Below are 56077 nucleotides of genomic sequence, written 5' to 3'. Positions count from 1 at the left end.
TAGCCGCCGGCCTGGCCGTCCACCTTGGCTCCCGGCGGGTCGATCCAGCCCACATTGCCGTCCGCCCTGCGGTAAATGATGTTCACCCGGCCGGACGAGCCATGCTGGAATACCAGGCAGGGTGCCCCGCTGAGGTCGAGTTCCATGACGGCTTCGCTGACCGAGAGCCGCTTTAGCGACGTGGTTTGCTCGGCGATGATGACGGGGCTGTAGCCGGCGACTTCGTCCTCGCCCTCTCCGGGCGCTTCCAGCACATAACTGGTGGCGTCGAGCGCAGCCATCGCCTCGGAGGCGGCATGGGCCTTGCGCGCGGAACGGTCCTTGAGCCGGTTCTTGTAGCGTCGCAGCCGCCTCTCGATCATCAGCAGCGCCTGGTCGGCACTGGCATAGGCATCCGGTGCGTTCGAATCGGCCTCCAGCGTGATTCCCGAATCGAGATGCAGGGCGCAATCGGTGCGAAAGCCGAAGCCGTCCTTGCTCAGCGTGATGTGGCCGGAATAATTGCCGTCGAAATATTTGCGCAGCACCTCGTCGGTGCGGTCGGCAACGCGGCCGCGCAGGGCCTCGCCGACGCTGATGCTCTTGCCCGAGATTCTGAGAGTCATGTGATGCCTCGCTTGGTTGGTGCCCAGCTTGGATCGGTCTCGATGGGGCATCGAGAGTAGCGCGATTTGGCGCCAGCGCAATCAGGCCGGTTCGGGATTGCGGGAGCGATCGGACAAGGCGGTAGAGAGGACGTTACCAAGAGCACTCTGCTTGTCGCGGCGGCGTTGCACCGAGGAGGGTATGCGCATGGCTTCGCGGTACTTCGCGACCGTGCGGCGGGCAATATCAATGCCCGAGGCGCGCAAGCGTTCCACGATGGTGTCGTCCGACAGGATCGCGGAGGGCTCCTCCGAATCGATCAGCTGCTTGATGTGGTGACGCACCGCTTCCGCCGAATGCGCCTCGCCGCCGTCGGCCGAGGCGATCGAGGCCGTGAAGAAATATTTCAGCTCGAACGTGCCGCGGTTGGTCGCCATGTATTTGTTGGCGGTGACGCGCGACACCGTGGATTCATGCATCTGGATGGCGTCGGCGACGGCCTTCAGATTGAGGGGGCGCAAATGCGCGACGCCATGGGTGAAGAACCCGTCCTGCTGGCGCACGATCTCGGTCGCCACTTTCAGGATAGTGCGGGCGCGCTGGTCGAGCGCGCGCACCAGCCAGGTCGCGTTCTGCAGCGCGTCGGTGAAATAGGACTTGTCGCCGTCCTTGCCGATCTTCTTCGACAGCTCGGAATAATAGGTCTGGTTCACCAGCACGCGCGGCAGGGTGTCGCTGTTGAGCTCGACATGCCAGCCGCCGTCGGGACCCGGACGGACATAGACATCGGGCACCATGGTCTGCAGGCGCGCCGAGCCGAACTTCATCCCAGGCTTGGGATTGAGGCGGCGGATCTCGCCGATCATGTCGGCGATGTCCTCGTCGTCGACGCCGCAGATCTTGCGCAGAGCCGCGATGTCGCGCTTGGCGAGCAGATCGAGATGCTCGACCAGCGCCTGCATCGCGGGGTCGTAGCGGTCGAGCTCGCGGAGCTGGATCGCCAGGCATTCGCTGAGAGAGCGCGCGCAGACGCCGGGCGGATCGAACTTTTGCAGCACGGCGAGGACGTTTTCGACCTCGGCCTGCGACGCGCCAAGACGCTCGGCGGCCTGGCCGAGATCAGGCGGTAGATAGCCGGCTTCGTCGACGAGGTCGATCAGGTACTGGCCGATCATGCGCTGCGCGGGCGCGGTGAAGGCCACCGAGAGCTGCTCGGCGAGATGGTCCGACAACGTTGTCTCGGCCGCGACAAAAGCCTCGAGATTGTAGTCTTCGTCACCGGAGGCGCCGCCGCCCCATTCGGTATAGGTGGTCGGCGCCGCATCCTGGGCATTGCGCGCCGCAGCCTCGGCCGGCTCCTCGGAGAAGACGTTGTCGAGGCCGGTGTCCAGGGTCTGCTCGATCTCGGCGCGGGTGCCGAGATCCTTGCTCATCCATTCTTCCTGGCCCGGCTCGAAACCCTCGGCACTGCCGCTGAAGCCATCCTCGCCCTGGCCATCGCCTTGGCCACCCTCGGAATCGCCGTAACTGCCGGCCTCGGCCGGGGCTTCTGCGGGGGCCTCGTCACTGGCCCGCTCCAGCAGAGGGTTTCGCTCGAGCTCCTCTTCGACGAAGGTCGTGAGATCGAGATTGGACAATTGCAGCAGCTTGATCGCCTGCATCAGCTGCGGCGTCATGACCAGCGACTGCGATTGCCGGAACTCTAATCTCTGCGTAAGCGCCATGAAGCAAGAACCGTTCCCAAAAATGGTCCGATTTTTGCTTATCCTAGTCCGAGCCCGATGTACACGTCTTGACGAAACGCAAAAACGGGCTAGAGGCGGAATTCCTCGCCAAGGTAAAGGCGGCGCACGTCCGGATCAGCCACGATCTCATCCGGAGTTCCCTCGGTCAAGATTTCCCCGGCATAGACGATATAGGCACGGTCGGTGAGGCCGAGCGTCTCGCGGACATTGTGGTCGGTGATGAGCACGCCGATGCCGCGATTGGTGAGATGGCGGACGAGATCCTGGATGTCGCCGACTGCGATCGGGTCGATGCCGGCGAAGGGCTCGTCGAGCAGCATGTAGTTCGGCCGTGTCGCCAGCGCGCGCGCGATCTCGACGCGGCGGCGCTCACCGCCCGACAGCGCGATCGACGGTGATTTCCTGAGGCGCGTGATGTTGAACTCGTCGAGCAGCGAGTCGAGCTGCTGCTCGCGCTTCTTGCGCGAGGGCTCGACCACTTCGAGCACGGCGCGGATGTTCTGCTCGACGGTGAGGCCGCGGAAGATCGAGGCCTCCTGCGGCAGATAGCCGATGCCGAGCCGCGCGCGCTGATACATCGGGAGTTTCGTGACGTCGTGGCCGTCGAGCTCGATCGCGCCGCGATCGGCCTTGATCAGGCCGGTGATCATGTAGAAGACGGTGGTCTTGCCGGCGCCGTTCGGGCCGAGCAGGCCGACGGCTTCGCCGCGGCGCACATAGATGCTGACGCCGCGCACCACCTGGCGGCTGCCGAAGGCTTTTTCCACGCTATGCACAGCCAGGAAGCCGGGCCGCTTCAGCAGCTGCGGCCCTCCGGCACCGTTGGGCCTGGCGGCAGTCCGGACCGGATGAACCGCCTGTGGGCGCGGCTCGGCCGGATAGTCGGCCTCGTAGTCACCCTGGAACTGGTCGGCCGCGCGCGGCTGGTCGCGGCCAATCGGTGGGGCGTCCCTAACAGGACTAGGCACGAGTCCGCTGACGCTGTCACCGAGCGCGGTGATGTCCTGACGCGCAAATCCTGGCCGGCCGCGCTTGGCGGGGCGCCGACGGAACATGCTGAAGAGATCGACCATCCCCGCCTTCTAGCCTTTCGCGATCATCACGCGATCTGCCGTGCCGGCCTCGATTCGCCGGCGCACCATGAATGAAGGGATGTCTCATGCCCAGTGAAACACGCCCGAAAAGCGGCAGACCCCGCTTCAAAAGCCCTGCGCGCTAGATACAGGCTCGCCCGCCAAGCTTCAACCTCGGATCGGGAGCACCCGATCCAAGTTGTTGAATTCACTTTTGTTTAGTTGCGCCCGGCAATTGCAGAGGCGGCGGCGCGCCGGGTTTGGCGCCCTGGCCGCAATCATTACTGCCGCCCTGCGGCAGCAATGCCTGCACCCGTCCGTTGTCGGCTTCCACGCGGGACACGCCGGTGGTCATGTCGACCATCAGACGATCACCGCGCAGCACGTTCTTGCACTGAGTCAGGACCACCTGGCCGCCCGCGCCGCCGAGCATGGTGATGAGATTGGTCTTGGTGTCGAACACCGCGGTCTCGCCCGTCACGACCTGGTCTTTCTGGGTGACCACGACATTGCCGCGCGCCTCGAGCCGCTTGATCGAGGAGCTGCCGCCCGGACCCGGCTGCGCCGACTGCATCGGCGCCGATTTCGCGCCTTTCGCTGCGGGCTGCGGCGCGGCCGGCTTGTCGCCGCCGCCCGATTCGTAAAACACCACAAGCGTCTTCGAGGTCATGGTGGTGTCGCCCTGCACGACCTTCACATTGCCGGCGAAGGTGGCCTCCTTCTTCTTGTCGCGCATCTCGAGCGAGGCGGCTTCGATCTGGATCGGCTGATCGCGGTTCTGCGAAAAGCCCTGCATCGCATTGGGCACGCCCTGCATCGTGCTCTGCGCAAGCGCCGCACCCGTGACCAGCAGGGCGAGGCCGATTGCGAGCGCGGCCTTGCTGACAACAGCGTCACGCGGAAAACAGGTCATCATGAAAATCACTTCGAATTGGCAGATTTGTTCTGAGGCGTGCGTGTCTTCGTCGGCGCAGGCTCGGGCGGTGCAGGCTGAACAGCGGCGGGCTCATCCAGCTTGTCCAGATGCATCACCACATTGCCCTCGAAGCGGATGACGTCGCCGCCTTCGGTAATGCGCAGGCGATCCGCGCTCAGCGTGCCGTTGGTCAGCTTGACGTCGACGCGCTCGTCCGAGGAGACCGTGCCCTTGCCCATGTCGACGAAGGCCGAGTTCAGGCGCGCCTCGTAGCCGGTCGAGGTGCGCAGCAAGATGTCCTTGCGCAGATCGAGCTGCTGCTGCTTGTTGTCGAAGCGGCCGGTGCGGGCGTCGAGGAACAGGGTCGATTGATCCTCCATCAACACTTTCGCGCGCAAGTCCTTGAGATCGACATGGTCGGGATCGGTGATGTCCTGCGTCGCGGTCTTGGCCCAGAGCTCGTAGGGCCGCTGATCGGGCGTGTAACCGGCGAGGTGCGGCGATTCCATCGTGATCTTGGTGCCCGACACCACCAGATTTCCGCTATCGACCGGCAGCTTCGGTATCAGCATGCGGAACGGGTTGAAGATCGAGACGCCGACGATGGCGGCCATGGACAGCAGCACCGCACCCGGCACCGCGATGCGCAGAATCCGCACCAGGCGGCTGTGGCGCGCCGCGCTGGCGAACTTCGCCGCGAGCGCGGCGTCGTAGGTGGGATTCTGGGCCGAATTCACCTGGGTTCCTGCTTGCCTGGCTCCTGACGAGGAGCTCGCCGTGTCCGGTCGAGGGGGCACCCCATTCTATCCGGCGCCGCCCAAATATGCAGCCGGCGACAGGCCGTTACGAAAGTGTCCGAAACGGGGCGGCAAGGCCCGGCCAATCGCCGCGCCGGGCGTTCAGGAATGCGCGAAAATGTCCTCTTCCGCCCAGCCCTGGAGGTCGAGCAGGGCGCGGGTCGGCAGGAAGTCGAAACAGGCCTGCGCCAGCTGGCTGCGGCCTTCCCGCACCAGCATGGCATCCAGCCGCTCGCGCAAGGCATGCAGATGCAGCACGTCGGAGGCGGCATAGGCGAGCTGCGGCTCGGTCAGGCTGTCGGAACCCCAGTCGCTGGACTGCTGCTGCTTGGAGAGGTCGATGTTGAGCACCTCGCGGACGAGGTCCTTGAGGCCGTGGCGGTCGGTGTAGGTGCGGGTCAGGCGGGAGGCAATCTTGGTGCAATAAATCGGCCCGGTCATGACGCCGAAGGTCTGGTACAGCACCGCGACGTCGAACCGCGCGAAGTGGAAGATCTTCGTGACCGCCGGATTGGTAAGCAGCGCCTTCAGGTTCGGCGCGTCGGTGTGGCCCTTGGGGATCTGCACCACGTCGGCGCTGCCATCGCCGGGCGAGAGCTGCACCACGCAGAGCCGGTCGCGGTGCGGGTTCAGCCCCATGGTCTCGGTGTCGATCGCCACCGCTCCGGTGTAGCGGGACAGGTCGGGCAGGTCGCCGCGGTGCAGGCGTACGGTCATGAAAACCTCGGGTCGAATCGGTGCGTCGATATCATAGGCTAGTCGAATGGATCGCGATGTAGCCAGTCGCAGCAGGTCACGCAAGCGGCGGCCGCGACCTTGCGGGCCGGTCAGATCGCGGCGAGCATGATGCAGACCATCGCCGCGACGGCGATGCGGCTGGGACCGTCCCGGAAAGCGTACAGGATCGGATCGTCCGGCATCTCGCGGCGATGCGCCATCATCAGGGCACGGCCGAACCAGTACAGCAGCAGCGGCGTGAGCAGCCACAGCATCCAGGGCCGGCTGTAGAGCGGCGTCACCGCCGAGGACGAGACGTAGAGCGAGAACACGGTCACCGCGTTCATGGCGCTCGCCGCCGCCATCGCGGCGATGACGTTAAGGTCGGTAACGCGATAGTCGCGGTTGGCGGGATCGGCGAGGCCCGCGCTCTCGCGCATGCTGAGCTCGCTGAAGCGCTTGATCAGGGCGAGCGAGGTGAACACGAACAGCGAGAAGATCAACAGCCATTCCGACAGCACCACGCCGACACCGACGGCGCCGGCGACGATGCGAAGCGTGTAGAGGCCGGCGAGCGTGACGATGTCGACCAGCATCTTGCGCTTGAGCGCGAGCGAATAGGCGATCGTGGTGACGAGATAGAGGCCGAGCACGCCGAGGAACAGCGGCGAGATGCAGAGGCTGGCGGCGAGCGCGAACAACCACAATGCGGGAACGGCCGACAGCGCCGACGAGATCGGCAAGTCGCCGGCCGCGAGCGCGCGGTGGCGCTTGGTCGGATGCTGCCGATCGGCAGCGAGATCGAGCAGATCGTTCATCAGATAGGCGCCCGAGGCGCAGGCCGAGAACGCCAGGAACGCGAGCAGCGCGTAGCCCAGCGCCGAAAGGCTCAGCTGATGCGCCGTGAGCGCGGGCACGAACACCAGCGTGTTCTTGGCGTATTGATGGACCCGCAGCGCCTTCACCCAGGTGGCGAGGTCAGCTCTGCGGACCTCGCGATTTTCGATGCGCGCAATGGAGGCACGATCGAACGGCACGCTGCCCGCGGCGAGATCGGCCGACGTGACGACGCCATCGAAGCCGAGATGCGCTGCGATCGCCGCGGCGTGAGCGGCGAGCCGATCCGCGACGAGATAGATCTTCGCCCCGCGCGCCCGTGCCGCCAGCGCCCGGTTCATCACATCGGAATCATAGGGCAGATGGGCGTAATCGATCTCCGCCCGCGCCAGGATCTTCGTGAGCGCCGCCATCCCGGCCCGTCCGCCCGCGCCGAAGCGCGCCAGCAGGCGGCCGGGGCTGGAGAACAGCGCCTCCAACAGCAGCTCGGACCGCAACAGGGCGCCTTCGAGGTCGATGACGAGGGTCCGGGCCGCCGACGGCTCGGACACGCCAGGATCATACTGGGAGGCACGCTGCTCCATCGGAAAACGCTCTGACTTGCCGCGACATGACCGGCAATTCGGCCGGGGAGCAGGAAATGGACGGCCAACCCTATGGGAACATTCGCTAAAGGCGGCTTAATTCGGTTGGAGAGGTGGGGACGGCTTCCGCCCCAGGCGCTGTTGCCCGGATCCCACAATCCGCCGCGAGCTTCCTGTCCCGGCAGAACTTTTGCTTTCCGCGCCGTGGACATCGTCCCCGCCCACCCTATCTGCCAATTTCCCTCCCCGGGGCTCCCCACCGTGAATCAGATGCCATGACCGAACAAACGCTCGCTGCGCCGATCGACGACCAGCGCCCGCGCGGATTCTCGCGCTACCAGGCGCTCCTCATCGCGCTGCTGGCGCTGACGCAGTTCACGATCATCCTCGATTTCATCATCATGTCGCCGCTCGGCGCCATCCTGATGCCGTCGCTCAACATCACGGCGGGGCAGTTCGGCGTCGCGGTGTCGGCCTACGCGTTCAGCGCGGGAGTGTCGGGCATCCTCGCCGCCGGCTTTGCCGATCGCTTCGATCGCAAGCGCCTCTTGCTGTTCTTCTATGTCGGCTTCGCGCTGGGCACGCTGCTGTGCGCGGTGGCGCCGAACTACCATGTGCTGCTGATCGGCCGGATCGTGACCGGATTGTTCGGCGGCGTGATCGGCGCGGTCGTGCTCGCCATCATCACCGACCTGTTTCCGCTGCAGATGCGCGGCCGCGTGATGGGAATCATCCAGACCGCGTTCGCCGCCAGCCAGGTGCTCGGCATTCCCGCCGGCCTGTTTCTCGCCAATCACTGGAGCTGGCATGTCTGCTTCGTCGCGATCGTCGTGCTGTCGATCGTGACGATCGCGATCATCGCCTTCGCCATGGAGCCGGTCGACGCGCATCTGAAGCTGAAGCAGGACAGAAACCCGTTCCATCATCTGGTCGCGACGATCAGTGAACCGCACTACACCCTGGCCTTCGCCGTCACGACGCTGCTGGCGACGGGCGGGTACATGCTGATGCCGTTCTCCAGCGCCTACACGGTGCATAATCTCGGCATCGACATCACGCATCTGCCGACGATCTATCTCGTCTCCGGCCTGTTCAGCATCGTCACCGGGCCGCTGGTCGGCCGCGCCAGCGACGCCTTCGGCAAATATCCGACCTTCGTGTTCGGCTGCGCCATGACCGTCCTCATGGTGCTGATCTACACCCATCTCGGCCACGTCTCGCTCGTCACGGCGATCATCGTCAACGTGCTGATGTTCGTCGGCATCTTCTCGCGCATGATCCCGTCGCAGGCGCTGATGTCGGCGATTCCCGATGCGAGCCAGCGCGGCTCGTTCAGCGCGGTCAGCGCTTCGCTGCAGCAGCTCTCCGGCGGACTCGGCTCGGTGCTCGCGGCTGCGATCATCGCGCAAGGCGCGGACGGCGCCCTGCTCCATTTTGACCGGATCGGCTACGTCGTCGTGACCACGACGATCGTCACGCTGGTGATGATGTATTTCGTGCAGAAGGCGGTGGCGGAGCGGACGGGGAAAAGGATGGTGTGAAGGGGGAGAGGACCGATCTGGGCTTCCATCGGGACCTCTACCGCGTTCGCTGTGCTCACCGGCTGGAAGACGCGAGGAGCAAGTGAACGTCGGATCGATGCAGTGTTTCAGGCCGCTCTGCCATCTCCGGAGCTTGCAAGCCTAGCCAGCAGGTCGCTTGCGACGCGTAGATCCCTCGTCTGGAAACCTTCGGTAAATTCGTCGTAGATCGGCAGCAATAGCTTGCGAGCATCATCCCTTCGCGACCGGGCGCACCAGAGCTTCGCGAGATCATTCGCTGCGCGCAAACGCCATGACAACGCACCGATATCCCGGGCAAGCTCGATCGATTCCATGAGGCTTGCCTCAGCTTCACTTGTCCGACCCTTGGCCTCGAGAATGGACGCATGGACGCGAATGACTTCCGGAAGGCACCAGCCTTCGTTCCGCGCTCGGGCAGTATTTATTGCGGTCAGGATTATTGATTCGGCTTCGCCGAGCCGTCCACCACGGGCAAGCGCATCTGCCAGAACACTGAGGTAGTACGGAATCCGCACGAGGTAATTGACATTGCGGAACTCCTCGATCGCTTCCTTAAGGGAATCAATCGTGTCCGACGAAGCGCCGCCTTTCTCGTACGCTAAAGCAGCGCGATAGAAACTGGCAATCGGCCGTCTCGTGGTTAGTCCCTGCCTCTCGACATGTTCGGCGAGCAATTCGACGTATTGATCACATTCCTCGTAACGCCCGCACCAATAGAAAACCGGACATGAGTATGTGAGCGCGTTATTCAGCGAGAGGTGATGGTGGCCCGGACGGGCACGCTCAAAGGCGGCGGCCGCCGTACGGCTGGCAGAGTCTGGCAAGCCCCTCAACCACAAGACCTGAGATAGCGCGCATTCCAACAGAATGACGATGTCGGCCAAGTACCGAACGCTATACGAACGGTTAAAATACCGTATATCGCGCTGCTGGAGGGCTTCGAGCCGCTGCTGGGCGTCTTGAAGACGACCGAGAAAAAGGTCTGCTATGCCTAAGTGAACTTCGCCCTCGGGAAGGATCGAAGGATCATCCGCTGCGGCTACCGAGGCGAATGTCTTGATTGTGCGTATTCCAGCGTCGTACTCACCCGTAAAGAGTTCAAATGCCGCAATCAACATCAGGCAACGATGCCGATAGTCGGTGTCACCAATCCGATTGGCGATCTCTGATGCTCGTCGCAAGGCAGCCATGGCCGCGGGCTTCAGGCCACGCGTGATCATCGTCGAGGCGCCGAGCCACAGCTTGAACTTCATCTCGAAGGTCGTCCCGGCGAGTCCCGCGGCATCGAGTTCCTCGACCGCCCGTGAAACATGGACGTGGCATTCCTGGATCAGCGAAAAATGATTCCAGAGCAGAAGGCCTGCGACGGTCAGTCGAATTCGCAGCGACCGATTTGCCTCGTCCCGACCGACCCAGGCCAGCGCAACACGCAGATCGTCGACAACGTGGCGGTAGGCGGCGCCCCATTCGTGGGCTGGACGCTGCGACCACTCGCTTGCCGCCTGCTCCAGCACCGCACATACATATTCCGCATGACGGCTGCGGACCGCCTGATCCTCACCGCTGACCCGCAGGCGCTCCGCGCAATAGGCGCGTGTTGTTTCCAAGAGGCGGTAGGTGACCAGGTCGGCATTCGTATCCATCGCCAGCAGCGACTTCGCGGCAAGCTTGGCGAGTGTATCCATTCCCTCAGCGCGCCTTCCGTTCGACACGGCGGCTGCCCCATCGACACTAAAGACCCCCGCGAACACGGAGATTTCACACAGCAATGCGGCCTCACGCTCGGAAAGGAGGCTGTAGCTCCAGTCGAGTGTCGCCAGGAGCGACTGCTGTCTCTGAGGCGCGCCAGGTGGGCCGAGATTGAGGAGGCGGAAACTCTCGTCCAGCATGTGCAGGATGCGTGCCGGCGAGAAGGCGGCCGTTTGTGTTGCGGCGAGCTCGATGGCAAGCGCGTTGCCATCAAGCCGACGGCAGATTTCCGCCACCGCCGGGGCGTCGGCATCAGTTAGCCGATATCCCGACCGCTCGGTTGCGCGCGTGGCAAACAACTCGACCGCGGGAAACTTGCAAGCCTCGTCCGCCGCGGGACTTTCACTGGGATCGCATTCTAGTCCGCGGATCCGATGTATCCGCTCCGCGCCGCTCAGCCCGAGCGGCTCGCGACTCGTTGTGAGAATGCGCACACCATCGAGGTGGCGCGCAAGCCGATCAACTGCAATAGCTACGGAAGGAAGTAGGTGCTCGCAATTGTCGAACAGGAGGACCTTTTGCTGCAGCTTCAAAGCATGCAGGACGCTCGACAGCGGGTCCCCGCCCGTTACGCCAAGCCCGAGCGCGTAGGCGATCGCCGCAGGCACGAACTGCGGGTCGCTGATTTTCGCAAGGTCCACGAACGTGGCGCCGTGGGCGCGCCGACGAGCCGCCTCGTGAGCTGCCGCTACAGCGACCGTCGTTTTGCCGACACCGCCGGTCCCCACAACCGATACGATCTTCGATGCATTCATATCGTGCAGGATTGCATCAATGACAGCCGTCCTGCCGAAGATGCGCGCTGTTGCCGTCGGGAGACCTTGACCACCCGTTGCCGCTCCAGCCGAGATCCCTTCTTCGGCTGCATGGACCTGCGCGATGAATCGATAGCCACGCCCGGTTACAGTCGCGATGTACTTCGCCGACTCGGGCCCATCGCCGAGTGCCCGTCGCAGGGCATTCATGTTGACCTTGAGATTTGCTTCTTCGACAATTGTGTTCGGCCAGACCCGCGCGAACAGCTCCTGCTTGGTCACGATTTCGCCTGGCCGCTCGACCAGTGCCGTCAAGATGTCTAGCGCGCGGCCCCCGATCCGGACTGGTACTTCGCCGTTGAGCAGCAATTGGCGTTCGGGAAGAAGGAGAAACGGCCCAAAGCCGAAAGATCGTGCAGTTCGTTCTATGCGGCCCCCCGTCACGAACAGCTCCTTCTAAGGAGATCGGAACAAGTACAGCATGCCAGAAAAAAACGGCGGTCCTCAACGATTCTTGGATCGAGGTTTCTGGATCGATTTTCGCAATATTGTTGCGCAGAAGCCGCCGATGGGCCGATCGCCCGCGGACCTCGGCTCTCCGTCTTCGAGGGAGCATTCAAAGGGAAAAGATGGTGCCCAGGAAAGGATTGCCTTGGCCATGCCCAATCTTATTGAAACCATTGACGATTTTCAATAGCCCCTACCGAATGTTACACAGTGGTGTGCATTAAAGCGGGGCTGAGCCGTCTCCCGGGAATTGCCTGGGCGAAGTCACCGTCAGCCGTACCAATGTGCCGAGCGGTAGCAGCCCGTCGCGGGCGGTGAATTCAAGAAGGGCATTCGATGGGCCGCGCCCAGAAAGAACGAGTTCGTTTGGCGTATTTTGTCGAATTCGGCTTTGACCGGCGCACCCGCCCCGCCCAGAGCGAGATGGTGATCTGCGCAGATTTGGATGACGACCGAGAAAACATCCATCTGAGCCGAGGGGATTCGGATGTTCCCTAGCTTGGGCGAGAACTCGTTTACGATTTCGTCCTCTAAGCGGTAAAGCTCGCGTACCGACTCTCCCAGTCGGGATTGAGACGATACTTGGGCGTGAAAGACCGGGTGGCCCGGCTTGGCCTCGTCCAGATCGAAGTGCACACCATAGATGTGCTCAAGGCGGGAATTCCTCCGACGAAAGTACCCCATCTCTGTGCCGAACGACTTTGTCTTCATAGGCCCGGCTCCTAACTGAACGTCGCTAAATGAGAGCCACCCTTTGAGAGCGATAAAGAGAGTCGGCTGACCACCCGGCGCTTCCGGAAGATTGAAGACGATTGGCCGGATAGTGAACGTGGCATCGTTTGGTGATGCTGCATCGCCGGCATCCGGTTGGAAAATGTCGTTTGGATTCCCAGGACGAATGGCGCCAGATTGATACATCCTGCTTATAGACGCCGTGAGATTTGTCCATCCGGTCGTAACACGCCTTAACGCGTGCACTTCAGCTCTATTCATTTCCTCAAAGCCCTAAAAGCGGCGCCCACTCTTCATAAAAATCCTTCTCGACTCGGCACAACTGCGCCCCTTGCGGGACCCAACTCGTAGTTGGCACCGAGCAGTCTTCACGCATGCAAACTGGCCGTTGAGTAAAGGGGCACCAAAAGCCCCCATTTTTTCCACCGCATCGCGAACACGAGTGATCGGAAAGCGGGCGCTGAATGTGCTCTTCAATCACGCGCCGGTTAAATTCTGCGAACGACTGCGATTGCTGGACATTGACCCCGGCGCTTAGCTGCTCGATTATTTCGTCAACAGCATCACGCCAGAAGAATTTTGAGAACTGTCCAAATGGACCTTCATAGGCTGCCGCCTTAAAGAGTTCTGAAAGCTCCGCACTCTCATCATCCGCAGTAGCGCAATATGCCGTTAGTGCTTTTGTTGAGAGGATCGGCCCTGGATATTTCAAAATTGCATTACAAAGGACGTGGCCGAGTACATAGACAAGAAGACGACGCTTATCTTCCACAGACGGATCGGCCGGTCCCGAAAACTCCTTTATGCGCTCAAGTATCGAGGAGTTTGCCGCGCCCAGACGAGCCATATAGAGCGCGAATTGGTTTTCCAACTCCGGCCTGTGCAATAGGCTTGCGAGCACCGCCGCCAGACTCACTTTGTTCTTCTGTATTAGAGCGTCATCTGACTTCAGGGCCGCCCACATTCCCGCGAATCCGTGGAAGGTTGATGCAATGAAGCTCGCCCCCTCGTCATCCGTGTTCGGAACGCGCAATTCGAAGAGGCTCGGCTCCTTCGGCAGGGCGTCGATGTTGCCACGGGAGAAGTCTCCGACAGGAACCAACTTTTGCTGGCACCTCGCTACGACGGTCAGGCCAAAAAGACCACGCACCTTGCTGGTCAAATCGTAGTCCGTAGCAACGAGCACGGTGCTTGGGCTGATAAGCGAGTCAAGTTTCTGGATCGGATCGCCATCGTCAATTGACGGCAACCAGACATCCACCTCGACATCGGTGCCTTCTAATTGCTTTCTTACAGCCGCTTGGAGCGCGTCGAGAACCTCTTGCTTGTCATCGACCAGCAGGATTCTCGGCATTGCCGCCTGTTTGATAGCCATCTCTAACTCTCACTAAGAGGCAACCTGATTTGAATGCACGTCGAATAATCCGAGGGGGCGGCGATAACCTCTGCCTTTCCACCAAAAGCCTCCGCACCGCGCCGGACTAAAGCGAGGCCTAGACCCATGCCCGAGCCCAATGGATCACGATCGGAATTCGTCGTGGTGGTGAAGAGCGGATCAAACACGCGCTCATGCAGAGCGCTGGGGATACCAATACCTGTGTCTAGAACTTCTAGGATGTGCCATCGGTCAGTGTTCCGGGCCCGAAAGCAAATCTTACCTGCCTTGCGGCCTGCCTTAGCTGTGACTGCCTTTAGCGCATTGGTGTAGAGATTCAGAGCAAGACCGTTGTACAGGGCTGGCGGCACCATAGGCGCCTCCAAGTCTGCTTCGGCCTCAATTTCCACTTCGATGTTTCGATCTTCCGCATAGCGTCCGAAGATGCGTTTCACTTGTGCAAGTCTCGGCTTAGCGGGATAGGGCTTGGCAGGTCGCGCCTTGGCGCCCTGAATATACCCAGAGGAATAGGTAACAAATTCTCGGAGGTTTTTTATGTGAGTTGCGAAGCTAGCAGCAGCTCCCGCCAATTTTGGGTGCTGCTTAGAAATGATCAGAAGCTCTTTATGCGTCGCCTCTAGCTCGTGCAGCGCCGATCCGAATTCATGCGTCATAAAGCCCGCCACAACGCCGAGCAGGCTCATCACTTCGAGTTGCTGTTCCCGCTCATACGCTGCTTGCTGATGCTGCGCTGCTAGCGTTTGCGTTTCAGCTAGGGCATTAACGATGCGGGACTTCTGAGCGGCAGTTATGAGGGGGTTCGCTTCGATCTCAGCAATTGCGGATCGCGTTTCGCGACGGATGGTTGCCAGCATCTCGCGATGCTTTGCTTTCTCCTGCTCTTGTTGACTGCGCCTATCACAGAATGCCATCGCCTCGACTGCACCACGGACCATTCGGCGCAGCTCGTTGAAGGCCTCGTTCTCGACAAAACCCTCCCGGTCGGCTGAGGCCACCAACCCAGTCCGCCCCCGGCTCAATGTCTGGCTATGACGCGCATCCACTTGCACGAAACCCACGAGCTGAGCTGACTGAGGTAGACGCAACATCCAGTTCTCAGCGGTGGACGACTTAACTTGAGCCGCCATGGGGAAATATTTCAGGGCGAGAGGAGAGCGAGGCTCTCGTCGCCTTCGCGCCACGTCCGCCTGGAGCTGCAACCAATCATCTGACGGCGATCCGTATGGCTGAACGCGAAAGCTGCGATCGAAGACAGCGACCCCGCCGTTTTCAATCACCCAACGCTGGGCTACCCGGCCATCCACCGACAGGCCTCTAAACGTTCCCCCACGCCGTGGAAACCATCGTAGGTCCGAGTAAACGTCCCCAACGTGATTCTCGATTGTATCCTCAACCTGAAAATATGGCTCCTCACTCCCCCGCTTATAAACCCGGAGACGAAGCTTTCTTCCTCGAACGCTTAGTTGTGCTCTGAAAACAAAGTGGTTCAAAATTTCGAGGGCAACATCGCCTTCGTCCTCGTCGGCATCGTCCCGGCCGATCTTCAGGCTGAAGCCAGGATCGATCTGTCCACCGCGTGAGCCTTCCCGCTCACTGTGTTCGCGGAGCAATGAACGTAGCGGCGTGAGGATGCTTAGCGAGCCGGTACGGACGCGCTTCAAGTCTAGACGCTCGGCTTCTTCCCGAAGCTGGCTAATCGTGAGCGTCGTACCCGACTGAGCGTCGTCTCCCGCTTCTTCGAGTCGATAGGGCACACGAACTTTGCCCAAGTCTTCGTGCTGATCGAACTGCGGCCAGTCGAAGTCGGCAATGAGTTTGGTTCGCCGCCTGAACTGCGAGTCGAAAGAAACGCTTTCTAACTGCAACTTGCGGCCCAGGAAGCGGACGGCGAAACGGCCAATGCCTTTCTCTCCGGTGATTAGGCGCCCAAATTTGGCGCTCACGTTGACGCCTTCCTTCGAGCTCGTCCCTATTCTCATCCACGACGTGGCAAAACGCGTAAGGGTCATGCCGCCGCCGTTGTCGGCAATCGTGATCGAATGACCGGGCTCGTAGTCAATGCTGCAGACGGTGGCGTCCGCATCGTAGGCATTCTTGATTAGTTCGATTACTGCGACCTCGGGCTGCTTAACCAGCCGCTCGCCCAGTTCTCGTAAGATTCTGCTCTCGATTGTGAACGACAGCGTTCCCCGATCTAGTTCGGCCTGCTTAGCCATAACTAGCACCGCACTCTGCTGAAGCTCGATCGGATCGAATCTTGTGCTGCAACCAATGGCACCCCCGCGCCGCCACCTGCAATCTAGCGACGCCGACTTTACGGATCAAGGACTTACGCCATATTAGCCCGTCTTTGCCCTCGATGAGCTGGGAACAGTAAGCGGATTGAGGTGCTGGGTTAGCATTTCGGGCCTCACGGCCGACTTACCCCCGACGAAGCTTAGCGGCAATTCAGGAGCGTTCGGGTCAGGCCGCTTAGCCCCCCTGCTCTTTGTCTCAAAGACAGCGCTGTGAATCTGCTCCACCGGGGGAAGGCGCGGCTTCTTCCCTTCGAACCAATCCGCGATGCTGACGATCTGAAGTCGCGGCGTCCGACCATGGACCACATCAGCGAAACCCGCTGACGTGGCTTCGCGAAGCATTGATGGCGTAGGACGCTCCAAGCATACGAAGAGTCCCATTTCGGCCTTCTCGCGCTCAATGACGCCGCGAAGCTCTCTAACATGCGCAGGCCCGGTATGGCCCGCTTTAGCCGAGATAATCATTCTGCCATAGGCACGGCCTGGACCATTTGGAAAGAATAGCTCCCCATCGATCCCGCGATCTGCCCCCTTCTTAACTTCGTTGATTCGATGTGCTCCTAGCAGGTAATTGGCCCACCATTGGAATTGGAAGGGATTGGAATTCGCCAAACGAGCGGCGGAAGCGTAATCAGCGGGAATACCTTCGGCGCTAGGCACATTGGACTTTCCGAATGCATCCTTCAATCGCCCTTCGATCACATGGATGGCGTGAATAGACACGTCGATCCCGATCCAGTTGCGCTTAGCAGCCTGCGCCGCATGCACCGTAGTCCCGCACCCGCAGAAGGGATCAAGGACGATTTGGCCCGGCTTGGTTGAAGCACGGATTATTCGGTCGAGAAGCGCGACGGGCTTTTGCGTTGGATATCCAAGGCGCTCTTGACCGACGTTGTGAACCGGCTTGATGTCCAGCACCAAATCTTGAAGGGGCATTCCGGGCAGTTCGTCAACGTAGCGCTTACGCTGTGGCATGCCCCCCTGCTTCTGTGGCCAGTGAATCCTTCCTGCCGCATCGAGCCTATCAAGCTCACCATGAGGCACCGCCCAGTGACGGCCCTTTGCGCTTACGGATATGCCTCTCCAAGGCTTACCGCTCTCGCCATTTCGGGTCCCGGCGCCGGTTAGGTCTGCACGTCGCCACTTCCGCCCGTCAGGGTCTTCATGCACGAAGAACGAATTGATGTACTCCTGATCGTAGGACTGATGAACATCCTCCCACGTGAATTCGTCAGAAGCGCTATAGAATAGAATGACATCGTGGATCGGTCCCCAGCGCTTGGCCGAGTTATGTGCGCTCGTTCGCTTCCAAATGATCTCACTTCGGAATTTGTCCGGCCCAAAGATGCCATCGAGCAGGATCTTCAGATAATGGCTGGCGGTCGGGTCGCAATGCAAATAAAGAGAGCCAGTCGGCTTGAGAACACGACGAAGCTCCACGAGCCGCTGTGCCATCATCACCAAATAGGCCATCATATCGCTCTCACCGAGAGCTGATCTCAAAGCAGAGACAAACGTGGCGGTAGGCCCGCCGACGCTGGTCATGATTTCATGATATGCGGCCTCGGCTTCTCCGGTATGCCATGACCAGAAATCCAAGAATGCGCCAACCTGTGCAGAAGTAACGTCTTCAACCGGACTCTTGAATAGGACATTGTACCGCGCCTGACTATTGAACGGCGGGTCCAAATAGACGAGGTCCACGCTCTCGTCTTTGATTTGCTGACGTAGTATTTCGAGATTATCCCCGAAGAATAATTTGTTTGGCGAAGTAGCCGCAACGCGTACTGAACTCTTAGCCATAGGCCCCACTCCACAATGGGCCCATGAATGCGGTTAAGAAGCCAACAAGCGCTTTTACTTTCGCGTAACGACGATTAATTTTGTCAGGTAGGGTTAACCAAGTCTTTCATCCCGGCCAGTGGACTATGAAAGCCATTATGATCTTTCGCGTTTTCATCTTCAGCCTGATAGCCCTGTGCAGCTCAATCGGCGCCTTGGCCGATCCAATAATTCATACCGAGATTGTCATTCGGGACGGTGACACCATTCAGGTTCGGGGGACGACATACAGGTTGGTCGGCTATGACACGCCGGAAATCGCATCGCGCTGGAGGAGCGTAGGGCCCGACGAGAGGGCGGTAGCGCTGATCGCAAAGGAACGATTTGGGGAGCTGCTCCGTAGCGGTTCATTGGACCTCCGACCCGTGCCCTGTTCGTGCTCCCAAGCGAAGATCGCAAAGGGCTTATGTAATCACCGACGCAAGTGCGCCATTCTCTTGCTCGATGGAGCAAACATTGGTGAAAGACTTATCGCCGAAGAACTCGCAGTACCCTTTGTGTGTGGCACGGAGAGGTGTCCGAGGATGCCGGACTGGCCGAAAATAATCGAGGCTCAATCACGATGAGAGGAGAGGCGTATTCGCCCGGCGATTCTCATCATTCGGCCTGCTAGGTTGTTGCCCGGCCGGAATTGCGTTTTGGGTAGCTCATCTCAGAACTGACCTCGTGGCGGCAGCTTGCCGCTTTCCCCCCGCACCCCTTACCCAACTTCTGAAGCATCCTTCATCACACAATCCCGCGCTCCGGCACGCACTGCGCTCGCAGCGCTTCCGTGATGGGCGGGCGCGTTGAAGACGCTTCGCCCTGAGTCGATTTGACTCACTTCCTGCCCGTTGGCGAGCGAATCCCACGTCAATAACAATGGTGTCAACGGACGTTGGCTAAGTTGTTCATAGGCGAGAGTGAAGCATGAAGGTGAAGCAACGGTTTGTCGCTTACTACCGAGTGTCTACCCGCAAGCAGGGAGCTTCAGGCCTAGGCCTGGAGGCACAGAGGACCGCTGTAGGAAACTATCTCGGCGACCGCACAGCGAAGGTGGTGGCTGAGTTCACCGAGATCGAGAGTGGGAAGCGCAGTGACAGACCGGCCCTCGACCAAGCACTCACCGCGGCTCGGGTGCACCAAGCAGCCTTGGTGGTCGCCAAGGTGGATCGACTCACCCGTTCGGTGGGCTTCCTGTCGAGGCTCCTGGAGGCAGGTGTTGATGTGAGGTTCGCAGACCTCCCCACCATTGAGGGACCCACCGGGCGCTTCATGCTCCAACAGATGGCAGCCGTCGCGGAGCTAGAGGCGGGTCTGATCTCCTCTCGCACCAGAGCTGCACTCCAAGCGGCGAAGGCAAGGGGGCAGCAGCTCGGAGGCAACCGAGGAGCCACCTTGTCCAGCAAGGCGAGAGCTAAGGGCCGGGACACACAGGTCGGGCTCGCTCAGCGACGAGCCAATGACCTCGCACCTCTGTTGGATGAACTGCGCTGTGAAGGCAACAGCACACCCACCGATATAGCTAGGGCACTAACAGCACGGGGAGTACCTACAGCACGAGGGAGCACCACTTGGTCAGCCCTTCAGGTCATGCGCATACAGTCGCGACTCGGCAGAAAGCGTTCGGATCGCGCAGTTTCTGGAGCGCAGTCCTGATATTGTTTGTTTGCCGATGCGACCCCATATTCGTGTCGTCCATACTTGGTGCATTACAATGGAATTGAAAAAACTGACCATCGCCGAAGCACTCACAGTCGTTAGCGAATGGGCCGCGAGAGCAGCACAGTGCAGGGGGAGTTCAAACGCTCCCGACTTAGAGCCTCTGCGCTATCTTCTCGATACGCGGCGCCCCTCCATTCTAGGCGTTGATTTGGAGCTGTTGGCGCATAAAGGGCAGGCGTTGGTGGGCTTTCGACTCACCCAATCGGAAAGCATCGGCGATCAGAAGACTCGCTATGTGCTGCCCATCCACTTCGCGATTATGCGGGCGTTCGAGGTCATACCGGGCATTCGGTTGAGACTGGACGGAGATTCACATCAGGGAGATAGAGCAAAACGCAAGGTCCAGAGGCGGGAAGAAAAGCTGATCTATCCGATGAACATCTACCTGCCGGAGGCTCTGGCTCAAAAGATGGGAATCAAAGGCCAATCGCGCTTGGACCGCATCCTATTCAACGCGCCACCGGATGCGAGACTCCACCCTAAACGGACCGGACACCACCGAGTTTTTATTCCATCCGAATCGGTGTTGCTCGAGTTTCGTGGCGAACCGCTGCAAACCCAAGAGACTTGGCTTAGGCTCGCGAAGCTAGCTCTCGACAACGGGCAACATGATGGATTGCGCAGCCTCCCGGATGTTTTGCAATCGCTCTTTGTTACTGCGGAGAGGTGGCACCGCGACGAACTGGACGGTCGCCTCGATGGCGATCCGCGGTGGGATCATGCCAGCGCCGGCTGAAAGGTTGCGGCGGCGGTCGCTCGTCAAGCGCCGAATAGCTCTGGAGAGCGACAGAGCGGCAACACATTGCGTCGTTCCCGGCTGCGGTCGACTAACCATGAAGGCTGCCCAGGAGGGGCTGGCTCCCAATCACTGCCGCAAGCACGTTGAGCACCGGGCGCGGCACGGCAGCTATTGGCTCAACACCTACACGGCTGCTGAACTAAAGCCGTATCTGACCGCCGCCAACGCTTACGTCCGCCTTTTGGCAGCAAAGGATAAGTTCATCGCCGCAGCTATAGCCGGCCTCCGAACGACATTGGACGAAGCTGGGCCGGTCGAGATCGCAACTAGGCTGAAGGGCATGTCGGCTGCCAAACGGGCGAAGATAGCGCTGGCGAGGTTACGTGTCGCGCAGGTCGAGCCCGAACGCATTCTCTGTATCGTCTTGGCGGTCACCGCCCTTGCGGAATCCAATGGACACCGGCCACGGGAGTTTCGGACGGTTCAATTTGCAAAAGCCGTGCATCGACTAGCGAGCGGCACAGGATGGGTGAGTTCAAAAAAGCGGGCCTATCCTAGATCGACTGGACAGGTTTTACGCGTCATGGGTCGCTTGCTGGAGAAGCCTTGCGAGCTTGTCTTGGAACGGCACCTCCCGGGCGTCTTGGCCTATCGGCAGCGCTTTGGCCGCCAACCGAAGCTGTCTTAGGCCCTTCCTGAGAATTTCGCGCAACGACCTCGCTTGCGAGACATCAGGTGGCCATTCGACGGTACGTGCATGTTCGATGTTTTAGCGGATCACTTTAAGCACGGAACCCTATGCCCTCCCTATCGCAGCCCATGATGTTTGATCCCCAGCTTCGCGCGAAGAGCGCGGAGCTTCAGGGTTCGGTTCGAAGGCTGGCAGAGACGTTGTTAGCCCACGAGGCCGCGAGAGGCTCTCGTAAGCGAGCGCGAAAGGATGCGGACACCGCGAAATTCTACGTGGCCGTGGAGGCACTGGCCTGCAATCTCATTCTGCTAGAGTCTACAGGGAGTAAGTCTAAGCTTGCTGTGCCCAGGTCACATGCCGTTATCTGGCAAGGGGACGCGAAGTCAAACCCAGTGTTTGGTCAACACTTTCTCGATGCCATCGATCTCATGTCCGCAACGGGTCTCATCGCGGAGGGACGGCGCGGCTATAGGATCTCCGCTAGGTCGAAAATGCCGTCGCTTGTCGAACCGCGAGGGCGCCTTGCAGACCATCTTCCCCTGTGTCCACCTGCATGGCGCGAGATCCACCAGATTGACGAGCCTGTGGTGGTCATTCTGAAGGAAGGAAAAGACGAGGACGGGAACGCCGCGGTTATCAGTCATCGCGAGACTGCTCAGTCTAAAAAGTTCGGGAAGCAAGTCCGAGCCATAAATAAATTCTTGCGCGAGGCTGACATTGAAATCGCGGGCCAAGACAAGTCCGGTCCCTCTTTAGGAAAGGACGGTCATGTCATCGCACCCTATCGTCGCTCGCTGAGGCGCATCTTCAACAACGGTACATGGCAGCACGGAGGCCGTCTCGCAGGCGCCGCCTTTTGGCTCTGGATGGAGCGGACAGAACGCAAGCGCATCCGTATCGACGGCCAACGCGTGGCGGAGGTCGATTATGGACAACTTTTCCCGCGCCTCGCCTATGTGCGGGCCGGAGCGCCTCAGCCTGAGGGCGACCTCTATGATATTTTCGGTAACCGCACCGGCCGCGATGGCTGCAAGAAGCTAATGAACGCGCTACTGTTCTCGCGGGGGCCGCTGAAGAATTGGCCCGAAGACACGCACCGACACTTTCCGGACGGCACCAATCTCCGAACGGCAATCGAGATGCTCTCCGCGAAGCACGCTCCCATCGCTCATCTGTTTGGGAAGGGCCTTGGCTTCCAACTGATGCGCATCGAAAGCGACATGCTGATCGAGGTTCTCACGGAGTTATCGGCTGCGGGAGTCACCGCCCTGCCCCTTCACGACGCGGTGCTCGTCGCGAAATCCCACATGGGAGTGGCGCAGGAAGCGATGGGGGCCGTGTTTCGACGCTGGAGCCGCTCGCCCTGCGCGATTGTCTCAGTGAAAATTCATCAATAATCGCAATAACATAACTCTTATGCCTCCGCTAATGGAGGAGGAAGCTAGAGGGGGAAACTCGGAGTTTAGAGGTTAGAGGTCGATCTCGGGTCCTCTAAGGGATGCCCTCAAGTTGGGAGGGTGACACCACCCCTCCTTAGAGTGATCCCAACATGCGGGCTCTAAGGATCACCCCCAGCCCTGAAGGGTCACCTCTGCTCGGGTGAGCGACCGCCACGTCCCCATGGGGGCGCCTTCTAGTCCCCATCCTTTGAGGTACATCAAGCATGCCTTATTGCGCACCCCTTCTGAATAGAGGGAGGCGAGATCACCATGCGCAAGCACAACTGGCTTCTGTTGGCGTGGGACTTTTGGGCGCTCCTCCTTGCTGCCCTCTTCCTCTATGTTTTGCTCATTGCATGACTCCCGGCCTCCCGCGCTGCCGCGCGACGTGGGTCAGGTGTTCAAAGTGACCGCCCACGCTGACACCGGACGAGATAGAGGGACTAAGCCCGCCCCTTCCGCTGGGGGACAAGCAATCGGTCAGGGGTCGTCTTGAGGGCCTTCGCCAAGCGGGCCAGGACGATGATGGTGCAGTTGCGAGTGCCCCGCTCCACCTGACTGACGTAGGTCCGGTCTAGCCCCGCCTCTAGGGCCAAATCCTCTTGGGACAGGCCGAGCCCCTTACGGGCCTTCCGCACAGCCTCCGCCACCACATCAACGATCCCGGTCTCGTCATCCATCCCCGAGAGCAGGCCATCATGATGACTCTAGGTCTACGGACTATGAGTCCCATTTTCTCGTTGAGACATGATGACTATCGTCTACAATCGGCTCTCCACTGATAATGAGGAACGCAAGAATGACCAGCACGGAGGGCACCGCCCCGAAGCTGCGTGACGACGACCCCATCAAGGTTCTCTTCGATATGGCCAGCTACTGGGCCACCATCTGGAGCGTCGTTGCGCTCTGCCTTTGGCTCGAACATCAGGTTCTCAGGCGGCTGGATATCGAATCCGGCGGCTTCCAAGTTGCCATCCTTCTTGTGAGCACACCGGCCATTTTCTTAGCGACGGTCACTCGCATTCAGAAGAACCCCAAAGCGCGGCTGATTTTGGAGCGAGCCCGTTACGTCGTGGTCTTGGTCGCTGCGGCCTTGCTCGGGGCCTATCTTCACGCGAACCACAAAGACGATTCGTATGAGAATGCCTTGCGCGATGGCGCTGTGCTGGCTTGTTTGAAACTTGCGGCCTGCAAAGCGGCAGCAATCGAGTATGCCAACAATCGCTAGGAGGTTAAGTCGATATCGGCTTCGGGCACAAACCGGACTATCCCCGCTCACTGTAACAGGGCCACTCGTGACCCCAGCGGACATCCAGCCGACCCCGCAGAACTGTGAATGGGCATGACCGCCGATGGCGGATATTGCGTTGGGGAATGATCCGCAACCGACTTGCAGGTATTCTCACGACCGCTGGCCTAGTGACTGGGACCGCGCAGTGCTCTCGGCATCGTGCTGCCTTGCCGCTCGCCCTTGGCGGCCTTGGTGCGGGTGCCAGCGCTTTTGCCGTGCTTGAAGCAATTGTCGACTATCGAACACCATTGTTGATTGCGAGCGCGGTATTGGTCGGCATTGCTTGGTGTGTATACTTCGGACGGCGCGGTGCCATCGGTACAGCGGTCGTCCTATTCGTTGCGACCGTACTCGTCGGGACAGCGGCAGCATGGGGCCATCTGGAACGCCCACTTTTGAAGGTCATCAGGAAAGCCCGGTAATGGAATTACAATCGACTCTGACCTGTCCCATCTGCGGCCACAAAACCAAAGAGACCATGCCGACGGACGCCTGCCAGTTCTTCTACGACTGTAAGGGCTGCGGCATTAGGTTGAAGCCCAAAGCAGGTGACTGTTGCGTGTTTTGCTCCTACGGCACCGTGCCATGCCCCCCCATTCAAGAGAATGGCAAGGGCGCGTGCTGCGGCTAGGACATCCCCAGTAGAGCTGGGATAGCTTTCGTCGCCTTTTGGCCCCTTGGCCGAACAATGCTTGGACGACCGTATTGTCGGCTATTGGCGGCAGAACCGTTTAGCCTCCTCAATCGCTGCAGAAGGGCGAACAGTTCGGCATTCGTTGCGTGAACCATGCCCCTCTAATCAACATAGGTTAATCTCGGATTCACCTCCTCCACGATTTTTGGAACAGAATTTGCTGTTCGAAATTATCCCGCATCACCGGCCGGGGCTCTGACCGTAGGCGTCGGTGGCTGAGAGACACGGCGCGCTCCCGCCTGCGTTGGGAGTGCCGGATGGCCCTTTATTACTTCGACTTCCGCGATGGGGGAAACATCATCCTCGATGAGGAAGGGTTGGACTTGCGCGACATGGTGGCAGTGCAAAGAGAGGCGGCCCGCGCTCTGACGGGACTTGCATCGGACAGCATGGCAAGTTTCAAGGGGTCGCAAATCCATCAAATGGCAATCGCCGTGCGCGATGAAAGCGGCCCTGTGATGGAAGTCGAGTTCGCCTTTAAGATCATCCGCAAGCAGTAAGGCCGCCTAGTTGGCGGCGTCTTCGCCAATGTCGCCTGTGGCCCTTAGCGGACCTTTGCTTCCCCGAAGGGTTTGTCAGCTATCGGTTACTTATGCGACTTCGATCGCCGGAAACCGAGCGATGGCATTCGCCTTCGCCTTAATGGTCACGTCGCCGTAACCCTCCGAGACATTGCGTGGCGCATGCCCTTGAATGGCGTCCAGCACGCGCGTCTCAACGCCCTGCTCTATGCCGACGGTCTTGAACCGATGGCGCCAGCCGTGGCTCGGATCGACGTTCTTATCCTTCACCACCTCGCGCACAAACTCATTCACCTTGTTCCGGGCCGTCTTCACTGCATTACGCACTCCAAGCTCACCGACCTTGGGTTCAATGAACAGATAGCCGCCCTTCGACGTCTCGAAGAACGCCAAGAAGCCCTCCTCCATGATTTGGCGATGGAGTACGACGTCACGCGCTTCATCCGTCTTCACGGGCCCCGCTTCGGGCGTCACGTGCAGCACCCAGAGCTTGCCTTCGCGCCGCAAGTCCTCCTTGCGAATCTGGATCATCTCGCCCACGCGGGCGCCCGTGAAGGCACACAGCCACGGCACCCACCTCTTAGCCGCCGCGAGCTTCGGGGCTTCCCGGCCGGGCACGAACTCGCGAGCGTGCTTCAGGATGGCGATGGCCTCCGAATCATAGAACCCCTTAGACCGGAGCTTGCGCGACTTGCCGACCTTGATGGTGATCCCTTCGGCCGGATTGCTAAGCAGCCGACGATTGACCACCGCCCAGCCAAACACCGTCTTCAGGCCCGCGAGGTCACTATCCTTCACGGTCTTTGGGCTAACGCCGCTCTGCACGCGATAATCCTTGAAGCGGACTATGTCCTCCGGTGTCACCCGGCTCGCAGTGTCGTGCTTGAGGAACGTCACAAGGCGCGCCATTGAATTGCGATAGCTCTCATAGGTGCTCTGCTTGCGACCGGCCTGCTTGGCTTCCTTCCACCAGTCCTCGACCAGCCCGGTGAGAGAATTCTTTGAGGCGCCCCGCTTTGGGTTCTCCTTCAGTGGCCCTTCAGGCGCCTGCCAATCCGGGAAGCGGGCGGCCTTGAGGTCAGGCGCATAGTCCCCTCCCGCATTGCGCTGGCGGCTCATGAAAGCGTCCCGCAACGCCATCCAAAAAGCGACCAGCAACATGGCGCGCCTTTCGCTGTCCACGCGGCGAATGCCCTTGGTCAACAAGAGGCGATCCACGATAGGACCAAGCGGCTTTTCCAAGTGCTTGGGGTCGCCATCCTTGCCGACCTTCTCCCACATCGCCACGACGGCCGCCCATTGAGCTTCCTGCTCGTCCTGGCTGTCGGTGTCTGGCGCCCAGCCAACTCCGGGCGTGTGCACCATGGCGACACTCCGGGCGCGGCTCTCGCTGTCCGCCCAAACGCGATAGAGTTCGCCCGCCAAGGCCGTCGTCTGTCGGTGGCTCAAATGCACAGGGGCATCATTGCGGAGCGCCGCCCAGACGGATTCCAGATAGGCCGCCGCGAGCGCCTGACGGGTCTTGATCTCGCTGGGGTCCGTGGTGCGAAGGGAGAACCGCACTGCCTGAGCGCCCTCGCGAAGCGTCACGAAAACGAAACTGTCACCGAGCGGAATCGCCAGTTCGAAACCGACTGCTTTGCGTCGGACATCAGCCGGAATGCGCTGCACGAAAAGAGGAAAGCGAGACCCGTCCCGGCGCATCGGCCGAACAACCCTGAACAGCAATGTTACACCCCATTGTTACACAGTCGGGGCCAACGCAACACTCTGAAAGGGCTTATCTATCTGGATTTGTTTGCGATCCAGAATCGTATGGTGCCCAGGAAAGGACTCGAACCTTCACGGCCGTTAAGCCACTGGCACCTGAAGCCAGCGCGTCTACCAATTCCACCACCTGGGCATGCCGTTTGGGGCACGGAGGCGGTTACTACGGTTCGGTGACGCCGTTGTCAATTCATGCGTGAGGCCGGGCTCGGGATGCCGATTGCGCATCGCAAACCGGCCCGATACAAGCCTGACACGACACACTCTTTTCCGCAGGAACGGCTCCCATGGCATCGAATCTGGACACGCTCGTCACGGTTTTCGGCGGATCGGGGTTTTTGGGCCGCAGCGTCGTCCGCGCCCTGTGCAAGCGGGATTACCGGGTCCGGGTCGCGGTGCGGCGGCCGGAACTCGCTGGATACCTCCAGCCGCTCGGCCGGGTCGGGCAGGTCCACAATGTGCAGGCGAATCTGCGCTATCCGGCCTCGGTCGAGGCGGCGCTGCGTGATTCGCATGTCGTGATCAACCTCGTCGGCGTCCTCACCGAGGGCGGCGCGCAGACGTTTGACGCCGTCCAGGCCAAGGGCGCCGAGACCGTCGCCAAGGCGGCGGCCGCGGCCGGGGCCCAGCTGGTGCATGTCTCGGCGATCGGGGCCGATGCGCAATCGCCCTCGCGCTATGCCAGGGCCAAGGCGGCCGGCGAAGCCGCGGTCCTGGCCGCGGTTCCCGCCGCCACGATCTTCCGCCCCTCCGTGATGTTCGGCCCCGAGGACCAGTTCACCAACCGCTTTGCCGCACTGGCCCGGATGTCGCCGGTGCTGCCGCTGATCGGCGGCGAGACCAAGATGCAGCCGGTCTATGTCGGCGACGTCGCCAGCGCGATCGCGGATGCCGCCGACGGCAAGGCCAAGGCGGGCGCGACCTACGAGCTCGGCGGGCCGGAGGTGCTGAGCATGCGCGAGATCATCGAGGCGATCCTCGAAATCACCGACCGCAAGCGGATGCTGGTGCCGCTGTCGTTCGGCCTCGCCCGCTTCCAGGCCAACTTCCTGCAATTCGCACCGGGCGCGTTCAAGCTGACCCCGGACCAGGTCACGCTGCTCGAGCGCGACAATGTCGTGTCCGATGCGGCGAAGGCCGCCGGGCTGACGCTGGAAGGCCTCGGCATCACGCCCGATTCGCTGGAAGCGATCGCCCCGCAATATCTCTGGCGCTTCCGCGCGGCCGGTCAGTTCCAGCGCATGAGCGTGTGAGTTTCACCTCTCCCGCTTGCGGGAGAGGTCGCCGCGAAGCGGCGGGTGAGGGCAACGGCCTCAAAACTTCAGCTTCTTGAACACCGCTTCCGGCAACGTCTTGATGATCAACATCACGAGGCGCCATTTGGCGCTGACGTAGACGATATCGGTCTTGTTCTCGACGGCGCGAAGGATCGCATCGCCGACGACGGGAGCCTCGACGGTGAGCGGGCCGATCAGCTTCATGCCTTCGGTCATCCTGGTGCGGACGAAGCCGGGCTTGACCGTGACGACGTGGACGCCGCCCCGGCTGGCGCGGGCGCGCAGGCCGGACAGGAAGGCGGAGAAGCCGGCCTTCGCCGAGCCATAGACATAGTTCGAGGCGCGGCCGCGATCGCCGGCAACCGAGGACACGCCGACCAGCGTGCCGCTGCCGCGGCTCAAGAACTTTTCCGCGAACAGGCCAAGGATCAGCGCCGGGCCCTCGTAGTTGGAGCGCATGATCGCGGTGGCGTGGGCGAGATCGCTCTCGGCCTGTTGCTGCACCCCGAGCAGGCCGACGATCGAGATGACGACATCGGGCAGCGCGGGAAGGCCGGCGACGAAGCCTTCGAACGAGGCGGTGTCGAGCACGTCGAAGGTGTGGAGGCCGACCTCGACATTGTAGCGCGCGCGCAGATCGGCGGCGTCAGGCTCCAGCGCGGCGAGGTCGCGGCCGGCGAGCCCCACATCGTATCCCGCTTTGGCGAAGGCGCGCGCCGCGGCGCGGCCGATGTCGGATGAGCCACCCAGGACCAGTACAGACTTGCGCGACGTCACGGCCTAGACCTCATCAAACAGACGTTGTGAAAGCTTGGAGCGGATGTTGCCGGCAGGATCGAGCGATTTGCGGATCGCGTTGAAGCGCGACAGCGCGAGATAGCCGGCATTGAGCGTCTCGCGCGACTGGCGCGCATCCTTGGCGAGATAAAGCCGCCCGCCTGCCGCGACGACGAGACCATCGATCTCGTCGAGAAAATTCAGGATGTCGCCCCGCACCGGGAAATCCAGCGCCAGCGTGTAGCCGGGCAGCGGAAACGACAGGATGCCGTCGCCCTGGCCGAGCTTCTTCAGCACCGCGAGGAAGGAGGCATCGCCGCGCCGCGCGACGCGATCGAGGATCTCGCCGAGCACGTCGCGCGCGCCGTTTTCCGGGATCACACATTGATGCTGCAGGAAGCCGCGCTTGCCGTAGATGCGATTCCAGTCGGCAATGCTGTCGAGCGGGAAGAAATAAGGATAGAGCGAGACCACATGGCTGCGGCCGGCGCGGCGCGCGCCCATGCGGTAATACAGCTCGTTGAAGGCACGGATGCTGAAGCGGTTCAGCGTCATCGAGGGCAAATCGATGGGGACGCCGAGACCGGGATCCTTGCCGGCGGGAAACGCGGCGGCACCGGCGGGAAGCTCGTCCTTGCCGGCGTGCTCGCCGAGATAGACCAGCGAGCGGCCAAGATCCTTGCCGCGCGCGGCACAATCGATCCAGGCCACCGAATAGGTCGCGGCATCGCCTGCATCGAGCGCGCGCATCGCCGCATCGAGATCGGATGCCGAGATCACGCGCTCGCGGATCCATCCCGTTTCGGCCTTGCGCAACCGCATCGTCGCCTCGAGGATGATTCCGGTCAGACCCATGCCGCCGATTGTGGCAAAGAACGCATCGGAGTTCTGCTCGCGCGAGGCCTCGATGGTCTCGCCCTCGCCCGTGCGCAGCAGAATGCTCTCGACGTAACGGCCGAAGCCGCCTTCACAATGATGGTTCTTGCCGTGCACGTCGGCGGCGATGGCGCCGCCGATCGACACGAAGCGCGTGCCGGGCAGCACGAAGGGCAGAAAACCGCGCGGGCCGAAAGTGTCGATCAGATCCGAGAGCAGCACGCCGGCCTCGAGGCGGATGCGTCCACTCGCCGGATCGAACCATCTGATGCGGTCGAAGCCCGTCATCGCGACGGTCCTGGCGACCCCGATCGCGGCATCGCCATAGGCGCGGCCATTGCCGCGCGCCACGGTGCCGGACACCATGGCTTCAGCAACGGCCTCGAACGACCGCGGCCGCAGCACGTCGCTATCGACGACCGGGAAACGGCCCCAGCCGCTGACGAGGGTCATGGTTCAGCTCCTGTGCCGGGCGCACCGCCCTGCATTGCGAAACTGAGTACCGGTCAAAAGCTTATATTGCGTTGAAGGCGCGGCAGGGGCGTAGATGGGGTAACGGGCCTACCGTCCCAACGCCAGCGCGATCAGGCCGAGGGTGCCGACGATGACGCGCCACCAGGCGAACAGCACGAAGCCGTGGCGGGTGACGTAGGTCAGGAACGTCTTCACCACGATGATCGCGGTGATGAACGAGACCACGAAGCCGATCGCGACGATGTTCATGTGATCCATCGTCATCTCGGCGCGGTTCTTGTAGAAATCGTAGGCGAACGCGCCGATCATGGTGGGGATGGCGAGGAAGAACGAGAACTCCGCCGCCGCGCGCTTGTCGGCGCCCAAGAGCATCGCAGCGACGATGCTGGCGCCGGAGCGCGACACGCCCGGGATCATCGCCACGCATTGCGCGATGCCGATATAGAGATACATCAAGAGCGGAAACTTGGTGGCGTCGTGCTCGCGCGGCTTGAGATCGAGCTTGTCGACCCAGAGCAGGATGGCGCCGCCGACGATCAGCGTGAAGCAGACGACCCACGGATTGAACAGCAGGGTCTTGATGTATTTGCCGGCGACGAGACCGACGATCACGGCCGGCAGGAACGCCACCAGCACGCCGATCACGAAGCGGCGCGCATAGGCATCGCCCGTGAACAGGCCGATCACGACATCCCAGAGCTTCCTGAAGTAGAGCCCCACGATCGCGAGGATCGCGCCCAGCTGGATCAGGACCGTAAACGAATCCCAGAACGCACCTTCGCCGAGATGGAAGAAGCGCTCCGCGAGCAGGAGGTGGCCGGTCGAGGATACGGGAAGGAACTCGGTCACACCCTCGATGATGCCGAGGATCACTGCCCGTATTGCGTCTGACATATTTACGGTCCATTTCGGCTGGAAAAGCGGGGCTCTTCTCGCCTATTCGCCCCCATGCCGCAATCGCAAAATGCGACATCACGCCCTTGCTTCGCGGTTTTGAAGGGCTAGTGTGGCGCCGCACAAACATTGATGGATTCTTAAGCACCATCAAATAGTCAAAGGCTTCATGTTTACGCTGTTTCATCATCCGTTCTGCCCGCATTCGCGCTTCATCCGCCTGATCGTGGGTGAATACGGGCTCGACCTGAAGCTGGTCGAGGAGCGCAGCTGGGAGCGGCGCGAGGCGTTTCTGCTGCTGAATGCGGCCGGCACCACGCCTGTGCTGGTGGACGAGGAACAGCCGCCGATCCCGGGCGCGGCCATCATCGCCGAATATGTCGACGAGGCCTATGGCGCGGGGATGGGCGTCAAGCGCCTGATGCCGGAGACCACCTTCGAGCGCGTCGAGGTGCGCCGGCTGATGGCCTGGTTCAACGAAAAGTTCTTCGAGGAGGTCTCGCACCCGCTCGTCACCGAGCGGATCTACAAGCGCTTCATGAGCGAGGAGAACGGCGGCGGCCCGCCTTCGGCGGACGTGATGCGCGCAGCGAAAGCCAATGTGCGCTATCATCTGGCCTATATCGGCTGGCTGGCGCAGACGCGCAATTTCCTCGCCGGCGACCGGCTCACCTACGCGGATCTCGCCGCCGCGGCGCATCTCTCGGCGATCGACTATCTGGGCGACGTGCCATGGAGCGAGGACGACGCAGCAAAGGCGTGGTACGCGCGGGTGAAATCCCGCCCGTCGTTCCGTCCGCTGCTAAGCGAATGGCTGGCCGGCGTGCCGGCGTCGCGGACCTATGTGGACCTGGATTTCTGAGCTCCGACCCGACTGAGCTGAAGGCGGCGCTGGCGCGCGAAGCGCACGCGCTCGGCTTCGACTGCATCGGCGTCACCGCGCCGGGCACGATCGATGCGGCCGGAAAATACTTCCTCGAATTCATCGCCTCGGGCGGCCATGGCGACATGGATTGGCTGGCGAACCAACCGGAGCGCCGCGTCGATCCGCGCGGGCTGTGGGCCGACGTGCGCAGCGTGATCATGCTCGGCGTCAATTACGGTCCCGACTCCGATCCGCTCGCGATCCTGAAGCAGCGCACGCGCGCGGCGATCTCGGTCTATGCGCAAGGTGACGACTATCATGACATCATCAAGAAGCGGCTGAAGGCGCTGGCGCGCTGGCTGGTGGCGACCGCGCCGTCGGACGTGAAGGTGTTCGTTGACACTGCGGCGGTGATGGAAAAGCCGCTGGCGCAGACCGCGGGCCTTGGCTGGCAGGGCAAGCACACCAACCTCGTCTCGCGCGAGTTCGGCTCGTGGCTGTTTCTCGGTGCGATCTACACCACGCTCGATCTGCCGCACGATGCCGCCGAGATCGATCATTGCGGCTCGTGCCGGGCCTGTCTCGACATCTGCCCGACCGCGGCCTTTCCCGCGCCCTACAAGCTCGATGCGCGGCGCTGCATCTCGTATCTCACGATCGAGAACAAGGGCGCGATCCCGCGCGAGTTTCGCAAGGCTATCGGCAATCGCATCTATGGCTGCGACGATTGCCTCGCGGCATGCCCGTGGAACAAGTTTGCGCAGGAGGGTCGCGAGGCCAAGCTCGCCGCGCGCGACGCATTGCGCGCGCCTGATCTCGCCGAGTTGGCACGGCTCGACGATGCCGCGTTTCGTGCGCTGTTCACGAAGTCGCCGGTGAAGCGCATCGGCCGCGACCGGTTCTTGCGGAATGTGCTGATTGCGATCGGCAACTCAGGCGAGGCGGCGCTGGCGGACGAGGCGCGGCGGTTACTCGATGACTCAAGCCCACTGGTACGCGGGGCGGCGGTGTGGGCGCTGGGGCAGTTGGTGTCACGAGAAGAGTTTGAGGCGATGCGATCTGCTGCTGCGCGCAAGGAGCACGACGATAGCGTGCGTGAGGAGTGGCGAGCTGCGTCCTAATTCTCTGCTGTCATTCCCCGCGAAAGCGGGGGATCCAGTACGCCGCGGCCTGTCGATTCAACCACAACCGCCGCGGCGTACTGGATCGCCCGGTCAGGCCGGGCGATGACACCTTTTGTATGGTGAGCACACACGCCCTCACCACCCTTGATTTCCCCGCGCGTTCCCGCAATCTCGCGCGTCATGACAAACATGCCTTTCTTCACCCGGGAGGGTGACACATTCCATCCGACGGAAGTCGCCAACGGTCCATGGGATCCGAAATCGCTGCACGGGCGCGTCATCATCGGCCTGCTCGGCTTCGTCATCGAGGAGCGCCATTCCGGGCCCGAATTCGTGCCGGCGCGGCTCACGGTCGACATGTTCCGGCTGCCGACCATCGACAAGCCGATCGAGGTGAGGACGCGCCTGGTGCGCGATGGACTGCGCATCCGCGTGGTCGAGGCGGAGTTTCTTTCCGGCGGCGTCAGCATGGCGCGCGCCTCGTGCCAGCTGCTGCGCAAGACGCAGAATCCCGATGGCAATGTGTGGTCGCCGCCGAACTGGGATGCGCCGAAACCATCCGACATTCCCAAGCCGACCGATCCCCGGCTCGGCATGAACGGCAAATGGGCGACGCGCCCCATCGTCGGCCATATGGGCTCGCTGGGGCCGCGCCGGCTGTGGATGAGCGAGGTGCGCGAGCTCGTCGCCGGCGCCGCGATGACACCGTTCGTCCATGTCGCCACCGGCGCCGATTTTGCCAGCCCGTTTGCCAATGCCGGCGACCAGGGGCTCGGCTACATCAACAGCGACGTCACGATCTATCTGCACCGCCTGCCGGTGACGGAGTGGATCGGCTTCGAGGTGGTGAACCACCACGCCACCGACGGCGTCGCGATCGGCGAATGCTGGCTCCATGACGAAGCGGGCCCGATCGGCACCGCGACGGTGGCCGCGCTGGCGCAGCGCAAACCGATGGCGAATCCGTCGAAGCGTTAGCTCACTGCCGTTATTCCGGGGCGTGACGAAGTCACGAGCCCGGAATCCATCGGACGGCAGAGTTGGTGGAGGAATGGATTCCGGGTTCGCGCTACGCGCGCCCCGGAATGACGGCTAGATGCCGCTGCATCTCCGGCCGCGCCTTGAGCTCGGCGCCCTGCTTTGCAACGATCTTCGCGATCCGCTCCGGCGCAAATCTCAAGTCGACAAACGCCGGCGCGGTGTTGGCGAGTTCATGATAGCTCGCGATCCTGCCGTCCTTCAGCGTCATGATCGCAACGCCCTCGAACATCGCGCGCGCGCCGTTCGCTTCCGGCAATGTCGATTTGTAGCTGAAGGTGTAGCGCGCATAGAGCGTGGTGCCGTCGGTGACGGGGTCATGCATGTCCCAGCGGAAATCCGTCGCCGTGCGATAGAACCAGTCGTCGATCATCGCGGCGATCTTCGCGCGGCCGGCGAAGGCGCCGTAGAAGACGTCGTGATAGACGCCGTCCTCGGTGAACAGCTCGGCGAAGGCTTTGCCGTTGCGTTGCTCGACCGCGTCGCAGAACGCGCGCAGCATGACGGTGGTGGTCGTCATTGACGTTTCTCCCTTCCCGTTTCTGTCATGCCCCGCGAAGGCGGGGCATCCAGTACGCCGCGGCTTCTCGGCTTAAGCACGATGGCCTCTGGAATACTGGATTGCCCGCCTTCGCGGGCAATGACAGCGAGCACTGCAACTTCACCCGATCTCCGCCACCGCGGCAAGAATGCGCGCAATGTCCTGCGGGCGTGACAGGCGGTGATCGCCGTCCTGGATCAGTGTCAGCACGACGTCGTCGGCCGGCAGGCGATGGGTGAGCGCGAACGCATGCTGCCACGGCACATCGGGATCCTTCGCGCCCTGCAGGATGCGGACGGGGCAGCCGAGATCGATGGCGCTGCCGAGCACGAGGTGGTTGCGCCCCTCCTCGATCAGGTTCCGCGTGATCGGATAGGGCGTGCCGTCGCCGTACTCCGACGGGCGCAGCCAGAAGCCCCTGGTCTCGATCTCCTTCTTCACCGCGGGCGAGAAATTCTTCCACATCAGCTCTTCGGTGAAATCGGGCGCCGGCGCGATCAGCACGAGCCCTGCGAGCGACGCTTTGCCGGCACGCTTCTTGATCTCGCGGGCGAGCAGCAGCGCCATCCAGCCGCCCATGGAGGAGCCGATCAGGATTTGCGGGCCGTCGCAAAAGCGCTCGAACACCGCAATACTGTCCTCGAGCCAGCTGCCGATGGTTCCGTCGGCGAAATCGCCGCTGGATTCGCCGTGACCGGAATAGTCGAACCGGACCACAGCACGGCCGCGCTCGTGGGCCCAGGCATCCAGCGCCACGGCCTTGCCACCCTGCATGTCCGACTTGAAGCCGCCCAGCCAGACCAGGCCGGGGCCTTTTCCGGGACGGCGGCGCACCGCGATCCGGCGTGCGGACGGCCCTTCGTCCACATCGATGAACTCAAGCGCGGCATCGGGAATTGCGTCGGTCATGGAACGTTTACTCTGGCTGTGCGGTTTGAGCTGTCCGGACCTGTTCCGAAGACGACCGGCATCGCTATTGGTCCTTTGGGACGCTTGCGGAACAGAGGCAAGGTGTCTATGTCGGTCAGCGTGCCGAGGGCCGTGACCAAAATGCCTCGCATTTGAGGGTTTTTCGCGCCTCGTACCAGCGACTTGCTTGCCCGCAAACGCATCTTCCTTCAAAATAGCCGCTTCTTTCACAACTTTGGAGAACCACCCATTCGCCGTCCTAATAAAGCTCCGCCCGCTGCCAGCAAAGACGGGCCGCGCATCAATGATGATATCCGCAATGCGCAGATCCAGCTGATCGACCAGACCGGTGACAACAAGGGCACGGTCGAAACGGTCGTCGCCATCCGGATGGCCCAGGAAGCTGGCATGGATCTGGTCGAGATTTCGCCGAATACCAGCCCTCCCGTCTGCAAGATCATGGACTACGGGAAGTACAAGTATTCCGCCCAGAAGAAAGCCGCGGAAGCCCGCAAGCGGCAGAAGACCGTCGAGATCAAGGAGATCAAGCTCCGTCCGATGATCGACGATCACGATTACGACGTGAAGATGCGCGCGATGCAGCGGTTCTTCGAAGAGGGCGACAAGGTGAAGATCACGCTGCGCTATCGTGGCCGCGAAATGGCGCACCAGGAGATCGGCACCAAGCTGCTCGACAAGATCAAGACCGATGTCGCCGAGCTCGCCAAGGTCGAGCAGGACGCGCGGTTCGAAGGTCGCCAGGTCGTCATGGTGCTGGCGCCGCGCTGACGCGCAACGCTTTGGGACTTGAGAATGCAACGGCCCGTCCGGATCCCCGGCGGGCCGTTTGTGTATCAGGTCCGCGTCGCCTGCCAGGTGCCGCTGCACTGGTCGCCCAAAATGATGCCCTTCCACGACCCGGCGCCGTTCACGCGGGCGAGCCGGCCGCCCCCGCTGGCGTGGGAGGCGCCGACCGAGACCTGGACGGCGACAGCGCCGGAGCGGTTGACCCGGCCCGAGACCCGGCCGCCGCCGGCGGAGGAGACGCGGGTGCCTGTCACGGTGAAGGGAACGCTGTAGCCCGAGCTGCAATTGCCGCGGGTGGTGGCGAAGGTGACGTTCCAGATGCCGTCATAGCGGCCGGCGCGGGCATCGGCGGCCTGAGGCAGCGCAGCCGCGGCGAGCACGGCGAACAGCGCCAGACGGCGCGGACGGGCGAAATCGGCCAGTGAAATCAAAAGTTGCGGGAAATGAGCCATTTTGGACCTGCTTCAGGCGAGAAGGCTTGGACATGAGGGTAGCAGCGTCCAATAGTCGGCGGGGTGGTTTTGGCGGTTCATCGTTGCCAATTGGCCTGTGCTCTGTCATAAGCCCAGCCTTCATCGCCCGGCTGATTTACGGGCTGCCGTGGCGGTGTCTCGTGCGGGTTTCGCGCTTGTTCGCAAAACCTGAGCACAATCAACGCTCTAACGAGCATTATTGACGGTCCAGCCGCCTTCGCGGGCGGATCTCTGTGGCCATTAGGAGAGCCAAATGCCCAAGCTGAAGACCAAATCGGGCGCTAAAAAGCGCTTCAAGGTGACTGCCACCGGCAAAGTGATGCACGCCCAGCGCGGCAAGCGTCACGGCATGATCAAGCGGACGAAGAAGCAGATCCGTCAGCTCCGCGGCACCCGCGTGCTGTTCAAGACCGACGGCGACAACGTCAAGAAGTACTTCTTGCCGAACGCCTGATCGCGTCCACGATCATTGCCATCCGTGCCGCGTCCGCGCGGCGATCCGATAACCAAAGTCATCTCTGAAGGATTTCGTCATGTCTCGCGTCAAACGCGGTGTGACCGCCCACGCCAAGCACAAGAAAGTCTACAAGGCCGCCAAGGGCTTCTACGGCCGCCGCAAGAACACCATCCGCGCCGCCAAGCCGGCCGTGGAGAAGGCCCAGCAATACGCCTTCCGCGACCGCAAGCGTCGCAAGCGGACCTTCCGCGCGCTCTGGATCCAGCGCCTCAACGCTGCCGTCCGTCCGTTCGGCCTGACCTACAGCCGATTTATCGACGGCCTTGCCAAGTCGGGCATCACCGTGGACCGCAAGGTGCTGTCGGATCTCGCGATCCGCGAGCCTGCCGCGTTCCAGGCGATCGCCGAGAAGGCCAAAGCCGCGCTGGCGGCGTAAGCCGCCCACTGCGCAACTTGCGCAGCATTGAGCTTGTGATGGCCCGGGCAGAGGCGCGTCTCGCGCTGATCGCCCCGGCCGTCATCTCTCGCGCAAAGCACAACTTCTCCGACGTGGATGCCCGGCGAATCTAACGCGAAGACGCGCTTCGCGCTTTTGGGCCGGGCGTGACGGGCTAGGATCATCGGCTCAGCATCCTGGCCAAAAGGGATTGCCATGACCGATCTTGCCCAGCTCCAAGCCCAGATCATCGCCGACATCGCCGCGGCTGCCGACGAGGCTGCGTTAGAGGCCGTGCGCGTTGCAGCCCTCGGCAAGAAGGGCTCGATCTCGGCGCTGCTCGCCACGCTCGGCAAGATGTCGCCGGACGAGCGCAAGACGCAAGGCGCGGCGATCAACCAGGCCAAGGACGAAGTCAGCCAGGCGCTTGCGGCGCGGCGCGACGTGCTGAAGTCGGCCGCGCTCGATGCGCGGCTGGCGTCCGAGACCGTCGACGTCACCCTGCCGCTGCGCGATGCGCCGGCTGATGCCGGCCGCATCCACCCGCTGAGCCAGGTCTGGGACGAGCTCACCACCATCTTCGCCGACATGGGATTCTCGGTGGCCGAAGGCCCTGATATCGAGACCGACGACTACAACTTCACCAAGCTGAATTTTCCGGAAGGCCATCCGGCGCGCGAGATGCACGACACGTTCTTCTTCCATCCGAAGGAGGACGGCTCGCGCATGCTGCTGCGGACCCACACCTCGCCGGTGCAGGTGCGCACCATGCTGAGCCAGAAGCCGCCGATCCGCGTGATCTGCCCGGGCCGCACCTACCGCATCGATTCGGACGCGACCCACACGCCGCAATTCCATCAGGTCGAGGGCCTCGTCATCGACAAGCACTCGCATCTCGGCCACCTCAAATGGATCCTGCACGAGTTCTGCAAGGCGTTCTTCGAGGTCGACCACATCAACATGCGCTTCCGGCCCTCGTTCTTCCCGTTCACCGAGCCGTCGCTCGAAGTCGACATCCAGTGCCGCCGCGACAAGGGCGAGATCCGCTTCGGCGAGGGCGAGGATTGGCTCGAGATCCTCGGCTGCGGCATGGTGCATCCGAACGTGCTGCGCGCCTGCGGCATCGATCCCGACGAGTACCAGGGCTTTGCCTGGGGCATGGGCATCGACCGCATCGCCATGCTGAAATACGGCATCGCCGACCTGCGCCAGCTGTTCGACAGCGACGTCCGCTGGCTGTCCCACTACGGCTTCAAGCCGCTCGAAGTACCAACGCTTGCCGGAGGGCTGAGCACGTGAAATTCACCCTCTCCTGGCTGAAGGATCATCTCGAGACCGACGAGCCTTTGGACAAGCTCGCCGACAAGCTCACCATGATCGGGCTCGAGGTCGAGAACATCGAGGACAAGGCGAAGGCGCTGAAGCCGTTCACCATTGCGAAGGTGATCTCGGCCGAGCAGCATCCGAATGCGGATCGCCTGCGCGTCTGCATGGTCGACACCGGCGACGGTGGTGCGCCGGTGCAGGTCGTGTGCGGCGCGCCGAATGCGCGTACGGGCCTCGTCAGCGTGTTCTCACCGCCCGGCACCTACATTCCCGGCAAGGACATCACGCTGGGCGTCGGCACCATCCGCGGCGTCGAGAGCCGCGGCATGCTGTGCTCGGCGGCCGAGCTGCAGATCTCCAACGACCATGACGGCATCATGGAATTGCCGGCGGACGCGCCGATCGGCGCGGCTTACGCCGAATGGGCCGGGCTCGGCGATCCCGTGATCGAGATCAACCTGACGCCGAACCGGCAGGACTGCACCGGCGTGCATGGCATCGCGCGCGATCTCGCCGCCGCCGACATGGGCAGGTTCAAGGACCCTACGATCAAGCCGATCAAGGGCGAATTCCCCTGCCCCGTGAAGGTCACGGTCGAGGATGCCACGCTCTGTCCGGGTTTTGCGCTCCGCCTCGTGCGCGGCGTCAAGAACGGACCGTCGCCGGAATGGCTGCAGAAGCGGCTGACCGCGATCGGGCTGCGTCCGATCAACGCGCTGGTCGACATCACCAACTTCATGACCTACGACCGTGCGCGCCCGCTGCACGTGTTCGACGCCAGGAAGGTGAAGGGCAATCTCGTCGTGCGCCGCGCGCGCGAGGGCGAGAGCCTGCTGGCGCTCGACGGCCGCACCTACAATCTTGATTCCTCGATCTGCGTGATCGCCGACGAGCACGGCGTCGAATCGCTCGCCGGCATCATGGGCGGCGAAGCCTCGGGCTGCGACGAGAACACCACGGACGTGCTGATCGAGTCGGCGCTGTGGAACGAGATCAACATCGCCCAGACCGGCCGCAAGCTCGGCATCAATTCGGATGCGCGCTACCGCTTCGAGCGCGGCGTCGATCCGGCCTTCATGGTGCCCGGCGTCGAGCTCGCGACCAAGCTGGTGATGGAGATGTGCGGCGGCACGCCGTCCGAAACAGTCGTGGTCGGCAAAGTCTTCGCCGACGACCGCGTGATCGACTTCCCGGTCACGGAGGTGAAGCGCCTCTCCGGCATCGAGGTGCCGCAGGTCGAGATGAAGCGCATCCTGACCCATCTCGGCTTCATGATGGCGGGTCCCGGCCCGGTGGTGAAGGTCGCGGTGCCCTCGTGGCGCTCCGACGTGCACGGCAAGGCCGACATCGTCGAGGAGATCGTCCGCATCTTCGGCGTCGACAAGGTGCCGATGACGCCGTTCGAGCGCGGCGACGAGCCGCGCAAACCCGTGCTGACCCCGCTGCAGCTGCGCACCCGCCGCGCGCGGCGCGCGCTCGCAAGCCGCGGCATGGTCGAAGCCGTGACCTGGTCGTTCATCGCAAAACCTGCCGCCGAATTGTTCGGCGGCGGACAGCGTGAGCTCGAAGTGGCGAACCCGATCGCCTCGGATCTCTCCGACATGCGCCCGACCCTGCTCGCCGGCCTGATCGCGGCGGCGCAGGCCAATGCCGATCGCGGCTTCGGCGATGTCGCGCTGTTCGAGGTCGGCCAGGTGTTCAAGGGCGATCGCCCGCAGGACCAGTTCATGGCGGCGAGTGGCGTGCGCCGCGGCCTTGCTTCGTCTGAAGGTCTCGGACGGCACTGGTCCGGTTCGGCGCAGGCCGACGTGTTCGACGCCAAGGCCGATGCGCTGGCGGTGCTGGCGGCCGCCGGCGCGCCGATGCAGGCGCTGCAGATCGTGGCGGGTGGTCCCGGCTGGCTGCATCCGGGCCGCTCCGGCACGATCCAGATCGGGCCGCAGAACGTGCTCGGATATTTCGGCGAAGTGCACCCCAGAGCGCTCGAGGCACTCGGCGCCGACGGGCCGCTTGTCGTGTTCGAGGTGATCCTCGACCGCATCCCCGAGGCCAAGAAGAAGCCGACGCGCGCCAAGCCCGTGATCGAGCTCTCGGCGTTCCAGCCGGTGTCGCGCGACTTCGCGTTCATTGTCGACCGCGGCGTCAAGGCCGGCGACATCGTTCGCGCCGCGCAAGGCGTCGACAAGAAGCTGATCACGGGCGTCAACGTCTTCGACGTCTACGAGGGCAAGGGCATCGATGACGGCAAGCAGTCGATCGCGATCGCGGTCACGCTTCAGCCCCGCGAGAAGACCCTGACCGATCAGGAGATCGAGGCCGTCGGCGCCAAGATCGTGGCCGAGGTGACGAAGAAGACCGGCGGCACTCTGCGAGCATGAAGCCGAAAAGTGTGAAGCGGTTTTCGGACAACGTCATGCTTGGGAGTCATAGAGCATGACCTTCGCTGATTTCCTTCCGAAGGACTTCAGCCTCACGATCGCGGCGGCGCTCTGCGCCGTCGCTTTCGTTTCGGGCACCGCGCGCGGCTTCTCCGGCTTCGGCGCGGCGCTGATCTTCATGCCACTGGCAAGCAGCTTCGCGGCGCCGCGGCTCGTTGCAGCCCTGCTGCTCGTCATCGACTTCGTCGCGGCCGCGCCGCTGCTGCCCGAGGCCTGGCGGAAGGCCGATCGCAAGGCCACCGCGGTCATCGTGCTGGGCGCGCTGATCGGCGTACCCATCGGCACTTATTTCCTCAGCGTGCTCGAACCCGTCACCACGCGCTGGATCATCTCCTGCTTCGTCGCGGCGCTGTTGCTGCTACTGCTGTCGGGGTGGCGCTATCGCGGCAAGGACCACGCCTGGCTGTCGGTCGGCATCGGCGGCCTCTCCGGCTTCTGCAGCGGTCTCGCGCAGACCGGCGGCCCGCCGATCGTCGGCTACTGGCTCGGCCGCCCGATCGCGCCGATCGTCGCGCGCGCCAACATCGTGCTGTTCTTCGGCGCGTCGGATTTCTTCTCGATGGTCAGCTACGCAACCACCGGCCTGATCAGCCGCGAATCGCTGGTGCTGTCGCTGATCGTCGGCCCCGTCTACGCCCTCGGCGTCGCCTTCGGCGCCTCGCTGTTCGGGCGCGCGAGCGAGAAAGTGTTTCGCGGCATCTGCTACGCGCTGATTGCGATGGCCGTGATCTTTGGGCTGCCGGCGTTGGACGGCGTGTTGCGGTAACTACTGCCTCGGCACGCGCCGCTTCTTGGTCGACTGCGTCGGCACATCTGCAGGCTCGTCCTTGAGCGCGCCGATCTTGCGCAGGGCTGCATCCGCGGCGCGTTCGCCGCTGTCCCAGGCGCCATCGACGGTGCCCCAAAGCGTCTCGTGCGTGGCTTCGCCGGCGAGGAAGACATTGCCGATCGGCTCGGTCAGAATCTTTCGCGAGAGCTGGCCGCCGGGCGCAGACGCCGACATTGCGCCCATCACGTAGGGCGAGGCATTCCAGCGCGTGGCGCTGGTCTTCTGCACGGCGGAAGCAGCCTCGCTGCCGAACAGCTTTGCGATCCACTCCTTGGCAAAGGCCACCATCGCCTTCTCGCCCTGCTCCGAGAGATCGCGGCCGAACGAGCCGCCGACATCGATCGAGCACAGCGAGGAGCCGCCGATATTGGCGAACATCAACGCCGTGCGGGTCGAATTGCTCTGCTCGATGAGGATGTCGTCGCGCGAGAGGCCGAGCGGATTGCCCGGCAGCTGCAGCACGATGCGATCGTAGCTGCCGAGGCTGAGCTTCGATGCCGCATCCAGCGTTCGCTTGGGAATGTCGGGGGCGAACTTGATGGCGCCCGATGTCAGCACGTTGGTCGAGACCGTGACGATGGCGGCGCGCGCGGTGATCTTGCCGGCCTGCGTCTCGACGCTGACGTCGCGGTTGCTCCAGGCGATGCGGCTCGCCGGTGTCGCCAGCGCCACCGGCGCCTGCTCGGCGAGCCTGGCGATCAGCGTGCCGAGGCCCTGGCGGCAGGCGATCGCTGCGTTGCGGTCCTGCGCGCGTCCCTTGTCGATCGCGGACAGCTCCTTCAGGTCCTTGCCGGCGAAGCTCGCGCCCAGCATGAACTCGGCCGCGCCGGCCCAGTCGCCGAGATCCTTCGGCAGCACGGCGGCACAGGAGGTATCGAGCTTGCCCCGCGCGGCCTCGTCGATGGCACGGTTGGCGCGCACCAGGGCGGCCAGGAACTGCTCGGTCTCGCCTGCGCGGGCGTTGCGGCGGCCGATGCGCATCTTCTGGCCCGAGGGCGCCGGCAGCACGTCCAGCCCGGCACTGCGCGCCAGCCGGATCATCGGGTTGGTGTCGGGATTGTGCATCCAGCGCGCGCCGCGGTCGAACGGGGTGTCGAAGGTCGTGCTGTCGGTGATGCAGCGGCCGCCGACTTGCGATGCTGCTTCCACCACGATGACCTTGCGGGCCGTTGCCATGATACGCCGCGCCGCGGCAATTCCCGCAGCCCCCGCACCGATCACCACGATGTCGGCCTCGCGCGGCAGGGGCGCGGCGGATGCGCGCAGCACCGGCATCGCCGCAAGAACCGCGGACGCCGAAAGGAAGCCGCGGCGCGTGATTGTCATGTCATGGTTTCCGGGGACTTGCGGCGAACGGGAACAGCCCGCGAACCTTGCCGTATCTGATGTTGCGCAGCAACCATCATGGTGAATCAATCATGCTTGATCTCACAGAGCGATGAACCGAATTGCAACACGTTTCGACCATGATAGAGAAGGGAAAAAGACGGCCGGAAAAGGCCGTGGGGGGAGTTCGAGATGGGGACGGTCCTGGATTCTGTCGGCAAGCTGATTGCCGCGTACCTCTCAAAGGAGGTGCCGGGCTATGAGCCGTTCACGCCGAGCGACCCGGAGCATCTGCGCGGCGTCATCGCGCCCGGCGACGTGCTGCTGGTCGAGGGCAACAACCGCATCTCCGGCATCATCAAATATTTGACGCAGTCGACCTGGTCGCATGCCGCGCTCTATGTCGGTCCGATCGAGGGGGCAGAGGAGCCCAACGGCGAGCCGCATGTTCTGATCGAGGCCAATATCGGCGAAGGCGTCACCTCGGCACCGCTGTCGAAATATTTCCCCTATCACACCCGCCTCTGCCGCCCGGTCGGGCTGTCCTATGAGGACCGCACCACGGTCTGCCGCTATGCGATCAACCGCATCGGCTTCGGCTACGACACCAAGAACATCGTCGACCTCATGCGCTATCTGTTCCCGCTGCCGATACCGCAGCGCTGGCGCCGGCGCATGATCGCGATCGGCTCGGGCGACCCGACCAAGATCATCTGTTCGGCGCTGATCGCGCAGGCCTTCGACGCCGTGCGCTACCCGATCCTGCCGAAGATCACCAAGGCTGGCAGCCGCGCCGCGCGGCGCGAAATCCTGCACATCCGCGATTCCTCGCTCTACATGCCCCGCGACTTCGACATCTCGCCCTATTTCGAGGTGGTCAAGCCCACCATCGTCAATGGATTCGACTACACCGCCCTGCACTGGGCCGACAAGCAAAAGCCGCTCGAGGAGGTGGCGGGCACTTTCAGTGTGTTTCCAGAAACGCTCCGTGCGCCGCCGCTCGTTCCTGAGGCGATTGACGAAGAAACGCCGACTGAGATTTCTGAAGAAGTGAGCGCGCAAGCCAGCGTGGTTTTCTCCGAGCACTTTGTGCTGCTCAGCGAGCTCGCGGTTTACCGCGCGCAGACGCGGGAGTTGGCGGCTTAGGTTCGCGTCTCGTAGGGTGGGCAAAGGCGCGAAGCGCCGTGCCCACGTTCTCACGCGATCACTAACGGATGGTGGGCACGCTCCGCTTAGCCCACCCTACGAGACTTCTCTACCGTCATTGCGAGGAGCTCTTGCGACGAAGCAATCCAGACTGCCTCCGCGCTAAAAGTCTGGATTGCTTCGCTGCGCTCGCAATGACGGCGGAGAGCGCGAGGGTTACCGCTCCGCCCGTCCGATCACCGCCATCAACTCCGCGATCTTGGCGCGCTGGTCGGCCTTGTCGCCGCTCGCGATGGCGTGCTCGACGCAATGGGCGACGTGATCCTTCAGGACCTCTTCCTCGACCCGGCGCAGCGCGGCGCGCACCGCCGCGATTTGCGTCACGATGTCGATGCAGTAGCGGTCTTGCTCTACCATTTTCGAGAGACCACGAACCTGGCCCTCGATCCGGCCGAGACGTTTTCCGACGGATACCTTGATGTCCTTGCGCATGGCGTCTATATACCCCTACTGGGTATAGGTTTCAAGACCAGGCGCAAAGGCCGGAACATGGCAATGAACAACAACGAGCACGAGCATCGTCACAGCGCGGAAACGCCTGCCGGGTGCGGCTGTTCCACGAAAGCTGCAGCGCCGGCGGCCAAGCCCGAGGCTCCCTCGTGCTGCGGCGGCCACGGCGATCATACCGGCCATGGCCATCATCACGCCCACGATCATGGCAACGCCGCAACTAAGGTCAAAGACCCCGTCTGCGGCATGAGCGTCGATCCCGCGACCTCGAAGCATCGCTTCGAACATCATGGCGAGACCTTCCATTTCTGCTCGGCCGGCTGCCGCACCAAGTTCGCCGCCGATCCCGCCAAGTATCTTGCCAAGTATCTTGCCAAGGACAAGGCGCCCGAACCGGAGATGCCCGCGGGCACGATCTACACCTGTCCGATGCACCCGCAGATCCGCCAGGTCGGGCCGGGCACGTGCCCGATCTGCGGCATGGCGCTGGAGCCTGAGGTCGCAAGCCTGGAGACCGGCCCCAATCCGGAGCTCGCCGACATGACGCGGCGGTTCTGGATCGGCGGCGTGCTGTCGCTGCCGCCGGTGGTGCTGGAGATGGGCGGCCATCTCGCAAGCCCCCACAGCTGGATCGATCCGACCCTGTCGAACTGGATCCAGCTCGTCTTCGCCACACCGGTGGTGCTGTGGGCCGGCTGGCCGTTCTTCGTCCGCGGCTGGCAATCGCTGCTGACGCGCAATCTCAACATGTTCACGCTGATCGCGATGGGCACGGGCGTTGCCTATGTCTACAGCGTGCTCGGTACGGTCACACCGCAGATCTTCCCCGCCACCTTCCGCGGCCATGAGGGCGCGGTCGCGGTCTATTTCGAAGCGGCCGCGGTCATCACCGTGCTGGTGCTGCTCGGCCAGGTGCTCGAGCTGCGCGCCCGCGACGCGACCTCGGGCGCGATCAAGGCGCTGCTCCAGCTCGCCCCGAAGACCGCGCGCCGCGTCGATGCCGACGGAAGCGAACATGAGGTCGAGATCGACACGCTGCACGCCGGCGATCGCCTGCGCGTCCGCCCCGGCGAGAAGGTGCCGGTCGACGGCGTTATCCTCGAAGGCCGCTCGTCGCTCGACGAATCGCTGGTGACGGGCGAGTCCATGCCGGTCACCAAGGAGCAAGGTGCAAAAGTCATCGCCGGCACGCTGAACCAGTCCGGCAGCTTCATCATGCGCGCCGACAAGGTCGGGCGCGAGACGCTGCTGTCGCAGATCGTGCAGATGGTCGCGGACGCACAGCGCTCGCGCGCGCCGATCCAGCGCCTGGCCGACCAGGTCGCCGGCTGGTTCGTGCCATCAGTGATCGTCGTCGCCGTCGCCGCCTTTGCCGCCTGGGCCTGGTTCGGACCGGAGCCGCGGCTCGCCTTCGGCCTCGTCGCGGCGGTCAGCGTGCTGATCATCGCCTGCCCCTGCGCGCTGGGCCTGGCCACCCCGATGTCGATCATGGTCGGCGTCGGCCGCGGCGCGCAAGCCGGCGTCCTGATCAAGAACGCCGAGGCGCTGGAGCGGATGGAGAAGATCGACACGCTCGTAGTCGACAAGACGGGCACGCTGACCGAGGGCAAGCCCAAGGTAGTCTCTATCGTGCCGGCGTCCGGCTTTGCGGAGGATGACATCCTGCGCATTGCGGCCACCGTCGAGCGCGCCAGCGAGCATCCGCTGGCCGACGCCATCGTGCGCGCGGCCAAGGAGAAGCAGCTCAATCTCGGGCAAGTCGAGCAGTTCGATTCGCCGACCGGCAAGGGGGCGACCGGCAAGGTCGACGGCCAGACCGTCGTGCTCGGCAATGCCAGATATCTGTCGTCGATCGGCATCGATACCGAATCGCTCGACGCCGCAGCCGAACGGCTGCGCGGCGACGGCGCCACCGTGATCAACATGGCGGTCGACGGCCGGCTGGCCGGCCTGTTCGCGATCGCCGATCCGGTCAAGGCCTCGACGCCGGAGGCGCTGAAGGCGCTCGCGGGCGAAGGCATCAAGGTGATCATGCTGACCGGCGACAACCGCACCACCGCCGAGGCCGTGGCGCGCCGGCTCGGCATCGCCGAGGTCGAAGCGGAGGTGCTGCCGGACCAGAAGAGCGCGGTGGTGACAAAACTGCAGAAGGCCGGCCGCAGCGTCGCGATGGCCGGCGACGGCGTCAACGACGCGCCTGCGCTGGCGGCGGCCGAGGTCGGCATCGCCATGGGCACCGGCACCGACGTTGCGATGGAGAGCGCCGGCGTGACGCTGCTCAAAGGCGACCTCGTCGGCATCGTCCGCGCGCGAAAACTGTCCCAGGCGACGATGAGCAACATCCGGCAGAACCTGTTCTTCGCCTTCATCTACAACGCCGCCGGGATTCCGATCGCGGCCGGCGTTCTCTATCCGGCGTTCGGTCTGCTGCTCTCCCCGATCATCGCCGCGGCGGCGATGGCGCTGTCCTCGGTGAGCGTCGTCGGCAACGCGCTACGGCTGCGTGCGACGCGGCTGTGACCGCTTTGGCTGCGAGGTCGGTGCGCTCCCTCGCCCCGCTTGCGGGGAGAGGGTTGGGGTGAGGGGGAGTCTCCACAGGGACGGTGACAATTGGATTCGCGGAGAGTCCCCCTCACCCGGAATTCAAGCTACGCTTGAATTCCGACCTCTCCCCGCAAGCGGGGCGAGGTGAGAGAGAGCGGCGCCCGCGGAGGACCTGATGCAGCGGATTACGATCACGATCGAGGACGATCTCCTGGCGGAGATCGATGCCGCAGCTGAAGCGCGCGGTTACCAGAACCGCTCCGAGATCATCCGCGACCTCGCGCGCGCCGGCCTGCAGCAGAGCGCCGAGGATACCGCGCAGACCGGCCAATGCGTCGCCGGCCTCGTCTACGTCTATGACCACGCGGCGCGCGATCTGTCGAAACGGCTAGTGCAGGAATTCCACGGCCATCACGACCTCGCGCTGGCGACGCTGCACGTCCATCTCGACGACAACAATTGCATGGAGATGACGGCGCTGCGCGGCGCGGCCGCCGAGGTCAGGCATTTCGCCGACCACATCATCGCCGAGCGCGGCGTGCGCTACGGCCGCGTGGTGATGATCCCGACGGGCGACGGCAAGTCGGCGAAGGCGCGCAGGCACGGGCACCGGCATGAGTAGGCTACTCTAGGAGAGAGAGTAGCGGCTCTTACCCTCCCCTGGAGGGGGAGGGTCGGCACGTGATCGAGCAGAGCGAGATCGCGTGACGGGGTGGGGTGATCTCTCCACTCGGGCACTGTTCATCGCGGAGGGACCGTCACCCCACCCCGCTCGCGCTGCGCGCGATCGACCCTCCCCCTCCAGGGGAGGGTAAGCAAGAAATCGCGCCACCTTCGAGCTGCCACCCGCCCTTGCCGAAGCCGCATTGGGTGTCTACCTCTCGCAGGTCGTTTACCTCCGAGGGTCCCCCATGCTGGATGCCGCCATCAAGGCGCTGTCGCAAATGATCTCGCCGCCGATGCGCTCGATCCTGTGGCGGTCGATCGGGCTTGCGCTGGTGCTGATCACCGTGCTGGCGATCGGCTTGCAGCGGCTGCTCAGCTGGTTTGCGACCTCCGGCGAGGTGTGGCTGGAAGGCCTGCTCGGGCCGGGCTGGCATTCCTCGCTCGAGGTTCTCTCCTGGATCGTCTCAATCGCGGCGGGCCTCGGTGTGGTGTTCGGCGGCATCTTCCTGATGCCTGCGATCACCTCGCTGGTGGCGAGCCTGTTCGTCGACGACGTCGCCGAGATCGTCGAACGCGAGCATTATCCCGCCGAGCGGCCGGGTGCCGCGCTGCCGTTCAGCCAGGCGATGCTCGAGGGCATCAAGACCGCGCTGCTGACGATCCTGGTCTATCTGATCGCTCTGCCGCTGGTGCTGTTCGCCGGCGCCGGTTTCCTGATCTTCTTTATCGCCGCGGCGTGGCTGCTCGGCCGCGAATATTTCGAGCTCGCCGCGATGCGCTTTCGCCCGCCGGAGGAAGCCAAGGCGATGCGGCGCGACAATGCCGCGACCATCTTCACCGCCGGTCTGTTCATCGCCGCCTTCGTCTCGATCCCGATCGTCAATCTGGCGACGCCGATCTTCGGCATGGCCTTCATGGTCCACATGCACAAGCGCCTGTCAGGCCCGCGGCCCGAGCTGATCGAGCCGGCGCGGCAGGTGCGATAAATGCACCCGGCGCGGCGCTGTCTCAGACCGTCTTCTCCGGCCAGCGACAGAGATCGTTGATCAGGCAGACCTCGCAGCGCGGCTTGCGGGCAAGGCAGGTATAGCGGCCGTGCAGGATCAGCCAATGATGCGCGTGCAGCATGAACTCGGCCGGGATTACCTTTTCGAGACCGAGCTCGACCTCGAGCGGTGTCTTGCCCGGCGCAAGTCCGGTGCGGTTGCCGACGCGGAAGACGTGCGTGTCGACCGCCATGGTGTGCTCGCCGAAGGCCATGTTGAGCACGACGTTGGCGGTCTTGCGTCCTGCACCGGGCAATGACTCGATCTCGGCGCGCGTGCGCGGCACCTCGCCGCCGAAATCGCTGAGCAGCTTGGCCGACAGCGCGATCACGTTCTTTGCCTTGGTGCGGTAGAGGCCGATGGTCTTGATGTAGTCGCGCAAGCGCTCCTCGCCGAGATCGAGCATCTTCTGCGGCGTATCGGCGACCTCGAACAACGCCCGCGTCGCCTTGTTGACGCCGGCATCGGTCGCCTGCGCCGACAGCACCACGGCGACCAGCAGCGTGAACGGATTGACGTGCTCGAGCTCGCCCTTCGGCTCCGGATTGGCCTTGCGGAAACGACTGAAGACCTCGTGGACCTCGGCGGGAGTCCAGGGTCTGGTGGCTTTGAGCGATTTCTTTGCGGGCGCTTTCGGCTTGGTCGCAACCGGCTTTGCCTTTTTCTTCGGAACTGCCGCTTTGCGCGGGACCGGCTTGCGGGTGATTTTCGCCATGATCGGGATATACTGATGGACGATGAGCACAGGCAACGAAATTGCGCGGCCGCGATCTGAAAGCGAGGACGAGCCTCAGATCTTCTCCGCGCTGCTGACGCCGCACCGCTCCCTGAACCGCACCGGCTTTCTCGCCGTGATGCTGTTCCTGAGCGCCGTCAGCTTCGTCACGGGCGTCGCTTTCCTGATGATGGGCGCCTGGCCGGTGTTCGGCTTGTTCGGTCTCGACGTGCTCGTGATCTGGTGGGCCTTCAAGGTCAATTTTCGCGCGGCACGGGCCAGCGAGGAGATCGTGGTGACGCCGACGGAATTGCGGGTGCGACGCGTCAGCCATCGCGGCCAGGTTGCCGAATGGACCTTCAATCCGCTCTGGGTCAGGCTCGACCAGGAGGTCGACGAGGAATACGGCATCGAGCACCTCTATCTGATCTCCCGCGGCCGCCGCCTGCGCATCGCAGGCTTTCTCGGGCCGGAAGAAAAAGCGAGCTTTTACAATGCCTTGGTTGGGGCCCTGAACGCCGCGCGGCGTGGCCCGACCTATAATCCGGTGACCTGAGCACAGTCGGAAATCGGGTGGTTTCGCGCCGCCCCCTTCCCTACATTTCCAGTCATGATGACCCTTGCGATACATGACCAGCGCCTGACCAAGCCGGGCACCCAGAACGCCGCGTTGCGCGACTATGATTCGGTGCGGCGGGCGATCGCGTTCATCTCGGCGAACTGGCGCGCGCAGCCGACCATCGAGGCGATGGCGGATGCCGCCGGCGTGACGCCCGATGAGCTGCACCATCTATTCCGCCGCTGGGCTTCGATTACGCCGAAGGCTTTCATGCAGGCGCTCACCCTCGACCACGCCAAGAACCTGCTCAGGGATTCCGCCAGCATCCTCGACGCGGCGCTCGACTCCGGCCTGTCGGGGCCGGGCCGGCTGCACGATCTCTTCGTGACGCATGAAGCGATGTCGCCAGGCGAATGGAAGAACGGCGGCGCGGGGCTCACCCTGCGCTACGGCTTCCATCCCTCGCCGTTCGGTACCGCGATCGTGATCGCCACCGACCGCGGCTTGTCGGGCCTCGCTTTCGCCGATCACGGCGAGGAGAAGATCGCGCTCGCCGACATGACGCGGCGCTGGCCGAACGCCACCTATGTGGAAGATCACGACGGTACCGCGCCGATCGCAGCGCGCATCTTCGATCCAAAATTGTGGCGGCCGGATCAGCCGCTGCGCGTGGTGCTGATCGGCACCGATTTCGAAGTGCGGGTGTGGGAGACGCTCTTGAGAATTCCGATGGGGCGCGCGGTGTCCTATTCCGACATCGCCTGCAACATCAACAATCCGAAGGCCTCGCGCGCCGTCGGCGCGGCCGTCGGCAAGAACCCGGTCTCCTTCGTCGTGCCCTGCCACCGCGCGCTCGGCAAGAGCGGCACGCTGACCGGCTATCATTGGGGCATCACCCGCAAGCAGGCCATGCTGGGCTGGGAAGCCGGGCAGCTGGGGCTGCAGTAGGCGTAACAAGCACACTGCCGTAGGGTGGGCAAAGGCGCATAGCGCCGTGCCCACCATTCTTTCGCGATCATAGATAGATGGTGGGCACGCTTCGCTTTGCCCACCCTACGACAGCGTGTCTGCCGCGACGCTTAACCCGCCAGATCCAGCTTCGAGGCCACCGTCGAATCCGCATTCAGCCGGTAGATGATCGGCACACCTGTCGCGAGCTCGCGCTTCAAAATGCCTTCGGGTGAGAGCTTTTCCAGCACCATGATTAGCGCGCGCAGCGAGTTGCCGTGGGCGGCAACCAGCGTGCGCTTGCCGTTGAGCACGCCGGGCAGGATCTCCTGCACGTAATACGGCAGCGCGCGCGCGAGCGTGTCCTTCAGGCTTTCGCCGCCGGGCGGCGGCACATCGTAGGAGCGGCGCCAGACATGGACTTGCTCCTCGCCCCATTTCTTGCGGGCGTCGTCCTTGTTGAGACCGGAGAGATCGCCGTAGTCGCGCTCGTTGAGCGCGAGGTCCTTCGAGGTCGGCAGCCCCTCCTGGCCAAGCTCGGCAAGAATGAGATCGAGCGTGTGCTGCGCGCGCGTCAGCACCGAGGTGAAGGCGACGTCGAACACCAGGCCCTGTGCCTTCAGCTTGCGGCCGGCTTCCTTGGCTTCGTTCACGCCGAGCTCGGTGAGGTCGGGGTCCTTCCATCCCGTGAACAGGTTCTTCAGATTCCATTCGCTCTGGCCGTGGCGCACGAGCACGAGAAGACGTTCGCTCATCAACTGCTTTCCGTGTTGTTCAGTTTAGATGTCGGATAGGCCGAGCACGTCGGCCATGGAGTAGTGCCCCGGCTTCTTGCCATGCGCCCATAGTGCCGCCTTCAGCGCGCCATGTGCGAACAGCATGCGGTCCTCGGCCTGATGCGACAGCGTCAGGCGCTCGAACGCGCCGAGGAAGGTCACGCTGTGATCGCCGGCGACGGTGCCGCCGCGCAAGGAGGCAAAACCGATATGGCCCGGCTTGCGCGCGCCGGTGATGCCGTCACGCCCACGCTCGGAATGGTCATCGAGGCTGACGCCGCGGCCACTGGCTGCGGCCTGGCCCAGCATCAGCGCCGTGCCCGAGGGCGCATCGACCTTCATGCGGTGATGGGTCTCGACGATCTCGATGTCAAAGCTCTGGTCGAGCGCCTTGGCGACGCGCTTGACCACGGCGGCAAGCAGGTTGACGCCCAGGCTCATATTGCCCGACTGCACCACGACGGCGCGGTTGGTGACGCTCTTGATCACCGCATTGTCGGAGCCGGACAGCCCGGTGGTGCCGATGACGTGCACGAGGCCGCGTTCGGCGGCGATCGCGACATTGGCGATGGTCGCCGCCGGCACGGTGAAATCGAGGATGCCGTCGGCGTCCTTGGACATCGCCCAGAGATCGGCGGAAAGCTTGATGCCATTGGCCGGCAGGCCGGCGAGCACGCCGGCATCCTTGCCGAGCAGGTCGGAGCCCGGCGCCTCCAGCGCGCCGGCCAGCACCGCACCCTTGCTCTCGGCAATTGCCCGCACCAGCGCCCGGCCCATCCGGCCGCCGGCTCCCGCAACAATCAACCGCATGTCGGACATGGTGTGATCCTCTTCGGAGCCGTTGTAGCGGGGGGAGGCAGTTCCGGCAACCGAGGGGGATCTGGGGCGGTGACGCGCTCTTACCCTCCCCTGGAGGGGGAGGGTCGATCGCGCGCAGCGCGAGCGGGGTGGGGTGACGGTCCCTCCGCGACGAACAGTGCCCGCGTGGAGAGATCACCCCACCCCGCTGCGCATTCCGCTTCGCTCCATGCTCAGCGACCCTCCCCCTCCAGGGGAGGGTAAGAAAGAGCCTCAGCCGTCCTGCGGCTGCGGGCCGTCATAGCCCTCGATGACGATGAGGTCGGCGATCGAGTGCGGCTGGCGCACCTTGATGTTGGCCTGGTATTCCGGCGAGTTGTAGCAGGCGAGCGCTGTCTCGTAGTCCGGGAATTCGATCACGACGTTGCGGTTGCGGCTCGCACCTTCGACGGCGGTGAACTTGCCGGCGCGGACGACGAAACGGCCGCCCCATTTCTTGAAGATCGGGCCGTTGGCGATCGCGTAGGGCTTGTAGCCCTCGTCATTGCTGACGTCGACACGCCCGATCCAGTAACCCTTTGCCATTGTTCTTCTCCCTGTTGTTGGTGGGTTAACCGAGCGCCTGCGCGATCTCGGCGTGGATGGCTTCGGCTGTTGCCTTGGGATCGACAGCCTCGATCACGGGTCGCGCAACGACGAGATAGTCAGCACCCGCAGCGATCGCGCGCCCGGGGGTCATGATGCGTTTTTGATCGCCAGCGGCCGTGCCGGCGGGCCGGATGCCTGGGGTGACGAGACTCGTCTGGTGCCCCACGACCTTGCGCAGATTGCCGACCTCCTCCGGCGCGCAGACAATGCCGGCAACGCCAAGCGCCTGCGCTTGGGCCGCCCGCGCTTCAACCAGTTCGGAAACGTGGAGTCGATAGCCCGCCGCATGCAGGTCGTCGTCGTTGTAGGAGGTCAGCACAGTGACGGCGAGAATTTTCAACCCGGAGCCCGCGCAACCTTCGACCGCCGCCTTCATCGTCTGCGGATAGGCATGGACGGTCAGAAAGGTAGCGCCGAGCCTGGTGATGCTCTGAACACCCTGCATCACGGTATTGCCGATGTCGTGCAGCTTGAGATCGAGAAAGACCTTCTTGCCGCTGTCGGCAAGCTTGGCGACGAGGGGCAGCCCGCCGGCGTAAGCGAGGCGATAACCGATCTTGTAGAAGGTGACGCTGTCGCCGAGCCTTGCGACCATCGCCTCCGCGGCATCCACGCTGGGCAGATCGAGGCCTACGATCAGGCGGTCCTTTGGGGCGATTTCGGCTGGCGTCATGTCATCTCACATCATGCGTTGGGAAACGTCGATCAACTGCGCGACCAGCTCCTTCAGCGCGGCGATATCGCCCTCGTTCTTCAGCCTGTCCATATCGTCATAGGCCTGGTCGGCAAAGGCGAGCGTGAGCTGGCTCGCAATCACATTGGCGTGGCAGGAGGAGAGGATCAGCCGCAGCGCCTGCAGCGCGCGGGCGGCACCTAACCGGCTCTGGGACGCGCCGGCAAGCGCGAAGACGCGGTTGCGGAACACCTCGCCGCGCGCCTCGTGCAGCTCGTGCACGCGGCTGACCCAGTCGATCGCGTTCTTCAGCAGCGGCGGCACCGAGGCGTTGTATTCGGGCGAGACGATCAGGACGCCGTGATGCGCGCCGATCATGCGCTTCAGATTGATCGCGTGCTTGGGCACGCCGGATTTGGCCTGGAGATCGCCGTCGTAGATCGGCAGCGGAAAATCGGCGAGCGAGATGCGGATGACGTCGACGCCGGCCTGCGCGAATTCGTAGGCCGCCACCGCCGCCAGCTTCGCATTGTGCGAGCCGGTGCGCAGCGAGCCGGGAATGATCAGGATCTTGGGAGCTGGCATCCAATCCCACGCGTTCGGCGAAACGAGCCCGCCGCGCAAAGGAGGAGCCGGCGGAATTAATGCTTGCGATACACCCAGACGCGGGCCGGCGGAAGGTTCATCCAGATCCGTTCCGAGGCCTCTGTGGACACGCCGGGCAGCGATTTCGGGATCGGCGGCACCACCGCATAGGTGAACTGGATGAACGGCGCACCAGGTGCGAGAGCGGTGAAGGCATCGCGGACGAGCCGCAGCCGCGTCAGCATCGGTTTTGTGACGAGCGGCAGGCCGGACACGACCGCACTGGCCGGCGCGCTCAAGACATTCCAGAGCGTATCGCGCAGGCGATAGGCATCGCCCTGCACCACCTTGGCTTGCGGGTAGCGGTCGCGCAGCAGCGCGCAGAAGCCGGGATTGTATTCGACGAGAACGAGACGCTTCTGGTCGACGCCCCGCTCGATCAGCGCGGAGGTGATGGCGCCGGTGCCGGGTCCGAGCTCGACCACCGGTGCGTCGGAATCGGGATCGACATAATGCGCCATGGTCCGCGCCAGCAGCTTGCCGGACGGCATCACCGCGCCCATGTGCAGGGGCTTTTCGATCCACGACCTGAGAAAGCGCACCTCGTCGTCAAGACGAGGCTTCTTCAACGCACGCGCGGACGATGGCAATGGCAT

54 protein-coding genes and 1 tRNA gene (1 of these 55 running past the window's edge) are annotated in these 56077 nt (G+C 63.1%); 25 read left to right on the top strand and 30 right to left on the bottom strand.

All coding sequences use genetic code 11. The annotated features are described in order from the left end of the window. The 7 genes from hpf to ACNJYD_RS01290 all read right to left on the bottom strand — a co-directional run. On the bottom strand, positions 1 to 605 hold the 5' portion of the coding sequence (hpf, locus tag ACNJYD_RS01320) for a ribosome hibernation-promoting factor, HPF/YfiA family (protein ID WP_172788623.1). 1 nt of this gene lie to the left of the window's left edge; 605 of the gene's 606 nt are visible here — the first part of the coding sequence; the start codon lies at positions 603 to 605; only part of the stop codon is in view: it crosses the left edge, with 2 bases visible at positions 1 to 2. Positions 606 to 686: 81 nt separating this feature from the next. Continuing rightward, positions 687 to 2309 carry an RNA polymerase factor sigma-54 gene (rpoN, locus tag ACNJYD_RS01315; protein WP_439365120.1) on the bottom strand — a complete coding sequence of 541 codons (1623 nt, stop codon included), beginning with the start codon at positions 2307 to 2309 and terminating at the stop codon, positions 687 to 689. Between the two features lie 89 nt (positions 2310 to 2398). Further along, positions 2399 to 3403, bottom strand: coding sequence for an LPS export ABC transporter ATP-binding protein (gene lptB, locus ACNJYD_RS01310; RefSeq protein ID WP_439365119.1), 1005 nt, complete (start codon positions 3401 to 3403; stop codon positions 2399 to 2401). A 208-nt stretch (positions 3404 to 3611) separates the two neighbouring features. Continuing rightward, positions 3612 to 4319, bottom strand: a complete 708-nt coding sequence (locus ACNJYD_RS01305; RefSeq protein WP_212257743.1) for an LptA/OstA family protein — start codon at positions 4317 to 4319, stop codon at positions 3612 to 3614. Between the two features lie 5 nt (positions 4320 to 4324). Then, the gene (lptC, locus tag ACNJYD_RS01300) at positions 4325 to 5056 is read right to left on the bottom strand and encodes an LPS export ABC transporter periplasmic protein LptC (protein WP_172788627.1); all 732 of its coding nucleotides are present in this window, start codon (positions 5054 to 5056) and stop codon (positions 4325 to 4327) included. Positions 5057 to 5218: 162 nt separating this feature from the next. After that, the gene (locus ACNJYD_RS01295) at positions 5219 to 5833 is read right to left on the bottom strand and encodes a ribonuclease D (RefSeq protein WP_212257744.1); all 615 of its coding nucleotides are present in this window, start codon (positions 5831 to 5833) and stop codon (positions 5219 to 5221) included. Positions 5834 to 5943: 110 nt separating this feature from the next. After that, on the bottom strand, positions 5944 to 7221 hold the full coding sequence (locus tag ACNJYD_RS01290; RefSeq protein ID WP_349628411.1) for a UbiA family prenyltransferase: 1278 nt from the start codon (positions 7219 to 7221) through the stop codon (positions 5944 to 5946). A gap of 308 nt (positions 7222 to 7529) precedes the next feature. On the opposite strand from ACNJYD_RS01290, the gene ACNJYD_RS01285 reads away from it, so the two are divergent. Next, complete coding sequence (locus tag ACNJYD_RS01285; protein ID WP_439365118.1) at positions 7530 to 8795, top strand: MFS transporter; 1266 nt, start codon at positions 7530 to 7532, stop codon at positions 8793 to 8795. A 107-nt stretch (positions 8796 to 8902) separates the two neighbouring features. Here ACNJYD_RS01285 and ACNJYD_RS01280 read toward each other — a convergent pair whose 3' ends face one another. Next, entirely contained in the window at positions 8903 to 11764 is a 2862-nt protein-coding gene (locus ACNJYD_RS01280; RefSeq protein WP_439365117.1) for a winged helix-turn-helix domain-containing protein, read from the bottom strand. 37 nt (positions 11765 to 11801) lie between these two features. Here ACNJYD_RS01280 and ACNJYD_RS01275 point away from each other — a divergent pair, with 37 nt between their 5' ends. Further along, entirely contained in the window at positions 11802 to 12017 is a 216-nt protein-coding gene (locus ACNJYD_RS01275; protein ID WP_439365116.1) for a hypothetical protein, read from the top strand. A gap of 80 nt (positions 12018 to 12097) precedes the next feature. Here the strand turns inward: ACNJYD_RS01275 and ACNJYD_RS01270 are convergent, their stop codons facing one another. From ACNJYD_RS01270 to ACNJYD_RS01255, 4 genes are all read right to left on the bottom strand, one after another. Next, positions 12098 to 12538 (bottom strand): hypothetical protein, encoded by a 441-nt coding sequence (locus ACNJYD_RS01270; RefSeq protein WP_439365115.1) that lies wholly within the window; start codon positions 12536 to 12538, stop codon positions 12098 to 12100. A gap of 286 nt (positions 12539 to 12824) precedes the next feature. Then, positions 12825 to 13934: a hypothetical protein gene (locus ACNJYD_RS01265; RefSeq protein WP_439365114.1), complete on the bottom strand. Its 1110-nt coding sequence runs from the start codon at positions 13932 to 13934 to the stop codon at positions 12825 to 12827. Between the two features lie 2 nt (positions 13935 to 13936). Then, positions 13937 to 16171 carry a sensor histidine kinase gene (locus ACNJYD_RS01260; protein WP_439365113.1) on the bottom strand — a complete coding sequence of 745 codons (2235 nt, stop codon included), beginning with the start codon at positions 16169 to 16171 and terminating at the stop codon, positions 13937 to 13939. Between the two features lie 123 nt (positions 16172 to 16294). Further along, positions 16295 to 18055, bottom strand: a complete 1761-nt coding sequence (locus tag ACNJYD_RS01255; RefSeq protein WP_439365112.1) for a DNA methyltransferase — start codon at positions 18053 to 18055, stop codon at positions 16295 to 16297. Between the two features lie 948 nt (positions 18056 to 19003). Between ACNJYD_RS01255 and ACNJYD_RS01250 the strand changes: the two genes are divergently transcribed. The 4 genes from ACNJYD_RS01250 to ACNJYD_RS01235 all read left to right on the top strand — a co-directional run bounded on the left by ACNJYD_RS01250 (position 19004) and on the right by ACNJYD_RS01235 (position 22625). Continuing rightward, positions 19004 to 19732 (top strand): recombinase family protein, encoded by a 729-nt coding sequence (locus ACNJYD_RS01250; RefSeq protein WP_439365111.1) that lies wholly within the window; start codon positions 19004 to 19006, stop codon positions 19730 to 19732. A 58-nt stretch (positions 19733 to 19790) separates the two neighbouring features. Further along, complete coding sequence (locus tag ACNJYD_RS01245; RefSeq protein ID WP_439365110.1) at positions 19791 to 20534, top strand: hypothetical protein; 744 nt, start codon at positions 19791 to 19793, stop codon at positions 20532 to 20534. A gap of 97 nt (positions 20535 to 20631) precedes the next feature. Beyond that, the gene (locus ACNJYD_RS01240) at positions 20632 to 21225 is read left to right on the top strand and encodes a hypothetical protein (RefSeq protein WP_439365109.1); all 594 of its coding nucleotides are present in this window, start codon (positions 20632 to 20634) and stop codon (positions 21223 to 21225) included. A 590-nt stretch (positions 21226 to 21815) separates the two neighbouring features. Further along, complete coding sequence (locus ACNJYD_RS01235) at positions 21816 to 22625, top strand: hypothetical protein (protein ID WP_439365108.1); 810 nt, start codon at positions 21816 to 21818, stop codon at positions 22623 to 22625. Positions 22626 to 23110: 485 nt separating this feature from the next. Here ACNJYD_RS01235 and ACNJYD_RS01230 read toward each other — a convergent pair whose 3' ends face one another. Then, on the bottom strand, positions 23111 to 23347 hold the full coding sequence (locus ACNJYD_RS01230; RefSeq protein ID WP_225128007.1) for a helix-turn-helix domain-containing protein: 237 nt from the start codon (positions 23345 to 23347) through the stop codon (positions 23111 to 23113). 119 nt (positions 23348 to 23466) lie between these two features. Between ACNJYD_RS01230 and ACNJYD_RS01225 the strand changes: the two genes are divergently transcribed. From ACNJYD_RS01225 to ACNJYD_RS01215, 3 genes are all read left to right on the top strand, one after another. Beyond that, positions 23467 to 23895: a hypothetical protein gene (locus tag ACNJYD_RS01225; RefSeq protein WP_439365107.1), complete on the top strand. Its 429-nt coding sequence runs from the start codon at positions 23467 to 23469 to the stop codon at positions 23893 to 23895. A gap of 484 nt (positions 23896 to 24379) precedes the next feature. Further along, positions 24380 to 24589, top strand: a complete 210-nt coding sequence (locus ACNJYD_RS01220) for a GDCCVxC domain-containing (seleno)protein (RefSeq protein WP_439365106.1) — start codon at positions 24380 to 24382, stop codon at positions 24587 to 24589. A 320-nt stretch (positions 24590 to 24909) separates the two neighbouring features. Continuing rightward, a complete protein-coding gene (locus tag ACNJYD_RS01215; RefSeq protein ID WP_439365105.1) occupies positions 24910 to 25152 on the top strand; it encodes a DUF6894 family protein in 243 nt (80 codons plus the stop codon). 90 nt (positions 25153 to 25242) lie between these two features. Here ACNJYD_RS01215 and ACNJYD_RS01210 read toward each other — a convergent pair whose 3' ends face one another. Beyond that, positions 25243 to 26901 (bottom strand): tyrosine-type recombinase/integrase, encoded by a 1659-nt coding sequence (locus tag ACNJYD_RS01210; protein ID WP_439365104.1) that lies wholly within the window; start codon positions 26899 to 26901, stop codon positions 25243 to 25245. Positions 26902 to 26989: 88 nt separating this feature from the next. Then, positions 26990 to 27076, bottom strand: a tRNA-Leu gene (locus tag ACNJYD_RS01205). A 151-nt stretch (positions 27077 to 27227) separates the two neighbouring features. On the opposite strand from ACNJYD_RS01205, the gene ACNJYD_RS01200 reads away from it, so the two are divergent. Then, positions 27228 to 28193 (top strand): complex I NDUFA9 subunit family protein, encoded by a 966-nt coding sequence (locus tag ACNJYD_RS01200; RefSeq protein WP_439365103.1) that lies wholly within the window; start codon positions 27228 to 27230, stop codon positions 28191 to 28193. Positions 28194 to 28253: 60 nt separating this feature from the next. Here ACNJYD_RS01200 and ACNJYD_RS01195 read toward each other — a convergent pair whose 3' ends face one another. From ACNJYD_RS01195 to ACNJYD_RS01185, 3 genes are all read right to left on the bottom strand, one after another. Continuing rightward, on the bottom strand, positions 28254 to 28994 hold the full coding sequence (locus ACNJYD_RS01195) for an SDR family oxidoreductase (protein ID WP_439365102.1): 741 nt from the start codon (positions 28992 to 28994) through the stop codon (positions 28254 to 28256). A 3-nt stretch (positions 28995 to 28997) separates the two neighbouring features. Continuing rightward, positions 28998 to 30323, bottom strand: coding sequence for an FAD-binding oxidoreductase (locus ACNJYD_RS01190; RefSeq protein ID WP_439365101.1), 1326 nt, complete (start codon positions 30321 to 30323; stop codon positions 28998 to 29000). Between the two features lie 108 nt (positions 30324 to 30431). Then, complete coding sequence (locus tag ACNJYD_RS01185; protein WP_172789490.1) at positions 30432 to 31238, bottom strand: undecaprenyl-diphosphate phosphatase; 807 nt, start codon at positions 31236 to 31238, stop codon at positions 30432 to 30434. Positions 31239 to 31407: 169 nt separating this feature from the next. Here ACNJYD_RS01185 and ACNJYD_RS01180 point away from each other — a divergent pair, with 169 nt between their 5' ends. From ACNJYD_RS01180 to ACNJYD_RS01170, 3 genes are all read left to right on the top strand, one after another. Further along, positions 31408 to 32100 carry a glutathione S-transferase family protein gene (locus tag ACNJYD_RS01180; RefSeq protein ID WP_212257801.1) on the top strand — a complete coding sequence of 231 codons (693 nt, stop codon included), beginning with the start codon at positions 31408 to 31410 and terminating at the stop codon, positions 32098 to 32100. Next, entirely contained in the window at positions 32049 to 33224 is a 1176-nt protein-coding gene (queG, locus tag ACNJYD_RS01175; RefSeq protein WP_439365100.1) for a tRNA epoxyqueuosine(34) reductase QueG, read from the top strand. Before ACNJYD_RS01180 ends, queG begins: the two co-directional genes overlap by 52 nt. A gap of 183 nt (positions 33225 to 33407) precedes the next feature. After that, positions 33408 to 34205, top strand: coding sequence for an acyl-CoA thioesterase domain-containing protein (locus ACNJYD_RS01170; RefSeq protein ID WP_439365099.1), 798 nt, complete (start codon positions 33408 to 33410; stop codon positions 34203 to 34205). Positions 34206 to 34296: 91 nt separating this feature from the next. On the opposite strand, the gene ACNJYD_RS01165 is transcribed toward ACNJYD_RS01170, so the two are convergent. After that, positions 34297 to 34785: a nuclear transport factor 2 family protein gene (locus ACNJYD_RS01165; protein WP_439365098.1), complete on the bottom strand. Its 489-nt coding sequence runs from the start codon at positions 34783 to 34785 to the stop codon at positions 34297 to 34299. Positions 34786 to 34926: 141 nt separating this feature from the next. Next, the gene (locus ACNJYD_RS01160; RefSeq protein ID WP_439365097.1) at positions 34927 to 35715 is read right to left on the bottom strand and encodes an alpha/beta hydrolase; all 789 of its coding nucleotides are present in this window, start codon (positions 35713 to 35715) and stop codon (positions 34927 to 34929) included. 249 nt (positions 35716 to 35964) lie between these two features. Here ACNJYD_RS01160 and infC point away from each other — a divergent pair, with 249 nt between their 5' ends. Then, positions 35965 to 36504, top strand: coding sequence for a translation initiation factor IF-3 (infC, locus tag ACNJYD_RS01155; protein ID WP_080134054.1), 540 nt, complete (start codon positions 35965 to 35967; stop codon positions 36502 to 36504). Positions 36505 to 36569: 65 nt separating this feature from the next. On the opposite strand, the gene ACNJYD_RS01150 is transcribed toward infC, so the two are convergent. Further along, positions 36570 to 36974 carry a hypothetical protein gene (locus ACNJYD_RS01150; RefSeq protein ID WP_172789484.1) on the bottom strand — a complete coding sequence of 135 codons (405 nt, stop codon included), beginning with the start codon at positions 36972 to 36974 and terminating at the stop codon, positions 36570 to 36572. A 274-nt stretch (positions 36975 to 37248) separates the two neighbouring features. Between ACNJYD_RS01150 and rpmI the strand changes: the two genes are divergently transcribed. The 5 genes from rpmI (at position 37249) to ACNJYD_RS01125 (ending at position 42418) form a co-directional block, all read left to right on the top strand. After that, entirely contained in the window at positions 37249 to 37449 is a 201-nt protein-coding gene (gene rpmI / locus ACNJYD_RS01145) for a 50S ribosomal protein L35 (RefSeq protein WP_008539890.1), read from the top strand. A 79-nt stretch (positions 37450 to 37528) separates the two neighbouring features. Beyond that, complete coding sequence (rplT, locus tag ACNJYD_RS01140; RefSeq protein WP_027550107.1) at positions 37529 to 37888, top strand: 50S ribosomal protein L20; 360 nt, start codon at positions 37529 to 37531, stop codon at positions 37886 to 37888. A gap of 216 nt (positions 37889 to 38104) precedes the next feature. Beyond that, positions 38105 to 39187 carry a phenylalanine--tRNA ligase subunit alpha gene (gene pheS / locus ACNJYD_RS01135; protein WP_439365096.1) on the top strand — a complete coding sequence of 361 codons (1083 nt, stop codon included), beginning with the start codon at positions 38105 to 38107 and terminating at the stop codon, positions 39185 to 39187. Next, positions 39184 to 41592 (top strand): phenylalanine--tRNA ligase subunit beta, encoded by a 2409-nt coding sequence (gene pheT, locus ACNJYD_RS01130; protein ID WP_439365095.1) that lies wholly within the window; start codon positions 39184 to 39186, stop codon positions 41590 to 41592. Before pheS ends, pheT begins: the two co-directional genes overlap by 4 nt. A gap of 55 nt (positions 41593 to 41647) precedes the next feature. Next, positions 41648 to 42418, top strand: a complete 771-nt coding sequence (locus tag ACNJYD_RS01125) for a sulfite exporter TauE/SafE family protein (RefSeq protein ID WP_212257809.1) — start codon at positions 41648 to 41650, stop codon at positions 42416 to 42418. Here ACNJYD_RS01125 and ACNJYD_RS01120 read toward each other — a convergent pair whose 3' ends face one another. Further along, complete coding sequence (locus tag ACNJYD_RS01120; protein WP_212257810.1) at positions 42419 to 43807, bottom strand: flavin monoamine oxidase family protein; 1389 nt, start codon at positions 43805 to 43807, stop codon at positions 42419 to 42421. 192 nt (positions 43808 to 43999) lie between these two features. Here ACNJYD_RS01120 and ACNJYD_RS01115 point away from each other — a divergent pair, with 192 nt between their 5' ends. Further along, positions 44000 to 44953 (top strand): YiiX/YebB-like N1pC/P60 family cysteine hydrolase, encoded by a 954-nt coding sequence (locus tag ACNJYD_RS01115; RefSeq protein WP_212257811.1) that lies wholly within the window; start codon positions 44000 to 44002, stop codon positions 44951 to 44953. Between the two features lie 216 nt (positions 44954 to 45169). Here the strand turns inward: ACNJYD_RS01115 and ACNJYD_RS01110 are convergent, their stop codons facing one another. Continuing rightward, positions 45170 to 45445, bottom strand: a complete 276-nt coding sequence (locus tag ACNJYD_RS01110) for a metal-sensitive transcriptional regulator (protein ID WP_212257812.1) — start codon at positions 45443 to 45445, stop codon at positions 45170 to 45172. 63 nt (positions 45446 to 45508) lie between these two features. Between ACNJYD_RS01110 and ACNJYD_RS01105 the strand changes: the two genes are divergently transcribed. The 3 genes from ACNJYD_RS01105 (at position 45509) to ACNJYD_RS01095 (ending at position 49659) form a co-directional block, all read left to right on the top strand. After that, complete coding sequence (locus ACNJYD_RS01105; RefSeq protein WP_439365094.1) at positions 45509 to 47983, top strand: heavy metal translocating P-type ATPase; 2475 nt, start codon at positions 45509 to 45511, stop codon at positions 47981 to 47983. Positions 47984 to 48182: 199 nt separating this feature from the next. Beyond that, a complete protein-coding gene (gene nikR, locus ACNJYD_RS01100) occupies positions 48183 to 48629 on the top strand; it encodes a nickel-responsive transcriptional regulator NikR (RefSeq protein ID WP_212257814.1) in 447 nt (148 codons plus the stop codon). Between the two features lie 289 nt (positions 48630 to 48918). Beyond that, positions 48919 to 49659: a sulfate transporter family protein gene (locus tag ACNJYD_RS01095; protein ID WP_172789475.1), complete on the top strand. Its 741-nt coding sequence runs from the start codon at positions 48919 to 48921 to the stop codon at positions 49657 to 49659. A 22-nt stretch (positions 49660 to 49681) separates the two neighbouring features. Here the strand turns inward: ACNJYD_RS01095 and nth are convergent, their stop codons facing one another. Continuing rightward, positions 49682 to 50434, bottom strand: a complete 753-nt coding sequence (gene nth, locus ACNJYD_RS01090) for an endonuclease III (RefSeq protein WP_212257815.1) — start codon at positions 50432 to 50434, stop codon at positions 49682 to 49684. A 22-nt stretch (positions 50435 to 50456) separates the two neighbouring features. Between nth and ACNJYD_RS01085 the strand changes: the two genes are divergently transcribed. Next, on the top strand, positions 50457 to 50990 hold the full coding sequence (locus tag ACNJYD_RS01085; RefSeq protein ID WP_212257816.1) for a DUF2244 domain-containing protein: 534 nt from the start codon (positions 50457 to 50459) through the stop codon (positions 50988 to 50990). A 54-nt stretch (positions 50991 to 51044) separates the two neighbouring features. Then, positions 51045 to 51941: a methylated-DNA--[protein]-cysteine S-methyltransferase gene (locus ACNJYD_RS01080; protein WP_212257817.1), complete on the top strand. Its 897-nt coding sequence runs from the start codon at positions 51045 to 51047 to the stop codon at positions 51939 to 51941. Positions 51942 to 52072: 131 nt separating this feature from the next. On the opposite strand, the gene ACNJYD_RS01075 is transcribed toward ACNJYD_RS01080, so the two are convergent. The 6 genes from ACNJYD_RS01075 to ACNJYD_RS01050 form a co-directional block, all read right to left on the bottom strand. After that, the gene (locus ACNJYD_RS01075; RefSeq protein WP_212257818.1) at positions 52073 to 52696 is read right to left on the bottom strand and encodes a 2,3-bisphosphoglycerate-dependent phosphoglycerate mutase; all 624 of its coding nucleotides are present in this window, start codon (positions 52694 to 52696) and stop codon (positions 52073 to 52075) included. Between the two features lie 24 nt (positions 52697 to 52720). Then, positions 52721 to 53536: a 4-hydroxy-tetrahydrodipicolinate reductase gene (gene dapB / locus ACNJYD_RS01070; protein ID WP_172789470.1), complete on the bottom strand. Its 816-nt coding sequence runs from the start codon at positions 53534 to 53536 to the stop codon at positions 52721 to 52723. A 252-nt stretch (positions 53537 to 53788) separates the two neighbouring features. Next, the gene (locus ACNJYD_RS01065; protein ID WP_036003256.1) at positions 53789 to 54100 is read right to left on the bottom strand and encodes a DUF1330 domain-containing protein; all 312 of its coding nucleotides are present in this window, start codon (positions 54098 to 54100) and stop codon (positions 53789 to 53791) included. A 25-nt stretch (positions 54101 to 54125) separates the two neighbouring features. Next, complete coding sequence (gene pyrF, locus ACNJYD_RS01060; RefSeq protein WP_212257819.1) at positions 54126 to 54836, bottom strand: orotidine-5'-phosphate decarboxylase; 711 nt, start codon at positions 54834 to 54836, stop codon at positions 54126 to 54128. A gap of 6 nt (positions 54837 to 54842) precedes the next feature. Beyond that, positions 54843 to 55421, bottom strand: coding sequence for an NADPH-dependent FMN reductase (locus tag ACNJYD_RS01055; RefSeq protein ID WP_212257820.1), 579 nt, complete (start codon positions 55419 to 55421; stop codon positions 54843 to 54845). 56 nt (positions 55422 to 55477) lie between these two features. Next, positions 55478 to 56077: a class I SAM-dependent methyltransferase gene (locus tag ACNJYD_RS01050; protein ID WP_172787786.1), complete on the bottom strand. Its 600-nt coding sequence runs from the start codon at positions 56075 to 56077 to the stop codon at positions 55478 to 55480.

This window comes from Bradyrhizobium sp. SPXBL-02 (genome assembly GCF_051853065.1).
GTDB lineage: Bacteria > Pseudomonadota > Alphaproteobacteria > Rhizobiales > Xanthobacteraceae > Bradyrhizobium.
This window is presented reverse-complemented; position numbering and strand designations above follow the sequence as displayed.

Coding starts and splice junctions, on each gene's coding strand:
- rpoN (WP_439365120.1), bottom strand. CDS start 2,309: ATGGCGCTTACGCAGAGATTAGAGTTCCGGCAATCGCAGTCGCTGGTC.
- lptB (WP_439365119.1), bottom strand. CDS start 3,403: ATGGTCGATCTCTTCAGCATGTTCCGTCGGCGCCCCGCCAAGCGCGGC.
- ACNJYD_RS01305 (WP_212257743.1), bottom strand. CDS start 4,319: ATGATGACCTGTTTTCCGCGTGACGCTGTTGTCAGCAAGGCCGCGCTC.
- ACNJYD_RS01295 (WP_212257744.1), bottom strand. CDS start 5,833: ATGACCGTACGCCTGCACCGCGGCGACCTGCCCGACCTGTCCCGCTAC.
- ACNJYD_RS01285 (WP_439365118.1), top strand. CDS start 7,530: ATGACCGAACAAACGCTCGCTGCGCCGATCGACGACCAGCGCCCGCGC.
- ACNJYD_RS01275 (WP_439365116.1), top strand. CDS start 11,802: ATGCCAGAAAAAAACGGCGGTCCTCAACGATTCTTGGATCGAGGTTTC.
- ACNJYD_RS01270 (WP_439365115.1), bottom strand. CDS start 12,538: ATGAAGACAAAGTCGTTCGGCACAGAGATGGGGTACTTTCGTCGGAGG.
- ACNJYD_RS01265 (WP_439365114.1), bottom strand. CDS start 13,934: ATGGCTATCAAACAGGCGGCAATGCCGAGAATCCTGCTGGTCGATGAC.
- ACNJYD_RS01260 (WP_439365113.1), bottom strand. CDS start 16,171: ATGGCTAAGCAGGCCGAACTAGATCGGGGAACGCTGTCGTTCACAATC.
- ACNJYD_RS01255 (WP_439365112.1), bottom strand. CDS start 18,055: ATGGCTAAGAGTTCAGTACGCGTTGCGGCTACTTCGCCAAACAAATTA.
- ACNJYD_RS01250 (WP_439365111.1), top strand. CDS start 19,004: ATGAAGGTGAAGCAACGGTTTGTCGCTTACTACCGAGTGTCTACCCGC.
- ACNJYD_RS01245 (WP_439365110.1), top strand. CDS start 19,791: ATGGAATTGAAAAAACTGACCATCGCCGAAGCACTCACAGTCGTTAGC.
- ACNJYD_RS01240 (WP_439365109.1), top strand. CDS start 20,632: ATGAAGGCTGCCCAGGAGGGGCTGGCTCCCAATCACTGCCGCAAGCAC.
- ACNJYD_RS01230 (WP_225128007.1), bottom strand. CDS start 23,347: ATGGATGACGAGACCGGGATCGTTGATGTGGTGGCGGAGGCTGTGCGG.
- ACNJYD_RS01225 (WP_439365107.1), top strand. CDS start 23,467: ATGACCAGCACGGAGGGCACCGCCCCGAAGCTGCGTGACGACGACCCC.
- ACNJYD_RS01220 (WP_439365106.1), top strand. CDS start 24,380: ATGGAATTACAATCGACTCTGACCTGTCCCATCTGCGGCCACAAAACC.
- ACNJYD_RS01215 (WP_439365105.1), top strand. CDS start 24,910: ATGGCCCTTTATTACTTCGACTTCCGCGATGGGGGAAACATCATCCTC.
- ACNJYD_RS01200 (WP_439365103.1), top strand. CDS start 27,228: ATGGCATCGAATCTGGACACGCTCGTCACGGTTTTCGGCGGATCGGGG.
- ACNJYD_RS01190 (WP_439365101.1), bottom strand. CDS start 30,323: ATGACCCTCGTCAGCGGCTGGGGCCGTTTCCCGGTCGTCGATAGCGAC.
- ACNJYD_RS01185 (WP_172789490.1), bottom strand. CDS start 31,238: ATGTCAGACGCAATACGGGCAGTGATCCTCGGCATCATCGAGGGTGTG.
- ACNJYD_RS01180 (WP_212257801.1), top strand. CDS start 31,408: ATGTTTACGCTGTTTCATCATCCGTTCTGCCCGCATTCGCGCTTCATC.
- queG (WP_439365100.1), top strand. CDS start 32,049: ATGGCTGGCCGGCGTGCCGGCGTCGCGGACCTATGTGGACCTGGATTT.
- ACNJYD_RS01170 (WP_439365099.1), top strand. CDS start 33,408: ATGACAAACATGCCTTTCTTCACCCGGGAGGGTGACACATTCCATCCG.
- ACNJYD_RS01165 (WP_439365098.1), bottom strand. CDS start 34,785: ATGACGACCACCACCGTCATGCTGCGCGCGTTCTGCGACGCGGTCGAG.
- ACNJYD_RS01160 (WP_439365097.1), bottom strand. CDS start 35,715: ATGACCGACGCAATTCCCGATGCCGCGCTTGAGTTCATCGATGTGGAC.
- ACNJYD_RS01150 (WP_172789484.1), bottom strand. CDS start 36,974: ATGGCTCATTTCCCGCAACTTTTGATTTCACTGGCCGATTTCGCCCGT.
- rpmI (WP_008539890.1), top strand. CDS start 37,249: ATGCCCAAGCTGAAGACCAAATCGGGCGCTAAAAAGCGCTTCAAGGTG.
- rplT (WP_027550107.1), top strand. CDS start 37,529: ATGTCTCGCGTCAAACGCGGTGTGACCGCCCACGCCAAGCACAAGAAA.
- pheS (WP_439365096.1), top strand. CDS start 38,105: ATGACCGATCTTGCCCAGCTCCAAGCCCAGATCATCGCCGACATCGCC.
- ACNJYD_RS01125 (WP_212257809.1), top strand. CDS start 41,648: ATGACCTTCGCTGATTTCCTTCCGAAGGACTTCAGCCTCACGATCGCG.
- ACNJYD_RS01120 (WP_212257810.1), bottom strand. CDS start 43,807: ATGACAATCACGCGCCGCGGCTTCCTTTCGGCGTCCGCGGTTCTTGCG.
- ACNJYD_RS01115 (WP_212257811.1), top strand. CDS start 44,000: ATGGGGACGGTCCTGGATTCTGTCGGCAAGCTGATTGCCGCGTACCTC.
- ACNJYD_RS01110 (WP_212257812.1), bottom strand. CDS start 45,445: ATGCGCAAGGACATCAAGGTATCCGTCGGAAAACGTCTCGGCCGGATC.
- ACNJYD_RS01105 (WP_439365094.1), top strand. CDS start 45,509: ATGAACAACAACGAGCACGAGCATCGTCACAGCGCGGAAACGCCTGCC.
- nikR (WP_212257814.1), top strand. CDS start 48,183: ATGCAGCGGATTACGATCACGATCGAGGACGATCTCCTGGCGGAGATC.
- ACNJYD_RS01095 (WP_172789475.1), top strand. CDS start 48,919: ATGCTGGATGCCGCCATCAAGGCGCTGTCGCAAATGATCTCGCCGCCG.
- nth (WP_212257815.1), bottom strand. CDS start 50,434: ATGGCGAAAATCACCCGCAAGCCGGTCCCGCGCAAAGCGGCAGTTCCG.
- ACNJYD_RS01085 (WP_212257816.1), top strand. CDS start 50,457: ATGAGCACAGGCAACGAAATTGCGCGGCCGCGATCTGAAAGCGAGGAC.
- ACNJYD_RS01080 (WP_212257817.1), top strand. CDS start 51,045: ATGATGACCCTTGCGATACATGACCAGCGCCTGACCAAGCCGGGCACC.
- ACNJYD_RS01075 (WP_212257818.1), bottom strand. CDS start 52,696: ATGAGCGAACGTCTTCTCGTGCTCGTGCGCCACGGCCAGAGCGAATGG.
- dapB (WP_172789470.1), bottom strand. CDS start 53,536: ATGTCCGACATGCGGTTGATTGTTGCGGGAGCCGGCGGCCGGATGGGC.
- ACNJYD_RS01065 (WP_036003256.1), bottom strand. CDS start 54,100: ATGGCAAAGGGTTACTGGATCGGGCGTGTCGACGTCAGCAATGACGAG.
- pyrF (WP_212257819.1), bottom strand. CDS start 54,836: ATGACGCCAGCCGAAATCGCCCCAAAGGACCGCCTGATCGTAGGCCTC.
- ACNJYD_RS01055 (WP_212257820.1), bottom strand. CDS start 55,421: ATGCCAGCTCCCAAGATCCTGATCATTCCCGGCTCGCTGCGCACCGGC.
- ACNJYD_RS01050 (WP_172787786.1), bottom strand. CDS start 56,077: ATGCCATTGCCATCGTCCGCGCGTGCGTTGAAGAAGCCTCGTCTTGAC.